Below are 56489 nucleotides of genomic sequence, written 5' to 3' on the forward strand. Positions count from 1 at the left end.
ATTACATCGAGGTTTTCTACAACCGACAACGCCGACATGGACATCTGGGTGGCCTTGCGCCAATGATGTTCGAGGCGGCTAACTCAAAATCCAGCAGCTAACCGTCTACGAAAGCGGGGGCGTACCAAAGCCATTCTTTGGTTTCGCCACGATGCGGGCAATCCTTTAGGAGGAGAGTTGAAGCGAAGCGACGCACCGGAGTGGGCTTACTTGAAGTTCTTGGAGCGGCTGAAGGCATTGAATGGAGTCGCCGTGGCGGTAGCTACTGACTCATCGCTCAATAGGCAGGTCGCAGATCACCGACGATTACAGGCCAAGAAGATTCGTGACTACGTGCCAAAGATGAATCACGAGCAGGGTAAGAAAATGATCAGCGAGCTAGCGGATAGCATGATGGCGCTGTCTGACCAGAACTATGTTGAACTGCTCTGTCGTACCTACCTGGCCTGGGAGGTCGTCAAGATTTCGACCTTGTATTTCAGCCAGAGAGTTCCAGAAACTCTCGGTGCATTCTCATGGCGATTCGATCAAAAGAACCTTACACGTAACCGTTTCGAGGCTACATTTGAGGCGATCGCGCCAGCTTTTATGCAGACGATGTCGATGAGGAACGCCTTAATTCAGCTCAAAGAGGCAGATTATTCGGCGTTTGAGCGATTCAGCTGGGAGGGTGAAGAGCCCTATTGGTTGCCCCCTTTGAAGCCTGATCACGATAGGGTGAACGCAGTGAAGATCTGGCGAGAAGATCTCGACTTCGTTGACTCTAAAAAAGTGCTGGGAGTGCAGGCCGCAGACCTCATCGCGTCGGGGCTCTACGGCGTGCTGCGTGGAAATCTGCATCAGAACGACAAAGCCGCGCACCTTCTAGGGTCACTGATGACGAGCCTTGGAGGCTATATTGAGCCACTGCCGCTAATCGCACTTGGTCCAGCCGATGGTAAGCAAGAAGATTCATGGCTCAGTCGATTAACGGGCCATGTTGTAGCTGAGATCCGGCGTGCGGCGCGGCCAGTGTTAAATTCCTAAGGACTTGACCGCACCCGCGAGTCACAATAACGGCGCTTACAGCCTCGCGCTGGCCAATGGTGTGTCGAATTGGCGCTAAAGGTCTGATATAGATAGAATTGTTCGGACAATGTACAGTCGCCGCTAATTAGATATTGCTGCTGCGTGTACTGCTTCGCGCGGCCCACCCACGCCTATCTGGACCTCTCGCCTGGCCTGGACTTCGAAACCAAGCTGTTCGCCAAGACCAATGCCGCCGAACTGCTGCGCAAGGAACTGGCCAAGCCCGGCTACCGCTGTTCGTCCATCGCGCTGGGCATCAACACCGACGCCTACCAGCCGATCGAGCGCAAGTACCGCATCACGCGGCAGTGCCTGGAGATCTTCGCGGAAACCAGGCACCCCGTCGGTTTCATCACCAAGAACGCGCTGATCGAACGCGACATCGACCTGCTCGCCGCGATGGCGCGCGAGCGCCTCGTGAACGTGTACTTCTCGGTCACCACCCTGGACAACCGCCTGGCCTCGCGCATGGAACCGCGCGCCAGCGCCCCGCATGCACGGCTGCGCGCGATGAAGGCCCTGCATGAGGCCGGTGTGCCGGTAGGCGTGATGGTGGCGCCGGTAATTCCGATGATCACCGACCGCGAAATGGAAGCGATCCTGGAAGCGGCCAGGGAGCATGGCGCGCAGGCCGCCGGCTTCGTGCTGCTGCGCCTGCCGCACGAGCTGAAGACGATCTGGCGCGAATGGCTGGAACTGCATTACCCGGAGCGCGCCGGGCACGTGATGAGCCTGATGCGCCAGATGCACGGCGGCAAGGATTACGAAAGCGCCTTCGGCAGGCGCATGCGCGGCGAGGGGCCGTTCGCCCAGCTGATCGAGCAGCGCTTTGCCAAGGCTTATGCCCGGTTGGGCTTCGGCCGGCTACCGCCAACGGATGCCAGCCGTTTCGTCCCGCCCCGGCCGCCGTCGCCGCAGGGCGAGCTCTTCTAGCGGGGCATGTGTCGCGCCGAGCGAGACGCTGGCGGCGCACACTACGCGGATGGCCGCGCCGTCCGATTCCACCCCTTCCGACCCCACACCGTCCGATCCCATGCCGTCGGATCCTTGGCTGCGCGCACTCAAGGGCCGTGGTGCCGCGTCCAATCCGCAGGGGCGCTTCGAAACCATCCGCCGCCACGCCGAGGACGACGGCTGGCAACACGCCCTGCTGGTCGAAGATCAGCCGCGCCCGCAGACCGTCGTGACAGAAGAGCACGCACGCAGCGTGATCACCCGCAACGATTCGCCGGACATCGGTTTCGACCAGGCGATGAATCCCTACCGCGGCTGCGAACACGGATGCGTGTATTGCTTCGCCCGGCCTTCGCACAGCTATCTGAATCTGTCGCCGGGACTGGATTTCGAAACCAAGCTGCGCGCAAAGACCAACTTCGCCGACGTGCTGCGCGCGGAACTGGCCAAGCCCGGTTACGTGCCCAGGTCGATCAATATCGGCAGCAACACCGACGTCTATCAACCGATCGAGAAGCACCGGCAACTCACGCGTGCCGCACTGGAGGTGCTGGCCGAATGCCGGCATCCGTTCACCATCGTCACCAAGAACGCGATGATCGAGCGCGACCTGGATCTGCTCGCCCCCATGGCGCGCGATGGCCTGGTGCAGATCTTCATCTCGATCAACTCGCTGGATAACCAGCTCGCTTCCAGGCTGGAACCGCGGGCTAGCGCTCCGCATCGCCGCATCAAGGCCGTGCGCACGCTGGCCGACGCCGGCGTTCCGGTCGGCGTGCTGGTGGCGCCGATCATCCCCGCGCTCAACGACCGCGACATGGAAGCGGTGCTGGAACAAGCCGCCGACGCCGGCGCGAACAGCGCCGGCTACACGGTGCTGCGCCTGCCGCATGAATTGAAGACGCTGTTTCGCGAATGGCTGGCCCTGCACGCGCCGCAACGTGCCGAACACGTGATGAGCCTGGTGCAGCAGATGAACGGCGGCCGCGACTACGACAGCGATTTCGCCACGCGCATGCGCGGGCAGGGCGTGTTCGCCGATCTGCTGCGCAGGCGCTTCGAGGTCGCGTGCCGGAAGCATCGCTTCGGCCGCGCATGGGAACTGCAGCTCGACACGTCCCGCTTCATACCGCCGCGCAAGCCTTCGGCGCAAGGCGACCTTTTCTAGTTCGCTCCCCGGAACGCATCGAAGCGCCGGGCCATCAGGACCCGGCGCTTCGCATCTGCCATCCGCGTTGTGCTATCGCATCACCACGCGTTGACCAGGTTGTACACGTTCACGCTGCCCAGGCCGGTGGCGTAGTCCCAGCCCTTGGTCGTCGGATAGGCCACCTGCAGCTTGGCGGTTGAGGTGGACAGCACGCCGTAGGCCTGGTTCTTGTTGGCCGTGTAGCAATCGGGCGAACCGGGCTTGCACACGGTGTCGATATCGCCGCGCGTCACATCGTGGAAGATGCACAGCACGCCGCTGTCCTTGCCGTTATTGGAGTCGCACTTGGCCAGCGTCTTGGCGTCGTTGAACTGCGTGCGGGCCAGTTCGTACAGGCGCGGGTTCGGGTTGCCTTGCGCCTCGCCCAGCTTCTGGTTGATCAGCGCCTGGATGCCGGCAAACGCGGGCGATGCGAACGAGGTGCCGCCCGCGGCCTGCACGCCGCTGCCGTAGGAGCAGGTCGACTTGGTGAGGTCCTTCGGCGGAATGACGAAGATGCCGAAGATCACCTGCACGGAATCGCAGAACGGCAGCGCATGCGTGTACAGGCCATTGGCCGAGAACAAGGAGACGTCCGGCGTATCGCGCGTGGTGTTCTTGAGAATGCCGACCACGCCCTTCTGCCATGAAGGCTTGGCGTTGAGGCTGCTGGGGCCGCCGCTGCCGCCGCCCGCGGCGTTGAGGAACTTGGCGCCCTTGGTGCTGTTGCAGAAGTCCAGGCCGCTCTTGAATCCCTCGAACTTGGCCAGCACGCTGCTCGCGCAGGTGTTGTTCCAGGGCACTTCCGGCACGTACGACAGTGCCGAGCTGCCGCCGGCGCCGTTGGACAGGCCCCAGTAGTTGCTCACCGCGCCGTCGGCGAAGTCGCTGAAGTCGGTGCCGCCCACCGAGACATTGTCCGGCGAATCGCCCCAGCCGTTGTCCGCGATGCCCTGGCTGGCCACCGTCTGGCCGCGATCGCACACCGCCGCCAACTGGTCGCCGGAGGAAACGAACACCGACGCGCCTTCCGCGGCTGCCTGCTTCCACACTTCGTTGAACGCCTGGCTGGCGGTGGGGAAGCTGTTGTCGGCGGCGCAGGTGCCGTAGCTCATGCTGATGATCTGCGCGGGCGTGTCGCTGTTGACCACGTTTTGCGCGGCCAGCAGCACGCCGTTGGTCGCATTGGTGTCGTTGCAGGTGGCCAGCACGATGTCGGCGTCCGGGGCGGTGGCGCTGGCCCACTGCACGTCGATGGCCGACTCGTCCACGGCGCCGTTCAGGCCGGGGTCCTCGCAGCCGCCGGGCTGGGTGATGGTCAGCGAGCCGCCGAACTGGGACAGCCCGAACTGCTTGCGGAAGCTCAGCCAGTCGGCCGGCATCATGTCCGAGGCGCCCACCAGGGTGATGGTCTGGCCCGCACCGGTCAGCGGCGCGGTGCCCTGGCGCAGCGGCTTGATGTTGTAGATCGTGGCGAAGTCCTGCGGACCGACCAGGAACTCCTGCTGGCTGGTGGTCACCGTGAACTGCGGACGCGCGATGGCACTATCGCCGCCGGGCGTCAGTGCCAGCGAAGGCGGCACTTTGTCGTCGCGCAGCCATTGATGCGTGTTGCTGTCGAACTTCACCGCATGCGCCGCGGTGTGCAGCGGCTTGGCGGGGAAGCTGTTGAGCGAGGCGATGCCTTTGATCGCACCGGCCAGCGCCGCGGGCACCTGCGGTTCGCTGGTGTTGGCGACGTGCAGTTTGTCGCCTACCTTGAAGTAGTGGATCGAGGTATGGAACGCCTTGCTGATCTGGCTGGCGGTACCGCTCACATCGATCACCATGCGGCTGGGCTGCACCGCATTGATCTTCAATCCCTGTCCGGCCAGCCAGCCCGACACCGTGCGGATGTCCTGCTCGGATGCGCCGAAGGATTCGCCGTACTCCTGCGCGCTCAGCCAGGCGTGATAGACCGGCGAGGAGCGATCGCTCAGCCCCGCCATGTATTTGTCCAGCGCCGCCGCGCGCTCGGGCGAGCGCTTGAGCACGATCAGGACATGATCCATGGCGTAGGTGGCGGGCGCCGCACCCTTGTCGTCCGTTGCCTTGGCTTCCGGCGTCATGGTGCCGGCCAAGGTCACGCGGCGCGTGTCGTCGATGCGCTGGCCGATCAAGGCCTTCGCCACGGGCACGGTCGCCAGTGCCTGGCGCTTGGCGGTCTGCGCGCCGGTCACCGGCGCGGTGCCGATCAGGTCGGCGGCCGAGACGTTGGCAGCGAGGGTGGATGTCAATGCAAAAACGAATAACGACTTGCTGAGCATACGATCACTCTCCCAGTTGAGAGTGCCGTGCAACGCCGTCCTGCGTGCCGGCACGAAGCCCCCCTGCACGCCTCACCTGCCAGGCCATTCGTAGCCCGGCGCATCCTGTTCGTTCCGTGATGTGGCGCAGCGATCGTTCGGGCAAAGCTCTCCCATGCCTGGACGATCCACGTCCAGGTCAGCTGTCTGTGCCGATGGAAAAATGCTCGCGATGAACTGTCGTTGCCGGGCCGCCTGCGCGTATGCGTGGCGACCTCGTCTCCCATATAAACGACAGCGCGGAGAAAGACCCTACCGGAAGATCTTGCAGTGGCGGTGGCGCGGCACGCTCGCGCTTCAGGCAAAGCGTTGACGCGCGAGTTCGACCTGCTCGTGGTTGGCTGCCGCGATATCGCGGAAGGCATCGCTGATCTGCGCATGCTCGCCGACACGTTGCCAATAATCGGCTGCCCAGGCTGCGGCCAGTTGCCATGATGCGAGCACATCCGGCCGCGGCGGCCGCGCCTGCAGCGGCGCGGCGGGCAGGTTGCCGCTGGCGCCGGGGCGGTACTGCATCGGCAGCATGTCGTAGCTCGGGCACAGCGCGAGCGGCAAGCTGTCGTCGAGGAAGAACGACAGGTTGCCGTAGTGCATGTCGGTGTTGGCGATCAGCTGTCCGAACCACCACAGGCGCGTGACGTCGTCGACGGCGTCCTCGGCGAGCCAGCCTTCGCGCCGCATGCGGCTGGCCGTGTCGGGCCAGCTGTCGCGCACGCCGTCGTAGGCGTCGCTCCATGCGGCCAGCGACACCACGCCGCGCCGGCCGTGCGCGCCGATGCGGTCGAAGCGCGTCGACTCCAGGCAGAGCCTGTCGCCGGACCACACCAGCTCGGTGCGCGCGCTGGCGACGCGTTGCTCGTGCAGCAGATTCGCGGCCAGGTGTTCGCTGATCAGCAGATCCGCCCAGCGCCGGCCGACCGGATTGCCCTGCACAGGCTCGGAGAACTTCACGATCACATGCCGCGGCGAGCCGTCGGCATCGATGACGCAGGTGGTGAACTTCGGTTGTTCGCCCGCGGCCGACGAGCCGGCCTGCGGTCCGGACAAGGCACGTTCGGCGAGCTCGGCGTAGCGGATGCCGCGCTCTGCCACCGGCAAGCCGGCGGACGCTGCGCTCAAGGCCTTTTCCAGCGCCCGCTCGCCGAGCACGAACTGGCCGGGGCCGTCCTCGCCGCGCAGGAGCAGGGCGGCCAGCACGTCGTCATTGCTCCAGCGCAGGATGTCCTCGTTCAAGCCCAGCTCGGCTGCATGCGTGCGCGCAAACATGCGGCCGAGGAAGCCTTGCGGGCGCATGTCGTCCAGGAACCAGGGCAGGCCGGGAAACAGGCCCTCGCCGAATTCGCCGCGCAGCCAGGTGGGCAGCTGGCCGGTCTGCAGCAGGCAGCCGTCGTTGTGCAGGGCGATCAATGCGCCGAGGTCGCGGGCCTGTCCCTGGGCGTCGATCCGGTAGAGCGGCCAGCGGTTGCCCAGTCCGCGCACCTGCCGGGTGGCGGCGTAGCGCGAGCGCCGTGCCTGGCCGAGCCGCACCACCTGGTCCCCTGCCTGGGCGAGCAGGCGGGAGACGGTGGGCTGGCTGACGCCGAGGGTGTCGCCCAGGCTGCGGGCCGAGGTCACGCCTGCTCGCCGCAGGGCGGCGAGCAGCTGTTCAAAAAGGGTGACCTGGGCGTCCATGTTTGAATAGATACTTGAATAGATACTTTCAATCAAGTCCTATTCATATCAATTACTTAGTAAAATTTATCTGGCGATCGTGAATAGATTCACGAATAGATTTCCACTCTTACGGCGCGGCCGGCAGATACTTCTGGAACCACAGCAAGGCCCGCTGCAGCACATCGCGCTGATGTTCCGGATCCACGAAGTGGTGCCCTTCGTTCGGATAGATCACCAATGAAGTGGCCACACCCTGCGCACGCAAGGCATGCCAGAACTCCAGCGACTGCGGGGCCGGGCATTCGGCGTCGCGGTCGCCGACCACCACCAGGGTGGGGGCGGTGATCTTCTTGATGTAGTTGACTGCCGAGCTCTTCGCGTACACCGCGGGGTCGTCGTACACGGTGGCGCCGAAGTACGGCGGCATCCACTGATCGATCAGGTTCTGGCCGTAGTAGCTCTGCCAGTTGCCGATGCCGGCGCCGGCCACCACGGCCTTGAAGCGCTGGGTCTGGGTGGGCGCGAACATGCTCATGAAGCCGCCATAGCTCCAGCCGGTCAGGCCCAGGCGCTTGTCGTCCACCGGCAGGCGTTTTTCGATGGCGTCGATGCCGGTCAGGGTGTCGTTGAGGTCGCCATAGCCGAAGTCCTTGCGGTTGGCCTGCACGAAGGCCTCGCCCTGGCCGAAGCTGCCGCGCGGATTGGGCAGGAACACGAAATAGCCCAGCGCGCCGAACGGGATGCCGCCGTAGCCGACCCGCGGCCAGTGCGAGATCAGCGCGCTGGCCGGACCGCCGTGGACGTTCACCACCATCGGATAGGTCTTGGCCGGGTCGTAGCCGGCCGGATAGATCAGCCAGCCCTGCATGCGGCGGCCGTCGTGCTCCCATTCCACCGACTCGGCCTTGCCCCAGGTCGGCTTGTTGTCGGCATTGATGTGCGTGACGGCGGGCGGCGGCGTCTGCCCGAGCGGGCCGGCGTGGACTTCCGGCGCGGCGTCGAACGAATGCTGCACGAAGGCGAGGCGCGCCTGGTCCTTCGACAGCGAGAGCGCCATGGACGCGCTGCCATCGGTAATCGTGGCGGGCAGGGTGAATAGCACGCGCTCTTGCGTCGCGGCGGTAGCGGTCACCGTGTAGTCCGCCACCTGGCTCTGTCCGCCGGCGACCTGGCTGACCAGCATGTGCCCGGCGTCCTTCCAGGCCAGCCACACGGGCGTGACGTGAATGCCAGGCGTGAGATTGACGGGTTCGCCGCCGCTGGCCGCCACGCTGTAGATATCGCCGCCGGTGGCGCCCTGGTCGCTCATCAGGCCGCCGATAAAGGCGATGCGCTGGCCGTCCGGCGACCAGGTCGGCAGGGCCAGCTGCAGGCCGTGCAGGCTGCCGCGCGTGGCGGCGGGGTCCACCGCCACGTGAGCCGCGGCGCCGGGCTGCGCGTCCTGCACCAGCAGCTTGGCGATCCACCAGTTGTTGTCGCCCGGCGGCGGCGCGGCGACGAAGGCGATGCGCTGCGCATCCGGCGACCACGAGAACTCGTACACATGGCTGCCGGCGGACGTGAGCAGGCGCGGCGTGCCGCCCTCCGCGGCCACCATGGCGACGCGCTGCACCTCGACGCCATCCACGCCGATCTCGCCCTCGGCCGGCTTGGCCGCTTCCAGCGCGCTGGAGCGGCGCGTGCCGTTTTCCACATAGAGGAAGCCCAGCGCCTTGCCGTCCGGCGCCCAGCTCAGGTCCTGCGCCGGGCCCTTGAGCACCGACAGTTTCTTCAGGCCCTTCGGATCGCCGGCGTCGGCGACGAACAGGTCCTTGTGCTTGTCGCTGTTGCCGCAATCGGCGAAGAACGCCAGGTGCCGCGAGTCCGGCGCCCAGGCGATATCGCTCTGGCTGCAACTGCCCGGCTGGATCGACGTGACCGGATGCGCATCGCTGCCGTCGGCCTTGGCCACTTCCACCATCGGCTTGCCCTTGGTGCGCACCACCCAGGCCAGCCGCTGGCCGTCGGGCGAGAGCTGCACCATCTGGATCGGCCGCGTCCTGCCCAGCTCGGCGAGCACGTGCTCGATGCGCGGATCGACGCCCGCCTGATCGGCGAACGCCAGCGGCGAGACCGCCAGGGCGAGGGCGGTGGGAAGCCAACGGAGCGCGTGGCGCATGGGATTCTCGGCGGGGCTGGGGGAAGCCACGCAAGCTAGCAGCCCACCCCGGCCCGGACTACCCAGCTACCGGCTCTGCCGGCGATCCGGCGTGCTGGTTACAATCCGCGGCCCTCTCCCCGCGAACGGCGCCGGCTCAGTGCGTCGCCACCGCCGGCGCGGCCGGCGCCTTGCGCGCCGCTTCGAGCGTGGCGAGCTTCGCCTTGATCGCCGGCATGGCCGCCATCGCGGCGCGCTCGCCTTCCAGGATGGCCTGGTTCTTCTGCTCGAAATCGGTGGCGCCGATCTGGTTGACCTTGGGGCGGATCACCACGTCGGCGCGCGCCAGCTCCTGCTCGCCGAGCTTCTGGCCCATGATGCTGATCGACTGGCCGACCACGCCGAGCATGCCCTGCGGATTGGAGCCGTCGGCCTTGCTGGAGATATCCACCGCGATCACCAGGTCCGCGCCGAGCTGGCGCGTGGCGTCCACCGGCACCGGGCTGACCACGCCGCCGTCCACGTAATGCTTGCCGCTGATCTCCACCGGCTCGAACACGCCGGGGATGCTGCTGGAAGCGCGCACCGCCTGCCCGGTATTGCCGCGCACGAAGACCGTGCGGCGGCCTTCCTCCAGCTGGGTGGAGACGGCGGCGAACGGCAGTTTGAGCTTCTCGATCGGGCGGTTGCCGACCAGCTGGTTCACGTAGTCCTGCAGCTTCTGGCCCTGCACCAGGCCGCGCGAGAAGAACTGCATGTCGCGGATCTTGGCCTCGTCCAGGTTGAAGGCCTGCTCCTGCAGCTGGAACGGGTCCATGCCGCTGGCGTACAGCGCGCCGACCACGCTGCCGGCGCTAGTGCCGGCCACCACGTCGGGATGGATGCCGTTGGCTTCCAGCATCTTGATCACGCCGATATGCGCAAAGCCCTTGGCCGCGCCGCCGCCTAAGGCCAGGCCGATGCGCAGCTTGGGCAGCACCACGGCGGGCGGCGGGGCCGGCGTCGGCTTGGGCTTGCCGCCGAAGCAGGCGGTGAGGGCGAGGGCGGACAGCAGCAGGACGAGGCGGGCGGGGCGGCGCATGGAATCGGTGGCGAGTGGTCGGATGGCGGGCGAGTGTAAGGCCGGATCGGGGCGGCGCGCGGCGCGGCTGCGGCGCCGCCCGGGACGGCTCAGCCGCCGTATAGCTTTTCGGCGCGCTGGAACAGCACCCAGCTGGTGGCGATGTACTTGTCGCCGCCGCGCGGCCGATTGCCGCGATGGGTATGGGTGAACGCGGCCGGCGCCAGCAGCAGGCTGCCGGTGCGCGGCGCGACCTTGCGGTCCTGGTGCAGGAATTCGGTCTCGCCCTCGGCGAAGCCATCGTTGAGGTAGATCGTCCACAGCAGGTGGCGGTGCAGGGTCTGCGCGGTGGCATCGCGCGGAAACAGCTCGCAATGCCAGTACGGATAGCCGCCGCTGCCGGCGCGGTAGCGCTGCAGGTTGATCGAGCCGGGCACGAACACCTGCCGCGCCAGGGCGCCGAGCGCGGCGTCGTCCATGGCCGCCACGTCCGCCTCGCCCAGGCGGCGGTGTTCGCCGGTGGCGGGGTCCGGCACCTGCAGCATCAGCGGCGCGATCAGCGTGTACGGATAACGCCGCAGATAGGCCACCAGGCCTTCGAGCATGGCCAGGTTCAAGGCCGTTTCCGCATCGCGCCACTGCGGCTGGCCGCTGATGGTGATGTCGTGGCTGCGCTTGAGTTCCGGATACACGCCGCCGCCGACCTGGCCCGGCACCGCGTCGCCGCTGTGCTCGAAGCGCTCGATCAGCGCGGCGCAGTGTTCCGGCGCCAGCGCGCCGTGGAAGACCTCGATGAAATCGCCCGGCATGTCCCCTTCCTTGCGAGGCGGGCCGTCGCGCGACGGCCCGCTGAAGCGACGCCTCAGCCTTGCGCGCCGTCGGCTTCCCGGTGGTAGTGCGTGGCCAGCTCGATCTCTTTCTTCGAGCCGAGGAACACCGGCACGCGCTGGTGCAGGCCGGTGGGCTGCAGTTCCATGATGCGCTCGCGCCCGGTGGTGGCCGCGCCGCCGGCCTGCTCGACGATGAAGGCCATCGGGTTGGCCTCGTACATCAGGCGCAGCTTGCCGCCCTTGGCCTTGATCTTGGCGTCCAGCGGATAGAAGAACACGCCGCCGCGGGTCACGATGCGGTGCACGTCGGCCACCATCGAGGCCACCCAGCGCATGTTGAAGTCCTTCGCGCGCGGGCCTTCCTTGCCGGCCAGCAGCTCGCCGACGTAGCGCTGCATCGGTGCTTCCCAGTGGCGCTGGTTGGACATGTTGATGGCGAACTCCGCGGTCTCTTCCGGGATGCGGATGTCGCGGCGGCTCAGGGTGAAGCTGCCCACCTCGCGGTCCAGGGTGAACTCGTGGGTGCCGTGGCCGAAGGTCAGCACCATCAGCGTGGCCGGGCCGTAGACCACGTAGCCGGCGGCCAGCTGCTCGGTGCCGGGCTGCTGGAAGTGCTCGGCGGTGGGTTCGCTGATGCCGTCGGGGCAGCGCAGGATCGAGAAGATCGTGCCGACCGACACGTTGATGTCGATGTTCGACGAACCATCCAGCGGATCGAACAGCAGCAGATGGTTGCCCTTCGGGTACATGTCGGGGATCGGCTGCGGGTCTTCCATCTCTTCCGAGGCGCAGGCGGCGAGCTGGCCGCCCCAGGCGTTGGCTTCGAGCAGGATCTCGTTGGAGATCACGTCCAGCTTCTTCTGCGCCTCGCCCTGCACGTTGTCGCTGCCGGCATTGCCCAGCACGCCGCCCAGGGCGCCCTTGCCGGTGGCCACCGAGATGCGCTTGCAGGCGCGGGCGACCACTTCGATCAGCAGGGACAGTTCGGCGTTGATGCGGCCGGCGCGGCGTTCCTCGATCAGGAACTGGATGAGCGAAACGGGCTTCATGGCGGGTCCGTAACGAAAGGGAACGCGCATTGTCCGGGCAGTTGCTGAACCGCGCCAGCCGGAAAACGACCCGGCGTCTTCACCGTTCCGTCATCGCCGGCCGCGAGGGGCTGCTGACAACACGTTGGCAGCAGGGGGTCCCCAAACTGCGCTCCACGCATCGAGACCCCCACAAGGAACCCAAGGCCATGCTCAACCCCGTCGTCACCAACTGGTTCGAAATCCCGGTCCGCCAGATGGACCGCGCCATCCGCTTCTACGACGCCTCGCTGGGCACGGCGCTGCGCAGCGAACTGTTCGGCGGCATGGAGCTGGCCGTGTTCCCCTACGACGCCGACCAGCACGTCACCGGCGCGCTGATGCGCCTGGACGAGTGCGAGCCGTCCATGCACGGCAGCACGGTGTACCTGAGCGTGGCCGACGTGGCGCAGACCCTGGCCAAGGTGGAAGCGGCCGGCGGCGCGGTGATCGTGCCGCGCACGGTACTGCCGGAAGGCAAGGGCGCATTCGCGCAATTCCGGGACAGCGAGGGCAACCGGGTGGGCCTATGGTCCCGGCAGTGACCTGAAGCCCACTCCCCCGCCGCCGGCAAGGGCCGGGCGGCGGGCGGGTGAGGCGGCGCGATGTCGTGGCGCGCCGCCTTCATTCGTCATTACCAGGAAGGTCCTCGTCATCCGGAGCCCGCCATCCCCGCGCGGCGCTCCGGCCAGGTATCGATCAGGAGGGAACTGACAATGCGTGACACCGTGTATTTCCTGGCTTTCGACGGCTATGCCGACTGGGAAGCCGCGCTCGCCCTGTGCGAGATCCGCCGCCCCGGCGACTGGCGCATCGTGACGGTGGGCTTCTCTGCCCGGCCGGTCACTTCGATGGGCGGACTGTGCGTCACGCCCGAGCTGACCCTGGACCGGATCGACCTGTCCCGCGCGGCGTTGCTGATTCTTCCCGGCGGCCACCTGTGGCAGCGCGGCGAAGGGCAGGAAGCCGTGGATGCGGCCGAGCGCGTGCACGCCGCCGGCGGCACCGTCGCGGCGATCAGCAGCGCGGTGTTGGCGCTGGCGCGCCACGGCCTGATGGCGCGCAGCCGCCACACCGGCAATCTCACCGGCTTCGTCGGCGGCTACGGGGCTGTCTATGACGGCTCGGAGAAGTACGACCCCGATGCGCTAGCCGTCAGCGACGGCGGCTTCATCACCGCCAGCAGCCTGGGCAGCGTGGAGCTGGCGCGCGAGGTGATCCGCACGCTGGATCTCTACAGCGGCAGCGACCGCGAACACTGGTACCGCCTGTTCAAGCATGCCGTGCCGCCGCCCTGGTATGCGGGCGAGCGCGCGGTCACCGTCTGAGGCTTATCGCCATGAAGCACCCCGATCCGATCAACCGCGCACTGATGGCTTACCGGCCGCTGTTCCTCAGCGGCCTGTCGCTGGACGGGCAGTACCGTCCGTCGCCGAAGCCCGCCAGGCGCAAACCGCAACCGGCCAGCGGCCTTGCCGCGACCTTGGCCATCGCCGCCGCCGCGTGGCACGCCATCCGAGGAAACGCCCGATGAGCAAGACCTATCACGGCAGCTGCCACTGCGGCCGCGTGCGCTACGAAGCCGACATCGACCTGTCGACCGGCACCGGCAAGTGCAATTGCTCGATCTGCTGGAAGCTGCGCTTCTGGGGCGCCACGGTGAAGCCCGAGGCGTTCCGCCTGAGCAGTGGCGAAAGCGAGCTGGCCGACTACCAGTTCAACACCAACAGCTGCCACCACATGTTCTGCACGCATTGCGGTGCGCATCCGTTCGGGCATGGCTATATCGAGGAAGTGGGCGGGGCCTTCTATACGGTGAACCTCGCCTGCCTCGACGACGTCCAGCCGCAGGAGCTGGCCGAAGCGCCGGTGCGCTACTTCGACGGCCGCCACAACAACTGGATGGAAACGCCGGCGGAGACGCGCCACCTGTGAACGCGGCCGCGGCCAGTATCGGCACGGGCGCGCCGCGCCGTGACATCCGGCGCTGGCCGCCGCCGCACGCCTCGGCGATCATGCACGGATGCGCCGCGCCGACCGCCTGTTCCTCATCATCCACGCCTTGCGCGGGCGCCGTACGGCGCTGCCGGCGCGGCACCTGGCCGACACGCTCGGCGTCTCGCTGCGCACCGTCTACCGCGACGTGGCCGACCTGCAGCTCTCGGGCGTGCCGATCGAAGGCGAGGCCGGCGTCGGCTACGTGCTGCGCAAGGGCTCGGACATCCCGCCGCTGATGTTCACCGCCGAAGAACTCGAATCGCTGGTGGTCGGTACGCGCTTCGTGCGCGCCTTCGCGGGCGAGAAGCTGGCTGCGGGGGCGCAGGCGGCGCTGCTGAAGATCGAGGCGGTGCTGCCGCCGGAGCTGCGCGAGCGAGCGGCGCGCACGCGCATCTATGCGCCGATCTGGCGCGACGCCGGACGCGTCGCCTTCGCCGCCATGATCGACCGCCTCAACAGCGCCATCAGCGACAGCCAGGTGCTGTGCCTGGACTATGCCGACGAAGCCGGCCGCACCAGCACGCGCGAAGTCGAGCCGCTGTGCCTGGCCTTCTGGGGCGGCAAGTGGACCCTGGGCACCTGGTGCCGCCTGCGCGAAGGCTTCCGCAATTTCCGCCCCGACCGCATCGCCGACTGCCGCACTACCGGCGAGCGCTTCGCGCCCCAGCCGGGGCGCGATCTGGATGCTTATCTCGAAGCCATGCGCGGCTATTACGAAGGGATGGGCTGATCGTAGGTTGGGGTGAGCCGCAGGCGAACCCCAACATCGCGATGCGCTTGGAAGTGACGGTGTTGGGGTTCGCCTGCGGCTCACCCCAACCTACGTGTCAGGGCGACTGCCGCAGCGCCTTGAGAATGCGCTGCCCCGGACGTCCGTCGTCCACCGGCAGTCCGCGCTTGCGCTGCTCCTCCTGGATCGCCTGGCGCGTCTTGTCGCCGACCATGCCGTCGACGGTGCCGATGTCGTAGCCGCGGTTGATCAGCAGCTGCTGGATCTCGCGCCGTTCCGCGCGCGAGGTGCCGGGATCGTCGGTGGGCCAGGACGCCACCATGCCGGGCTTGCCGCGCAGGCGGTCCGACAGCAGGGCAATCGCCAGGGTGTAGTTGATCGACGCGTTGTACGCGTAGATCGCATCGAAGTTGCGCAAGGTCAGGAACGCCGGACCCTGCGCACCGGCCGGCAGCACCAGGCCCGCCGGCTCGTCGCCGCCGGGCAGGGGCGAGCCATCGACCAGGCGCACGCCCTGCGCGCTCCAGTAGCTGAGCGGCCGCTTGGCCGTGCGCCCGTTGATCTTGCTGTCGAAGTTCGCCGGCAGCTTCACCTCGTAGCCCCACGGCTGCCCGGCCTGCCAATGCGACATCTGCAGGTAATGCGCGGTGGAACCCAGCGCATCCGGCACGCTGGCGATCAGGTCGCGATGGCCGTCGCCGTCGAAATCCACCGCCACGCGTTCGAAGGTGGACGGCATGAACTGCGTATGCCCGAACGCACCGGCCCAGGAACCCTTGAACTCGTCCGCGCCGATATCGCCGCTCTGCACGATGCGCAGCGCGGCGAAGAACTCGCCGCGGAAATACTCCTGCCGCCGCCCCATGCACGAGAGCGTGGCCAGCGACTGCAGCAGCGGCTTCTGGCCGAACTGCTGGCCGTAGTTGCTCTCCACGCCCCACACGGCCACCACGGTGGCGGGATCCACGCCGTAGGTCTGCTGCGCACGCGAGAGCACCGCCGACCATTGCTGCATGCGCGCCTTGCCATCGTCCACGCGCTCCTGGTCGACCAGGGCCGAGAGGTAATCCCACACCGGGATCACGAACTCCGGCTGGCGGTTGAGCGAGTCGATCACCGTGGTGTCGGCCACCAGGTCGCGCGTGTAGCGCTGGTAGGTGTCGGCCTGCACGCGCGCCTGCACCGCCTTGGGCGCCAGCCCGGCCAGGCAGCGCGCGAAGTCGTCCTGGGCCTGGGCGAAGGAGACGGCGGGCAGGGCCAGCGCGAGCACCAGCGGAGCGAAGCGAATGGCGGAGCGGGATGCGGGCATGGCGTGGCCGTCGGGCTGCATGGGGGACACCCAGCCTAACCCAGCCGCCGGCGCAGGAAGCTGTGGCCGGCTTGGGCTACTCTCGGCGCGCTGCGGTATGCCCCCGTCCGCCAGCCCTTGAGGAACTGTCCATGTCCGAGCCGCATGTACGCCATCCCTTGCTGACTGTCGCGCCCGACAAGCTGCGGCCCACCCAGGTCACCGTCGGCAAGGCCGAAGTGGCCGAGAAGCGCGGCATCTGGCGCAGCCTGGGCAAGAAGAAGCGCAAGGAGCTGATCGACGCGCACTGGTTTCCCGGCGTGCTGGGGCCGAAGAACAAGGTCTATATCGTCGACCACCATCACCTGGGCTTGGCCTTGCTCGAAGAAGGCGTGAAAAGCGTGCCGGTGATGGTGCAGCGGGATTTCTCCTGGCTGGAGCCTGACGTGTTCTGGCGCACCATGGAATTCAACCGCTGGGCGCATCCCTACGACGCGGTGGGACAGCGCATCGCCTACGACGCGATCCCCGCCAGCCTGGACAAACTCGTCGACGATCCCTACCGCACCCTGGCCGCGCGCCTGCGCCAGGCCGGTGGTTACTCGAAGGACGCCACGCCGTACGCCGAATTCCTGTGGGCGGATTTCTACCGCCGCCGCGTGAAGCTGGCCGGCGGCAAGATCAGCAAGCGCGTGGTCGACGAAGCGCTGCTGCACGCGCATACGCATGACGCGGCCTATCTGCCCGGCTGGACGGGTGTGATCGGGTGAACGCCGACGCGGCGGCCGCCAAGGCGGCGCCAGGCTTCACCGTCGATCTGCTCGCCGGGCTGGCGATTGCCGGCCTGCTGCTGCCCGAGGCCGTCGCCTATGCGGGCATCGCGGGACTCCCTCCGCAAGCGGGCGTGATGGCGCTGTTCGCCGGCCTGGTCTGCTATGGCCTGCTGGGGCGCAGCCGCTATGCCATCGTCTCGGCCACCTCTTCGTCCGCGGCGGTGCTCGCCGCCGGCACGCTGGCGCTGGAAGGCGGCGATCCGTCCTCGCGCGCGGCCATCGTGGCGGGGTTGGTGGTGCTTACGGGCCTGTGCTTTCTGCTGGCCGGCGCGCTGCGGCTGGGCGGTCTGTCGCATCTGATCGCGCGGCCGGTGCTGCGCGGCTACACCTTCGGCCTGGCCTGCGTGATCGCGCTCAAGCAGCTGCCGACCTTGCTGGGCGTGCCGGCGCTGCATGGCGATTTCGTGCCGGTGCTGCTGGTCCATCTGTTCGGCGATCTCGGCGGCATCAAGCCCGCGGCGCTCGGCATGGGCGCCGTTGCGCTGCTGTTGCTGTTTCTGTGCGAGCGCCTGCGCCGCCTGCCGGGCAGCCTGCTGGCGATCGCGCTGGGCATTGCCGCGTCGGGCTGGCTGGCGCGGCATGGCGTGGCCCTGGTCGGCGCGATGCAGCTGGCGCCGCAATGGGCCTGGCCGCGCTGGCCGGCGAGCGGGCAATGGCTGCCCAGCGTGGAGTTGGCGGCGGCGCTGCTGTTGATCCTGTACGCGGAGTCGTACGGTTCGATCCGCAACTTCGCGCTGAAGCATGGCGATGCGGTGAATCTCAACCGCGACCTGGCCGTGCTCGGCGCGGCCAATGTGGTGGCGGGCCTGCTGCACGGCATGCCGGTCGGCGCGGGTTATTCGGCCACCTCGGCGAACGAAGCGGCCGGTGCGCGCTCGCGCCTGGCTGGCCTGGTGGCGGCGGGCGGCGTGCTGCTGATGGTGCTGTTCCTGCTGCCGTGGATCGAACGCATTCCGATGCCGGTGCTGGCGGCCATCGTGATCCACGCGGTGAGCAAGTCGCTGCGCCTGTCCGCCTTCAGCCCCTACCTGCGCTGGCATCGCGACCGCCTGGTGGCGCTGGCGGCGGTGTTGGCGGTGTTGTCGCTGGGTATTCTCAACGGTCTGCTGTTCGCCATCGCCTTCAGCCTGATCATGTTGCTGCGCCGCCTGGCCACGCCGCGGCTGAGCGTGCTGGGGCGGCTGGACGGCGGGCACGATTTCGTCGACGTGGCGGCGCACACGCAGGCGCGCGAAATGCCGGGCGTGCTGATCGTGCGGCCGGAAGAACCGCTGTTCTTCGCCAATGCCGAGGCCGTGTTCGCGCAGGTGCGCCAGCGCGTCACCGAGCGCACGCCGCTGCGCGAGGTGGTGCTGAGCCTGGAGGAATCGCCCGACCTGGACGGCACCGTGCTGGAATCGCTGGGCGATTTCGTCGCCTGGCTGGATGCGCGCGGCATCGCGCTGCGCGTGGCCCGTTTGAAGGATCATGCGCGCAGCGCGCTGCAACGCATGGCGCTGCCCCAGCTTCCTTCACAGGCGCTGGATTACTGGAGCGTGGAGGATGCCGTGCTGGCTGCCGCGCCGGAAGCAAAGGAAATCAGAGAGTGAACAATCCCCATCGCATCACCTGGCTGGCGCTGGCCGCGCTGACACTGGCCGCGCCCGCCTGGGCGGATGACGCCGCCGCGCGTTTCCACCGCATCTACGAGCAGGAATGGGCCTGGCGCAACGGCCAGGCCGGCATCAACAACGCCGGCGAGGCGCAGCCGAGCAATGCGCGGCTGGACGACGTCGACGCCGCCAGCCAGCAGCGCCGGCTCGACGTCTGGAAGAAGACGCTGGCCGACCTCGACGCGATCGACCCGAAGCAGCTCGGCGCCGAGGACAAGGTCAACTACGCCGTGTACCGCACGCAGATCCAGAACATGCTCGCGGGCCAGCAGTACAAGCAGTGGCAGATGCCGTTCAACAGCGACTCGGCGTTCTGGAGCGACCTGGGCTACGTGCTCAACGCCGACGAACTGCGCACGCCGCAGGACTATCGCCGCTATCTGGATCACCTGGGCCAGGTGCCGGCCTACTTCGCGCAACAGATCGCCAACATGCGCGATGGGCTCGACCGCGGCTTCACCGTGCCGCGCGCGGTGCTGGACGGGCGCGATGCCTCGATCGTGGCGGTGTCGGACCTGAAAGACCCGACCCAGAGCAGCTTCTACAAGCCGTTCGAACAGATGCCGGCCAGCGTCTCCGCCGAGGAGGCCGCGCGCATGCGCGAGGAAGCGAAGCAGGCGATCGCGCAGAAGGTGATCCCCGCCTACGCCACGCTGCTGAAGTTCTTCCGCGAGGAATACGTGCCCCGCGCGCGCACCACGCTCGCCGCCGAAGCCATGCCGGACGGCAAGGCCTGGTACCGCCAGCAGATCATCGAATACACCACGCTGGACCTGGACCCCGGCGCCATCCACCAGGTGGGCCTGGAGCAGGTGGCGAAGATCCATGCGCAGATGGTCAAGACCATGCAGGAAAGCGGCTTCAAGGGCAGCTTTCCCCAGTTCCTGAAGTTCCTGCGCACGGATCCACAGTTCCACGCCAAGACACCCGAGGAACTGCTGATGCGCAGCGCCTGGGTGGCCAAGCAGGTGGACGGCCAGCTCGGCAAGCTGTTCGGCCGCCTGCCGCGCCAGCGCTTCGCCATCGTGCCGGTGGCGCCGGATATCGCGCCGTACTACACCTCCGGTCGCGGCGGCGCGAGCGCTTATCTGGTGAACACCTACGACCTGCCGTCGCGCCCGCTGTACAACGTGGCCGCGTTGACCCTGCACGAATCGGCGCCCGGCCATTCGCTGCAGCTGGCGCTGGCCGCCGAGCAGAAAGGCCAGCCGGCGTTCCGCCGCCAGGGCTATATCTCGGCCTACGGCGAGGGCTGGGGCCTGTACTCGGAATATCTCGGCAACGAGATGGGCATCTACAAGACGCCTTACGACCGCTTCGGCTATCTCACCTACCAGATGTGGCGCGCCTGCCGCCTGGTGGTGGACACCGGCATCCACCACATGGGCTGGACCCGCCAGCAGGCGATCGACTACCTCACCGACAACACCGCGCTGTCCGCACGCGAGATCGCCAACGAAGTGGACCGCTACATCAGCTGGCCGGGGCAGGCGCTGTCCTACGAGCTGGGTTATCTGAAGATTCTGGAGCTGCGCCGCAAGGCCGAGCAGGCGCTGGGCACCCGCTTCGACATCCGCCATTTCCACGACACGGTGCTGGAGATCGGCTCGGTGCCGTTGCCGGTTTTGGAGCAGCGCATCGACCGCTTTATCGACGAGGGCGGGCCGGAGCCGGTATTCGGCTGCGATTGCGCGAAGGATGGCGGCAAGTCCTGAACCACGCCGCCGGACCGGCCTCTGGGCCGCCAGTGGCGTGAACTACACATATGGAGTAGACTGCACGTCAACTTCACATGGAGAGTAGACAATGGCGGCCCACCTCCAGCCCGAATTCGTCGCGGCTACCGAGCTTGGCGGCCCGGCCTTGCGCGCTTTCTTCAAGCTGGCCGAGCAGTGGGAGCTGCGCATCAGCGATCAGCGCCGGCTGCTCGGCGATCCGCCGGAGTCGACTTTCTACAAATGGAAACGCCAGCAGGAAGGCAGCCTGGGCCGCGACGTGCTCGAGCGCATCAGTTATCTGCTGGGCATCTACAAGGACCTGCAGATTCTCTTTCCCGACACCAAGCAGGCCGACGCCTGGGTGCGCAAGCCGAACGCGGCGCCGCTGTTCGGCGGCGGCTCGGCGCTGGACCGCATGCTTTCCGGCAACGTGGCTGACCTGTACGTGGTGCGCCAGTACCTGGACGCGCAGCGCGGCTGGTGACCGGCGCGGCACGCGTCGCAGTCGGCGATACCCCGGGACCGCATACTGGCGAGTCCTGGGCACAGTGAAGAACTTTCCGTCATGGCAGACACCCCGCCCCTGAAACGCATCCGCTGGAGCCAGGCCTTCCGCATCGTGCCGAGCCGGTTTCCGCCGGTCAGCGTGTACGACCGCATTGCCGACGCGGCCGACCTCGAAGCGCTGTTCTCCATCGAGGCGCTGACCAATCCGCGCATCCGCGACGAACTCGGCGTGCTGCCGCTGGTGCCGCAGGATCGTCGCGTCAGTGGCCCCGGCACCACGCCGGTGATGGCGGCGTTCACTCATCTGAATCCCGACGGCAGCCGTTTTTCCGATGGCAGCTGGGGCGTGTTCTACGCCGGGCGCAGCCTGATCACCGCGGTGGAGGAAACCGTCTACCACCGCGAGCGCTTCCTCGCCGCCACCGCGGAGCCCGCGTGCGACGTGGAGATGCGCTGCTACCGCACCAGCGTGCAGGCCAAGCTGCACGACCTGCGCGGCGGCTGGCCGGCCGAGCACGACCCGGACAGCTACGTGGCCAGCGTAAAGCTGGCGCGCCGGCTGCGCGCGGACGGTTCCGACGGCATCGTGTACGACAGCGTGCGCCATGCCGGCGGCGAGTGCATCGCGGTGTTCTATCCGGACTGCGTGGCGCCGTGCGTGCAGGCGGAGCATCTGCGCTATTGCTGGGATGGGACGCGCATCGCCAAGGTGCTGGCGGTGAGTGAGCTCAAGCGCGGCAAGAAATCGGTGCAATAAAAAAGGCCCGCAGATGCGGGCCTTTTCATATGCGGCATCGACGCGGACTCAGGTGTCGGCGTCGGTCGCAAAGCCTTCGCGCGTGCCGCGGTTGAACACGCGGTCGCTGTCGAGCACGTCGGCGGCGGCGTGCGGCTGGTGCGTCTTCAGGTCCGCGTAGATCGGCGTGAAGTCCGGGCGCGTCGCATCGAACAGCTGCTCGAAGCTGTCGATCACGAAGTAGGTCTGCTGGTAGGTGTCGATGCGGTAGCGCGTATTCATCACGCGCTCCAGGCCGAAGCCGATGCGATTCGGCGCGGCGGCATCCAGGCAGTAGATCGACTCGCCCTTGGAGCTGACGATGCCGGCGCCGTAGATGCGCATGCCTTCGCCGGTATTGATCAGGCCGAACTCCACCGTGTACCAGTACAGGCGGGTCAGGTTCATCAGCGCTTCCGGACCGATGCCGAAGGCCTTCATGCCGCCGCGGCCATAGGCCTGCATGTAGTCGGCGAACACCGGATTGAGCAGCAGGGGCACGTGGCCGAACAGGTCGTGGAACAGGTCCGGCTCGCTCAGGTAGTCGAGCTGGTCGGGGCGGCGGATCCACCAGCTGACCGGGAAGCGGCGGTTGGCCAGGTGGTCGAAGAACACTTCGTCCGGCAGCAGGCCTTCCACGGCCACCAGCTCCCAGCCAGTGGTTTCGCCCAGCACCTGGTTGAGGTCGGCAAACTTCGGAATGCCGTTCTCGCCCATGCCGAAACGTTCGATGCCGTCGAGGAATTCCTGGCAGGCGCGGCCTTTCAGCAGCTCGCGCTGGCGGCGGTACAGGGTGTTCCAGACCTCGTGGTCGGTCTGGCTGTAGTTGGCCCAGGGCTGCTCGACCACGCCGGTGGCATACACCGGCACATAACCGCGGTCGGTCTGCTGGTGTTCGACTTTGCGTGGCGTGCTGTGGTCCATGGCGGGCCTCCGGGTAGAAGGACAACAGGATACGGCGGAGGGCGCGCATGAAGGTTGTTTTGTTGCAGGATGTGACGCTAAAAGCGCAATAATCATGCGTCACGACGTTATCTAGCCGGAGCATCTTGCATGGCCACCCTGGACCGCACCGACCTGCGCATGCTCGCCGTCCTGCAGAGCGAGGGCCGCATCACCAACGCCGAGCTGGCCGAGCGGGTGAACCTGTCGCCCTCCGCCTGCCTGCGCCGCCTGCAGCGGCTGGAGGCCGAGGGCGTGCTCACCGGCTACAGCGCCCAGGTCGACCCGGAGGCGGTGGGCCTGGGGCTGCAGGCCTTCGTGCGCGTGCAGCTGGCCAAGCACGAAGGCGAGGCGATCGAGCGCTTCGTGCGCAACGTCAACGAGTGGGACGAGATCGTGGCCTGCTACGCGCTGACCGGCGACATGGACTACCTGATGCACGTCTATGTCGCCGACCTGCAGCACTTCTCGCGCTTCCTGCTCGATCGCCTGCTCAATGCCTCCGGCGTGGCCGACGTGAACTCCAGCTTCGTGCTGCGCACGGTGAAGCGCTCGGCGGCGCTGCCTTTGTCGCAGCTCGAATCGTAGGTTGGGGTGAGCGCAGCGAACCCCAACGTTGTGACGCGCCTGAAGGTCTGTTGGGGTTCGCCTTTGGCTCACCCCAACCTACGCCTTTACGCCGCCTCGCCGGCCAGTGCCGGCAGCTCGCCGCGATCGCGGCGGCGGCCGATGCGCAGGGCCAGGAAGGCCGCCACCACGCCCGCGGCGCCGGCGATCACGAACGGCGTCATATAGCTGCCCAGCTGCACGCGCAGCACGCCGGCCATGAAGGCGGCGGTGGCGGCGCCGACCTGGTGGCCGGCCACCACCCAGCCGAACACGATCGGTGCATCGCGCTCGCCGAAGGCGTCGGTGGTCAGGCGCAGGGTGGGCGGCACGGTGGCGATCCAGTCCAGGCCGTAGAACACGCCGAACAGCGACAGGCTGTAGAACGAGAAATCGGAATACGGCAGATACATCAGCGACAGCCCGCGCAGCCCGTAATAGACGAACAGCAGCTTGCGCGGATCGAAGCGGTCGGTGAGCCAGCCCGAGGCCGTGGTGCCGACCAGGTCGAAGATGCCCATCATCGCCAGCAGGCCGGCCGCGCGTACTTCCGGGATGCCGTGGTCGCCGCACAGCGCAATGAAGTGCGTGCCGATCAACCCGTTGGTGGTGAAGCCGCACACGAAGAAGGTGGCGAACAGCAGCCAGAACGTGCCGTTGCGGGTGGCGTTGCGCAGCACGCCCAGGGTCATGGCAAACAGGTTGCCGGTCGCAGCGCCGGTATCGACCGGCTCGTCCGCCGCGGCGCCGTAGCGGCGCAAGCCGATATCCGACGGGCGTTCCGGCAGCAGCCACCAGGCCAGCGGGATCAGCACCGCGGAAACGGCGGCAATGGTCAGCACCACGGCCTGCCAGCCGAAGTACTCGGCAATCGCCGCCAGCCCGGGCAGGAAGATCAAGGTGCCGGTGGCGGTGCTGGCGGTGAGCAGGCCCATCATCAGTCCGCGATGGCTGCTGAACCAGCGGCCGACCACGGTGGCGCCCATCACCACCGCCACGCAGCCGGTGCCGGCGCCGGACAGCACGCCCCAGGTGGCCACCAATTGCCAGGGCTGGCTCATCAGCGCGCTGGAGGCGGCGGCCAGGGTCATCACCGACAGCGCCACCAGCAGCACACGGCGGATGCCGAAACGCTGCATCAGCGCCGCGGCGAACGGACCCATCAGGCCGTACAGCAGGATGCCGACCGCGGCGGCCGAGGAAATGCTGTCCCGGCTCCAGCCGAAGGCGCGGCCCAGCGGCAGCATCAGCACGCCCGGCGTGGCACGCATACCGGCCGATGCGAGCAGGGCCAGGAAGACCACGGCGACGACGACGAAGGCGTAGTTTTGGCCGAAGGGCCGGTGGCGTTGTATAGTCATGTTACCGATCGGTACGGGATGGGAGCGCAGAGTACGTACCGATCGGTAACATTGTCAACAGGTCGAACCATGTCCAACCGCACGAAATCCACCCCGGTAGCCCCGGAATCCTCCGAAACGCCACGCCGCGCGGCGGACCGCATCCGCGACACCGCCTTCGACCTGTTCTACCGCGAAGGCATCCGCGCGATCGGCGTGGAGGAGATCGTCAACCGCGCCGGGGTGACCAAGCCCAGCCTGTACCGCGCCTTCGAGTCCAAGGACGAGTTGATCGCCGAGTACCTGCGCGACTACGACCGCCGCTTCCGCGACAACTTCGCCGCCCAGGGCGCCGGCCATCCGGACGACCCCAAGGCGCAACTGCTGGCCTACGTCGACTACCTGGCCACGCGCGCCAGCACCGATGGCTACCGCGGCTGCGGCCTCACCAATGCGGTGATCGAATACCCCGATCCCGCCCATCCGGCGCACCAGGTCGGCGTGGAGAGCAAGGAAGCCTTGCGCGAGCACCTGCGCGAGCTGTGCCGCGGCATGGGCGCCCCCGATCCGGACGAACTGGCCGATGGCCTGCTGCTGCTGATCGAAGGCAGCTACGTCTCCGGCCAGGCCTTCGGCGAACGCAGTCCGGCACGCGTGCTGGGCGCGATGGCGCGGCGGCTGATCGAGGCCAGCCTGGCAGCGCAGTGATTCATCCGGGCCGGCAGTTTGAAACGCCAGTGGAATGCCGTCTGCACCATGCGCATGCGCACAGCCGACGTAGAGTCCCACTAACGCTAAACTAACCCGCTGATGAGCACCGACACCGTCTCCGCCCAGGACCGAGATTTCCTGCGACCGCTGCGCTACTTCTGGCGCATTCCTCTGTTGCTCCTGCATATCGTGCTGGGCGTGTTCCTGTGCGCCGGCATCCTCAGCTGGAACCGCCACGTCGTGATGAAGGACGGCCGCGAGCCGTTCGCGCACCGCATGATCCGCTGGTGGTCGCGCGCGCTGCTGCGCATCTTCGGCCTGCGCTCGGTGCGCATTGGCCAGCCGCTGCGCGATCCGGTGCTGTTCGTGGCCAACCACACCTCGTGGATCGACATCGAGCTGCTGCACAGCCAGCGCGCCGCCTGCTTCGTGGCCAAGGCGGAGATCGCCAGCTGGCCGCTGGTCGGCTGGCTGGCCGCCAGCGGCGGCACCATCTTCCATCGCCGCGGCAGCAACCACTCGCTGGCCACGGTGATGCAGGTGATGGTCGACCGCCTGCGCGGCGGCCGTTCGGTGGCGGTATTCCCGGAAGGCGGCACCGGCCACAACGGCGTGCTGCGCGTGTTCCATGCGCGCATCTTCCAGGCCGCGCTGGACGCGGAAGTGCCGGTGCAGCCGGTGGCGCTGCGCTTCGCGCGCGACGGCCGCCGCGTGGTCGACGCGGGTTTCCGCGAGCACGAGAACTTCATGCAGAACTTCCTGCGCCTGCTGGGCGAGGCGCCGCTGGACGCCGAAGTGCATTTCCTGGAACCGGTGCCCGCCACGCCGGACGCGCGCCGTCGCATGGCGGAACTGTCGCGCGAACGCATCGCCGCGGCGCTGGAAGACCGCACCGCATGACCCTCCCCCGAGGCACCGATTTCCGCCCGCCATGGCCGCTGACCAGCGGCCATATCCAGACCATGCTGTCCTCCAGCGGCGTGCGCCGCCAGCTGCTGCCGCATGCGGCGCAGACCGTGCGCGAAGGCGCGCAGGAGACGATGGTGGACGGGGGCGACGGCGTACGCCTCACCGGCGCCTACACCGCGCAGAAAAAGCTCCCGCAGGCGCGCGGCCTGGCCGTGCTGTTCCACGGCTGGGAAGGCAGCGTCGATTCCACCTACGTGCTGCAGACCGGCAGCCGCCTGCTCGCCGAAGGCTGGGACATCTTCCGCCTGAATTTCCGCGACCACGGCGACAGCCATCCGCTCAACGAAGCGCTGTTCCATTCCTGCCGCATCGACGAAGTGGTGCACGCGCTGGGCGACATCGCCCGGCGCTGGCCCTCGCGCAAGCTGGCGCTGGCCGGGTTCTCGCTGGGCGGCAACTTCGCGCTGCGCGCCGCGCTGCGTGCGCCGGAAGCCGGCGTGCCGCTGGATTACGCGCTCGCGGTGTGCCCGATCGTCGATCCGGGCGAAGGCCTGTTCTCGCTGGAAGAAACCGCACCGTGGTTCTACCGGGCCTACTTCCTGCGCAAGTGGCGCCGCTCGCTGCGCGCCAAGCAGGCAGCGTTTCCGCACCGCCAGTATTTCGAGCTGGATGAGCTCAAGCAGAACCTGCGCGGCCTCACCGAATCGCTGGTGCTGCGCCATACCGACTTCGGCTCGCTGCAGGCCTATCTGGACGGCTATTCGGTAGCCGGCGCCGCGCTCAAGCGCATGCAGATTCCAGCCACCATCCTCACCGCGCGCGATGATCCGGTCATCCCCGTCGATGCGTTCGAAAAGCTGGAACTGCCGCCCTGCGTGGAGCTGGATATCGCGCCGCACGGCGGCCATTGCGGCTTTATCCGCGGCATGGACATGACCAGCTTCACCGACGAATACATCGCCGCGCGCTTCAACGCGCTGGCCGACTGATTCGGGCGTAACGCGTCAGATCAACCCGATCAAATCAGCGAACCCGGCTCGCGCCGCCGCATCCAGCAGGCGATGCTCATGCGCTCGCGCGTGGCCGGCAACACTTCGTGTTCGAAGTGCGAGGACAGGAACAGCACCATGCGCCCCGCCTGCGGCAGCACGTCGTGGTGGCTGCCGTCGTCCAGATACAGGCGCAGCGCGCCGCCGTCTTCCGCGCGCCAATCCGCGTTGAGGTAATACACCGCCGACACCACGCGCGCTTCGAGCTGGTGCGGCTGGTCCAGGTGTCGCGCATAGCGCGCGCCGGGCGGATACACGGCGTAATGCGCTTCGCTTTCCACCAGTCCCAGCATCAGGCTGCGATTGAAGGCCACGCGCAGCGCGTCGAGCGCTTCGACGTACGGCTGCTGCGCCGCGGTGGGTGCGTCCATCTCGAACCAGCGCGTGTGGTCGCCGCGCAGGGTGGATGCCAGCTTCTCCCGCCCGATCCGCGCCGCTGTCAGCTCGCCCGACGCATGCCGCGCCGCGCACTCGCCCGCCAGCGCCGCCGTCGCTTCGCCAGGCAGCAGATCCTCGAACACGCACCAGCCTTCGTTGGCGAGCGCGTCGATCACGGCGTCGATGCGTGCACGATCCATCAGAACCTCAATCCGCCGGCACGCAGCGCCCGCGCGCCCAGATGCGCAGCGCTTCGACCTGCTCGCGCATCAGCACCGACAAGGGCCGCGTCGCGCCCAGTGCGGCGATCATCATCGGCTGGTCCGGCGGTGTGGCGGCGCTGCTGGCGTCGTACAGCGCGCTGACCACGGCCTGCTCGATTTCCGCGCCGGAGAAACCTTCGCTCGCGGCCGACAAGGCCGGCAGATCGAACTGCTCCACCGGCAGTTTCCGCCGGCGCAGATGCATCGCGAAGATGTCGTTGCGCACGGACGGCTTGGGCAGGTCGACGAAGAAGATCTCGTCGAAGCGACCCTTGCGCAGCAGCTCGGCCGGCAGCTCGTCCACCGCATTGGCGGTAGCCACCACGAAGACTTTCGCCTTGCGCTCCGCCATCCAGGTCAGCAGATAGCCGAGCACGCGGCGCGACACGCCGCCATCCTCGCCGCCGCTGGCCAGGCCCTTCTCGATCTCGTCGATCCACAGCACGCACGGCGCCAGCAGCTCGGTGCTGTGCAGCGCCTCGCGCAGGTTCTTTTCGGTCTCGCCCTGGTACTTGTTGTAGAGCGCGCCGAAATCCATGCGCACCAGCGGCACGCCGAAGCCGCCGGCGATCGCCTTGGCCGCCAGGCTTTTGCCGCAGCCCTGCACGCCCAGCAGCAGCACGCCCTTGGGCGGGTCGAGCGTGGGATCGGGTTCGGCGGCGAGGAAGATCGTGCGCCGCCGCGCCACCCAGTCGCGCACGCGGCTGACGCCAGCGATATCGGCGAAGCTGGCCGTGGCGTATTCGTAATGCAGCAGGCCGGAGCGGTTGAGCAGCTCGAACTTGGTGCGCATCAGTTCCGGCAGGTCGTCGGCGGTGAGCGCGCCGTCGTTGTAGATCAGCTTGCGCACGATGCGCCGCGCATCCGTCGCGGCCAGGCCGAGCAGGTTGCGCACGATGGTGCGCGCGGCGTCGCCGTCCACTTCCACGCGGCGGCCGTGCTCGCGCTGCCAGGCCAGCGCCTCGGCGCGCAGGATCGCGGCCAGCTCCTTGATGTCCGGCAGCGACAGCGGCACGCGCATGCACAGCGCCTCCAGCTCCTCCGGCAGCTCGATGCGCGCGCCCACCAGCACGATCGTATGCGCCGCCGAACGCTGGCGCTGCACGATCTCGCGCAGCTGGCGCAAGGTCATGGCATAGCGCAGGAACGGGTGGAAATCGAACAGCAGGTAGATGCCGCGCTCGGGCGCGTCGCGGATGGCATCCAGGGTGGCGTCCGCATCCGGCGCGATCGCCTCGCCGCCCTGGGCGAAGTCCAGCCGGTTCAAGCCGTCGGTCAGGGTCCAGCGCCACAGCGGCCGCAGCGACTGCGAAATGACGTGGCGGAAACACTCGATCACCCGCTGTTCGTCCACCGTCTCGATGACCAGCAGCGGCGTGGCCGCGCGCACCAGGGTGGTCAGGTCCTGCAATTCGCTCATCTGTCGCCCCTCTCAGGCGGCGCACGATATCAGAGCGGCAGAGGCAACTTCACGCGCGTCGGTATAGGCTTCGGGGCTCCGCCCACCCGGAGGTCACCCATGCGTCCGTTCCTCGCTCTCGCGCTCGGCCTGCTTGCTCTACCGGCCCTGGCCGATCCCCAGCTGGACAAGCTGACCCTGCCCAAGGGTTTCCATATCGCGGTCTATACCGACCAGACCCCCAATGCGCGCGAGATCGCGCTGGGCGCCAAGGGCACGGTGTTCGTCGGTTCGAACGACGCCGGCAAGGTCTATGCGCTGACCGACAGCACGGGCAGTGGCAAGGCCGACAAGGTGCGCGTGATCGCCACCGGCCTGCAGCTGCCGGTGGGCGTGGCGTTCAAGGACGGCGACCTGTATGTGTCCGCCGTGAGCAAGATCGTGGTGCTGCGCGATATCGAGAACCACCTCGACAACCCGCCTAAACCTGAGGTGGTGTACGACAAGTTCCCCACCGAGACGCACCACGGCTGGAAGTTCATCGCCTTCGGCCCCGACGGCAAGCTGTACGTGCCGATCGGCGCGCCCTGCAATATCTGCGACAAGGGCAAGGACTACGCCAAGCTCACCCGCCTCAACAAGGACGGCACCGGCCTGGAAGATGTCGCCTACGGCATCCGCAACACCGTCGGCTTCACCTGGCGCCCGGGCAGCAACGACCTGTGGTTCACCGAGAACGGCCGCGACCTGCTGGGCGACGACCTGCCCAGCGACGAACTCAATCGCCTCACCCGCGTGGGCGAGCACTTCGGCTATCCCTATTGCCATCAAGGCGACACGCTCGATCCGGAATTCGGCAAGGGCAAGAACTGCAAGGACTACACGCCGCCGGTGCTCAAGCTCGGCCCCCACGTGGCCTCGCTGGGCCTGCGCTTCTACGAAGGCCAGCAGTTCCCGGCCGCCTACAAGGGCGCGCTGATCATTGCCGAACACGGCTCGTGGAACCGCACCAGGAAATCCGGTTACCGCGTGATGACAGTGCGCCTCAACGGCAACAAGGTGGCCTCGTACGAACCGCTGATCGACGGCTTCATGCAGGACGAGAAAGCCTGGGGTCGCCCCGCCGACGTGCAGCCGCTGCCGGACGGCAGCCTGCTGGTGAGCGACGACCTGAGCGGCGCCGTGTATCGCGTCACCTACCAGGCAAAATGATCAGCGACCACCGAGGAGACCGCCGTGCAACTTCGCAGTGACAGCTTCCAGGACGGCCAGCCGATTCCCGCGCGCTGCGCCTTCGGCAAGCCGGGTAATCCGGTCGCCCTGTCGGAAAACCTGAGTCCGCAGCTGGCGTGGAAGGATGCGCCGCCGGCCACGCGTTCCTACGTGCTCACCTGCATCGACATCGACGTGCCCAGCCGCGGCGACGACGTGAACCAGGATGGCCGCACGGTGCCGGCCGATCTGCCGCGCGTGGAATTCGTGCACTGGCTGATGGCCGATATTCCGGTGGAGTACACCGAGCTGGCCGAAGGCGCCTGCAGCGACGGCATCGTCGCGCACGGCAAGCGCGCGCCGTCCGGCCCGCCCGGCAGCGTGCAGGGCAAGAACGACTACACCGGCTGGTTCCACGGCGACAAGGACATGGGCGGCGAATACCTCGGCTATGACGGCCCGTGTCCGCCGTGGAACGACGAGCGCGTGCATCACTATCACTTCCGCGTGCATGCGCTGGACGTGGAAAAGCTCAACCTCGCCGACGGCTTCACCCTCGACGAACTGCGCAAGGTGATGCACGGCCACGTGCTGGCGCAGGCGGAGATCGTCGGTACCTATGCGATCTACGCGAAGGCGACGGTGCACGCTTAAATCCGTTCAAGCGAAAACGCGTGTGACGCAACGATGTGGTGACGGTGTGGAGGCTGCGGCGCGCAGCCTTCACGCTCGCGAGGCGCGTGCTATGGATGAATGCGGACCAGGGGTTCCCGTTCGCTGAAATCAGAGGAATCGCGCCATGCTTCACTACGCTCTGATCTTCCTGGTCATCGCCATCATTGCGGCGTTGCTGGGCTTTACGGGAATCGCAGGCACGGCCGCAGGCATCGCCAAGATCCTGTTCATCGTCTTCCTGATTCTTGCGGTAATCGCCTTCTTCCGGCGGGCCAGCTGAACAGGCGCGCCGCCTGGCGCCCACCCGGGCGGGATTTTCGCTACAGTCGATAGCCCGCAGTCCACGATCCCGTCCCCAAGGAGAACGCCATGAACAAAGAAGTCCAGGCGAAGGAAACGGCTCCCGAGCAGGCCCTCGGCACGGGCGGCAGCCGCATCGAGGAAAGTGCCGAACGCTTCAAGCGTGCCACCTCCGACGCGGTAGCCACGGCCAAGGACAAAGTCGACCACGTCGCCGACCGCGTCGAAGACGGCCTGCATCGCGCCACCGACAAGGCTGCCGATGCCGCCACCCGCGCCACAGAGAAAGCGGGCGAATACAGCGAGCGCAGCCGCGAAGCCTATGACGAGGCGATGGACCGCGCTGACGTATGGCTGGAACGCGCGCGCGACTACGTGCGCGAGAAACCGGTGCAGTCGGTAGCCATCGCGCTTGGCGCGGGCTGGCTGCTCGGCCGCATCCTGCGTCGCTGATCCGGCCAAGAGTTCAAGCGGATGCATGATCCCGGCCGCGAGGGCGGCGGGCGCGAGGACGCCGGTCCCGCCCGTCCCGACGAACCATCGCAGGGGCAGGCGTCCGCCGATGCGGACGCCGCCGCGCCGGGCATCCTCGACGACATCGGCCGCGCCGGGCGCGCGGCCAGGCACCTGTTCGGTGCGCAACTCTCCCTGCTGGTGGCGGAACTCGGGCTGGCGCGCAGCGCCGTCTCCTGGATGCTGCTGGCCGGACTCGCCGCCACCGTGGCCGGCGTGGGCCTCGGTCTCACCCTGATGGCGCTGGTCGGCGTGCTGTTGGCCGCATGGCTGCACTCGTGGCCATGGGCGCTGGCGATACTCGGCGTGCTGCAGCTGCTGTTCCTCGGCGGCATGATCATGCTGTTCCGCCGCTGCATGCATTGGCTCACGCTGCCCGACTCCCGCAGCGCATGGCGTGAGACCATACGGCAGGCGATGCGCCGCTCCGAAGGCGTAGCGCCGGATCCGGCCGCCATGCGGCCGGGCGCGAATGGGGAGGAGGGCCTATGAGTCTGTTCAAGCATCTGCGCGCCGTGCGCGAAGCGCGTGAGCGCGTGGCCGATGCGCGCGAGGCGCTGGCGGAACCGGCCGGTGCCCTGCTTGCACGCGGGCGCCAGCATCCGCTCGGCACGGTAAGCGTGGCCGCCGGCCTGGGCTTCGTGCTCGGCCAGTTGAACGTGCATCCGCTGCGCATTCCCGGCCTGGGCGCGCTGCTCAACGGCACCGTCGCCGAACTGGTCACGCAGGCCGTGCGCCTGGTGGCGGAATTCAGCGAAGGCGGCTTCGACCCGTCATGAGCGCCATCGGTCCCCTGGTGCCGCCGCCGGCAGGCAGCGGCGAAACCGCGCCTGCACCGCTGCCGCCGGCCGACGAACCGCCACCGCGCCATCGCCATATGCCGGCGGCGCGCTTCACCCAGCGCCATCTGCTGGGCATCCGCGTCGTGCTCAATCTGTTGCTGCTGCTGGCGCTGCTGTACACCGTCACGCTGGCGCGCGACCTGCTCATTCCCCTGGTGCTGGCCGGCTTCATCGGGCTGGCGCTCAATCCCATCGTCGCCTTCGCCGCGCGCCGGCGCGTGCCGCGCTGGCTCAGCGCCAGCTTCCTGGTGATCGCGCTGATCGCGGGCATCGGCAGCGGCATCGCGCGCCTGACGCCGCCGGCGCTGGAATGGTTCCACGACGCGCCCAGCCTGGTGCGCAACTTCCTGCCCAAGCTGCGCACCATCATGCAGCCGCTGGAAGCGGCCAACCGCGCCACCCAGAGCCTGGTCGGCGGGCAGCCGGTGCGTGCGGCGCCGCGCCCGAGCGCGGTCGCGATCGATGCCTGGAGCGTGCTGGCGGGTACGCCCAGGGCGCTGGCCGCGGTGCTGACCGTGGTGCTGCTGGTGTTCTTCTTCCTGATCTACGGCGACACCTTGCTGCGCCGGCTGGTCGAGATCGCGCCGAACTTCCGCTACAAGCGGCGCACGGTGTCGATCGTGCGCAGCATCCAGGTAGAGGTGTCGCGCTACATCCTCACCACGGTGGTGATCAACGCCATCCTCGGCGTCTTTACCGCCACCATGCTGTGGGCTTATGCGGTGCCCGATCCGCTGCTGTGGGGTGCGGTGGCGATGATCGCCAACTTCATTCCCTACGTCGGCGCCATCGCCACCACCACCATGCTGGCCCTGGTCGGCCTGATCCATTTCGACCAGCCCGGCCAGGCCCTGCTGCCGGCGCTGACCTTCGCCGGCATCACTGCGGTGGAAGGCAATCTGATCACGCCGCTGATCCAGGGCCGCCGCCTGCGCCTGAGCCCGGTGGCGATCCTGCTGTGGCTGCTGGTGTGGGGCTGGCTGTGGGGCATTCCCGGCGCGCTGCTGGCGGTACCGATGCTCACCAGCGTCAAGCTGATCGCGGAGAAGATCCGCGGCTGGCGCTGGTTCGCGATGGTGGTGCAGCGCTAGCGGATCACCAGGCGATCGGTGCGCGGTCGCGGAAGAAGCCGCCGGTGATCGCGCCCTGCGAGGGCAGGCTCGCGGCCCAGACGATGCCGGCTGCGCCATCCGTAACGGGCCGTCCGCCCGGACCGCCCATATCGGTGGCGACCCAGCCTGGGCACACCGCATTGACCAGGATCCCGCTGCCTTTGAGCTCGGCGGCGAGCATGCGTGTGTAGCTGTTGAGCGCGGCCTTGGACACCCGATACGCGGGGCAGTCCTCGCCCTCGCTGTCGATGGCGCCGCAGCCGCTGGAGACATTGACGATGCGCCCGTAGGCATGGCGCCGCATAAAAGGAATGGCGGCTTCGCTGAGCCGCCATGCCCCGAGCAGGTTGGTGTCGAGCGCGCCGCGCACGTTGGCCAGGTCCACCGAGGACGCGCGCTCGTCGAGATTGAAATACGCGCCGGCATTGTTCACCAGCACGTCGAGCCGCCCGTAGTCGCGTTCGATGCGCTCGGCCAGCGCATCCACGTCCGCTTGCGCCGTCACGTCCAGCTGCACGGCGGTGACGTCGCCGCCTTCCCGCCGCAGCGCCTTCGCCGCCTTTTCGCCGGCGGCGAGCTGGCGCGCGCCGAGCAGCACGGTCATGCCGGCGGCGGCAAGCTGGCGTGAAACCTCCAGCCCGAGTCCGCGGTTGGCGCCGCTCACCAGCGCCACGCGCTGGCTCGGTGGCGGTTCGGTGCCGAAGCGCTCGCGCGGCGCGCGGCGCGGAAACGGGACAGGAGGACTCATGGCGCTACCACCTCACTTCACTTGCGCAACCTGGCTGCAGCTTTCGTCGCCGCAGGCTTCCCAGCCGCCGCCGATGGCCTTGTACACCGCCACCGCGCGCAGGTTGATCGCCGCTTCCGCTTCGGCCAGCGCGTCCTCGGCCGCGAGCTGGGTGCGCTCCGCATCGAGCAGCTGCAGGTAGTCCGCGGCGCCTTCGTTGTAGCGCACCCGCGCCAGGTCGGCGGCGCGGCGGCTCTGCGCCACCTGGTCGAACAGCTTCTGCACGCGCTCGCGCTGCAGATTGAAACCGACCAGGGAGTTGCTGACGTCTTCCACCGCCTGCAGCACGGTGCGCTGGTAATTGGCCAGCGCCGCGTCGGCGCGCGCTTCGCTCGCCTTCACGTTGTTGCGCACGCGCTGCACGTTCAGGCCCGGCCAGCTGATGCTCGGCGCGATCGACCAGGCGCGCGTGGACGGACCGCCGAAGTCGTTGCTGCGACCGGCCAGGAAGCCGACGAAACCGCCCAGCGTGATGTGCGGGAACCAGTCGGCCTTGGCCACGCCGATGCGCGCATTGGCCGCGGCCAGTTCGCGCTCGGCGATACGCACGTCGGCGCGGCGCGCCAGCACGTCGCCAGCGTTGCCGATCGGCAGCGCCACGTCGATCGGCTTGAAGCTGCCGGGCGACAGGTCGATGTCCAGTTCGCCCGGACGCTCGCCCAACAGCACCGCCAGATGCGCTTCATCGGCATGGGCCTGCGTTTCCAGCACCGGCAGCTGCGCTTCGGTGGAAGCCAGCCGCGCGTTGGCGCTGGCCACGTCCTGTTCCGAACCCGTGCCGATATCGAAGCGCGCGCGGATCAGCCGCATCGTTTCGCGCTGGTTGTCGATGTCGCGCTTGGCCACGTCGATGCGCTGCTGGGTGCCGCGCAGGTCGAAGTAATAGCGCGCCACTTCGGCGAACAGCGTGACCTGCGCGTCCTGCAGCGAGGCCGCGCTGGCCTGCGCCTCGGCGCCGGCGGCTTCCACCGAGCGGCGCACGCCGCCGAACAGGTCCAGCTCCCAGCTGGCGTCGAAGCCGGCGCGGTAGCTTTCGGTGGTCACGCGGTCGGTGGTGAAGCCCGGCTGCTGCTGGCGGCTGCGCTGGTAGCCGATGTTGGTGTCGACGGTCGGCCACTGGTCGGCGCGGGTGACGCCGAGCAGGGCGCGCGATTCCTTCAGGTGCGCGATGGCGATCTTCAGATCCGGCGCGTTCTTCGCCGCGCGCTGGATCAGTGCATCCAGCGCGGGGTCGTTGAACTGCTTCCACCACGCGGCCTGGAAGCCTTCGGCGGTTTCCTGCTTCGCATCGGCTTCCTGCAAGGTGAGCGGCTTCTCGTCGGGCCGATGGTAGTCCGGCCCGACGCTCACGCAGCCTGCCAGCAGCAGGGCGGCGGCCATCGCACTCAGGCGTGCCTGCTTCGGCGCGCGGCGCGCGAACCAGCCCTGCACGGTTTCAATCAAGGTAAACATCAGTGTTCCTCCAGCGCGGGCGTGTTGAGGCCCTTGGCAGCGCGGCGGGCGGCGCGGCGTTCCGCGGCGCGCTCGCTCCAGCCGCGGATGATCACGTAGAACAGCGGGGTGAAGATCAGGCCGAAGAAGGTGACGCCGAGCATGCCGGCGAACACCGCCACGCCCATGGCATGGCGCATTTCCGCGCCGGCGCCGTGCGAGGTGACCAGCGGCACCACACCCATGATGAAAGCGATCGAGGTCATCAGGATCGGGCGCAGTCGCAGACGGGCGGCTTCCAGCACGGCCTGCTTGCGGTCCATGCCTTCCAGGATCTGCGCTTCGCGGGCGAACTCCACGATCAGGATGGCGTTCTTGCAGGCCAGGCCCACCAGCACGATCAGGCCGATCTGGGTGAAGATGTTGTTGTCGCCGCCCGAGAGCCACACGCCGGAGATCGCGGACAGCAGCACCATCGGCACGATCAGGATCACCGCCAACGGCAGGGTCAGGCTTTCGTACAGCGAAGCCAGCACCAGGAACACCAGCAGCACGCACAAGGGGAACACCAGCACCGCGGTATTGCCGGCGAGGATCTGCTGATACGTCAGCTCGGTCCATTCGAACGACATGCCGTTGGGCAGGTTCTCGCGCGCCAGCTTCTCCATCGCATCCTGCGCCTGGCCGGAGCTGAAGCCCGGGCCGGGGCCGCCGTTGATCTCGGCGGTGGGATAGCCGTTGTAGTGCTGCACGCGGTCCGGGCCCACGCCCTGGTGCACGGTCAGGAACGAACCGAGCGGGATCGCATCGCCGCGCGCATTGCGGGTGCGCAGCTGCAGCAGGTCTTCCGGTTCACGGCGGAAGTGCTGGTCGGCGGACACGTTCACCTGGTAGGTGCGGCCGAAGCGGTTGAAGTCGTTGACGTAGAGCGAGCCCATATAGGCCTGCATGGCCTGGTACACGTCGGCCAGATCCACGCCTTCGGCCTTGGCCTTCTCGCGGTCCACGTTCGCGTCGATCTGCGGCACGCTCACCTGGTAGCTGGAGAACAGGCCGGCCAGGGTCGGCGTCTTGCGGCTTTCGGCGATCAGGTTCTGGGTCTGCTTGTACAACTCCTCGAAGCCGACGTCGCCGCGGTCCTCGATCTGGATGCGGAAACCGCCGATCGTGCCCAGGCCCATCACCGGCGGCGGCGGGAACACCGCGATATACGCGTCCTGGATGCCGGCGAACTTCTGGTTCAGCGCCATCGAAATGGCACCGGCCGACAGCGAGGCGTCGCGGCGGTCCTCGAAGGGCTTCAGCGTGGCGAACACGATGCCGGAGTTGGTGCTGTTGGTGAAACCATTGATCGACAGGCCCGGGAAGGCCACCGCGCTCTGCACGCCCGGCTGCTTCAGGGCGATGTCGCTCATGCGGCGGATCACGTCTTCGGTGCGGTCCAGCGAGGCGGCATCGGGCAGCTGGGCGAACGCCACCAGGTACTGCTTGTCCTGCTGCGGCACGAAGCCGGTCGGCACGTGGGCAAAGCCCAGGAAGCCCAGCGCCACCAGGCCGCCGTACACCATCAGGGTGACGGTACCGGCGCGCAGCACGCGCTTCACGCCGCCGACGTAGCGGTTGGCGCCGCTGGTGAACACGCGGTTGAACGGACGGAACACCCAGCCCAGGCTCTTGTCCATCCACACCGTGAGCTTGTCCTTCGGCGCGTCATGGTCGCGCAGCAGGATGGCGGCGAGCGCCGGGCTCAGGGTCAGCGAGTTGAAGGCCGAGATCACCGTGGAGATGGCGATGGTCAGCGCGAACTGGCGATAGAACTGGCCGGTCAGGCCGCTGATGAAGGCGGTCGGCACGAACACCGCGCACAGCACCAGGGCGGTGGCGACGATGGGGCCGGTCACTTCCTTCATCGCCTGGCGCGTGGCTTCCTTAGGCCGCATGCCGTGCTCGATATGGCGCTCGACGTTTTCCACCACCACGATGGCGTCGTCCACCACGATGCCGATCGCCAGCACCAGGCCGAACAGCGACAGCGCATTGAGCGAGAAGCCCGCCAGGTACATCACCGCGAACGTGCCGATCAACGATACCGGCACCGCCACCAGCGGGATGATCGAGGCGCGCCAGGTCTGCAGGAACAGGATCACCACCAGCACCACCAGGGCGATGGCTTCGAACAGCGTATGCACCACCGCTTCGATCGAGCCGCGCACGAACACGGTCGGGTCGTACACGATGTGGTAGTCCACGCCCTGCGGGAACTCCTTCTTCAGGCCCGCCATTGTGGCGCGCACTTCGTCGGAGATCTGGATGGCGTTGGAGCCCGGGCGGGCGAAGATCGGAATCGCCACTGCCGGCTGGTTGTCCAGCAGGCTGCGCAGCGCGTAGTTGTTGGAACCCAGTTCCACGCGGGCCACGTCGCGCAGGTGCGTCACGCCGCCGTCGGCGGTGGTGCGCACGATGATGTTGAGGAAGTCTTCCTCGGTGACCAGGCGGCCCTGCGTGTTGATGTTGAGCTGGAACGCGGCATTGCCGGGACCGGGCGGCGCATTCAGCGCACCGGCGGCCACCGCCACGTTCTGTTCCTGGATGGAATGGATCACGTCGCCGGTGGTGAGCTGGCGCGAGGCCAGTTTTTCCGGATCCAGCCACACACGCATGCTGTATTCGCCCGCGCCGAACAGCTGCACGTCGCCCACGCCGTTCAGGCGCGCCAGCTGGTCCTTGATGTGCAGGCGCGCGTAGTTCGACAGGTACAGCATGTCGTAGCGGTTATCGGGCGAGGTGAGGTGCACGACCATGGTCAGGTCGGGCGAGCTCTTCTGCGTGGTCACGCCCAGGCGCTGCACTTCCTGCGGCAGCTTGGTCAGCGCCTGCGCCACGCGGTTCTGCACCTGCACCTGGGCGTTGTCCAGGTCGCTGCCCAACGCGAAGGTCACCGTCAGCGTCATGGCGCCGTCGCTGGTGGACTGCGACGAGGTGTAGAGCATGTTCTCCACGCCGTTGATCTGTTCTTCCAGCGGCGTGGCGACGGTTTCGGCGATCACCTTGGGGTTGGCGCCGGGGTAGCTGGCGCGCACCACCACGGTGGGCGGCACCACTTCGGGATATTCGGAGATCGGCAGCTTGAACAGCGAAATGCCGCCCGCGATGACGATCAGTACGGAGAGGACGCCGGCCAGGATCGGCCTGTCCACGAAGAATTGGGCGATTTTCATCGGATCGGTCCTGAGAGTTCTTTAGGACAAGCCGGCCCCGAAGGCGCGTGTCCGACGCGCCTGGCGATGCCGTTCGTTCCATCCCTGCGCCGCGTTCGGCGCAGGGCCATGTCCATCGATTAGTGCTGCGCGGCAACCTTGTTGGTGCTGCCGCCGCCGAGGGCGAGCTGCTTGTCGGGGTCGAGGCTGCGGGTTTCCATGGCCACCTTGGTGGCGTTCACCTCGGCGCCGGGACGCACGTGCTGCAGGCCGTTGACCACCACCACGTCGTCCTTGTTCAGGCCTTCGTCGACCACGCGCAGGCCGTCGAGCAGCGGGCCGGTGACGACGCGGCGGTATTCCACCTTGCGGTCCTTCAGCACCAGCACGTACTTGTTGCCGAGGTCCGACGCCACCGCGCGGTCGTCGATCAGGGCGCGCGGGCGCTGGCTGTCGCTGCGCAGCTGCACGCGCACATACAGGCCGGGGGTGTAGCTGCCGTCGGCGTTGTCGAACACCGCGCGCAGGCGGATCGTGCCGGAGCCGGCGCGCAGCTGGTTGTCGACGAAGTCGATGCGTCCGGCGTGCGGGAAGCCTTCTTCGTTCGACAGCGCCATGGCCACCTTCGGCGCCACGCCGCGCTCGCGGCGCAGCTGCTCGAGCTTCAGATAGCTGTGCTCGTCGACGTCGAAGTAGGCGTAGACCGGGTTCACGCTGACCACGCTGGTCAGCACGTCATTGCTGGTGACCAGGTTGCCGGGCGTGATCAGGGCATTGCTGACGCGGCCGTCGACCGGCGCGCGCACCTCGGTGAAGCCGAGGTTGAGCTTGGCGGCGTCCAGCGCGGCGCCGGTGGATGCCAGCTGCGCCTTGGCGCTCTGGGCGGCGGTGCTGAGGCGGTCGCCTTCCTCGCGCGAAATGGCGTGCTGCTCCAGCAGGCGCTGGCCGCGGGCGGCATTGGCGTCGGCCAGGGTCAGCTCCGAGCGGGCCTGGCTGAGATTGGCCTGCAGCCGGTCGACTTCGGCCTGGTAGGGGCGCGGGTCGATGCGGAACAGCAGCTGGCCCTTCTTGACCAGGGCGCCCTCGGTGAAATGCACCGAGTCCACATAGCCGCTCACGCGCGGCCGCAATTGAATGGTGTCCACCGCCTGCAGGCGGCCAGTGAACTCATTGGAATCGTTGACCGCGCGCACCAGCACCTGGGCGACGGTCACTTCCGGCGGCCCGCCGGCGGCGGCCTGGGCGTGGGTTTCGCCGCGGCTGCCGAGCACCGCCCAGCTGCCGGCCACGGCAACCACGGCGAGGGTGGCGAAGATCCATCGTTTCTTCATGATGCGCTCCGAGAATTAGTGAACCGATCGGTTCAAACCGTTCGAGGCGCGAGAGAATAGGTGTACCTTTCAGTTTAGAAAATCCCTTGCTTGTGCAATGCAGTAGTGACTGCCAGTCACGAATGGGCGCAGAATCGACGCTATGGAAGACTTTGCCGCAATATCCGCCTTCGTTCGCGTGGTCGAGGCCAAAAGCTTCGCCGCCGCCGCCGTCCAATTGGGCATGACCCCCTCCGGCGTCAGCCGGGCGGTGTCTCGCCTGGAGGAACGCCTCGGCGCCCGGCTCCTGTTCCGCTCGACCCGTTCGCTGCGTTTGACCGACGATGGCGCCGCATTCCACGCACGTTGCAAGGAAATCCTTGCCGATCTCACCGAGGCCACCGAGGCCCTGAACTACGCTACCCGCAAGCCCACGGGCCGCCTGCGGGTGGGTATCTCGCTGGCCGTCGGCCGCGCCGCGGTCATCCCCCGGCTGGACGAATTCGAGCGCCGCTACCCGGATATCCGCCTGGAACTGTCCATGAGCGACAGCCCGGCCGATCTCAACGAAGAAGGCATCGACTGCGCCATCCGCGTGGGCGAGCTGGAGGATTCCAGCCTGATCGCCCGCAAGATCGGCTACCTGCGCAACGTGGTCTGTGCCTCGCCCGAGTACCTGGCCAAACACGGCGCCCCGCGCAGCATCGAAGACCTCAAGCAGCACCGCATCATCAACTACGTCTATCCCAACCGCCGCCCGCGCCAGTGGCAGTTCGACACACCCAGCGGCCAGGTGGGCGTGGACGTCGAAGCGCACCTGCTGATCAATGACGGCGAGTCAGTGATTCAGGCAGCCTCCGCGGGCCTGGGCATCACCCAGGCCCCGCACATGCTGGTGGCCTGCATGCTCGACAAAGGCATGCTCGAGCTGGTCATGACCGACACCATCTCCACCGGCAAGCCGGTGTGGATCGTGTACCCGCAGAAGAAGCACCTGTCGGCGCGCGTGCAGGCCTTCATCGAATGGGTGCGCGAGCTGTTCGACCGCACCAACGAACCAGGCTACAAGAAGGCGCCGGTGGTGGGGAAAGTGGAAGCGCCGGAGCGCCTGAGCGCCTGAGCGCCGCCTAAGCCATTGAAGCCGCGGGGCTTCATAAATCTTCATTCGGTCTTCCGGCGCTTCATTCGCCGCCGCGCTGGACTCCATGGGCACCTCAACCATGGAGTCCGACCATGCACCATCCCAGGCCTTACCTGCTCGCCGCCCTGCTCGCGGCCTGTTCGCTTTCCCTCTCCGCGGCCGAGTACCGCGCTCCCGCCTCGCACGATGACGGCTGGCCCGTCGCCGATGCCCGCGCCGAACACGTCGACACCGCCCCGTTCGCCGCGCTCGAGGGCAAGATCGCCGACGGCAGCTTCAAGAACATCACCAGCGTCCTGGTCGCCCGCGACGGCAAGCTGGTCTACGAGCATTACTTCAACGGCAGCGACGCCGACCGCCTCAACGACGTGCGCTCGGCCAGCAAGAGCGTCACTGCGCTGCTGGCCGGCGCGGCCATCGACCGCGGCCTGATCCCCGGCGTGCAGGCCAAGGTCTACGGCTTCTTTCCAGACAAGCAGCCGGTGCAGCACGCCGACCCGCGCAAGCAGGCGATCACGCTGGAAGACCTGCTGACCATGAGTTCGCTGTGGGAATGCAACGACGAGAACGAGTTCTCCTCCGGCAACGAGGAGCGCATGTACGTCAGCGAAGACTGGCTGCAGTTCGCGCTGGATTTGCCGATCAAGGGCTTCGCGCCGTGGATGGCCAAGCCGGCGGACAGCCCGCACGGCCGCGCGTTCGCCTACTGCACAGCTGGCGCCTTCGTCTCCGGCGCAGTGGTGGAGCGTGCCACGCGCATGCCGCTGTCGCGCTTCGCCGCCGAAGCGCTGGAGAAGCCGCTGGGCATCGAGCACGTGCAATGGAACGCCTCGCCGCTGGGCATCGGCATGGGCGGCGGCGGCACGCGCTACCGCAGCCGCGACCTGGCCAAGCTCGGCCAGCTGGCGCTGGACGAGGGGCGCTGGCATGGCAAGCAGGTCATTTCCGCAGCGTGGATCCAGGCCATGCTGACCGTGCATGCGCAAGCGCGCGACGATGCCGACTACGGCTACTTCTGGTGGTGCTTCCGCAAGCCGGTCACCGGCATCGACGAACCGGTGTGGGCGATGAGCGGCAATGGCGGCAACTACGTGTTCGTGGTGCCGTCGCGGCGGCTGGTCGCGGTGATCACCAGCACGGCCTACAACCAGCGCTACATGCATCCGCAGTCGCAGGAAATCCTGCGCGAGTATCTGCTCAAGGCGGTGGCCGGCACGCACTGACACGCCCGCCTGGGTTACTGAAAAGTAACCAATTTACAGCGTGCTCCGGCGCGCCCAGACTGGTGCCTCGCTTATCGACGGAATCTTCCCGGTGGCTCCGTCAGGAGCCGCCGACGTCGACTCACACCCAGCAGGAGGCACGCATCATGACGACCCGAAAGACCGCATTCGCCCTGGCGCTCGGCGCGAGCCTCGCCCTCGGTGGCCTGGCGGCGGCACAGGCCGCGGAGCAGGACCACTGGCCGGCCAGCAAGAACGGCCAGGCGGCGCCGAAGGTGGCCGGCATGCCGGCCGAACTGGTCAAGAACCTGGCCAACTTCGACGATCTGGATTTCCGCGTCTACACCGGCCAGCAGTGGGAAAACCTGCATAAGAGCCACGGCCAGGACATCGTCGTGCACTACCCCGACGGCCACACCACCAAGGGCATCCCGGACCACATCAAGGAACTGCAATTCATGTGGACCTGGGCGCCGGACAACCGCATCACCGAGCACCCGGTGCGCTTCGGCACCGCCGATGCGCAATGGACGGCGGTAATGGGTTTCCTCGATGGCACCTTCACCAAGCCGATGGTGCTGGCCGACGGCACCGTGATCCAGCCGACCGGCAAGGCCTATCACCTGCCGATGGCGACGCTGGGGCACTGGAACAAGCAGGGCACGATGGACGAGGAATACCTGTTCTGGGACAACGCCACGCTGCTGAAGCAGATCGGCGTGGGCAAGTAAGCCCGTCGACGTTCGCATGGGCCGGCGATTGGCGCCGGCCCGGCGAGCTTTCATACTCGCGCTCATGGCCACCGAACCTGTGAACATCTGCGCCGCCGAAGTGGTGCTGCGCGTCCTGCGCGGACGCTGGGCCATGACCATCCTGATGACGCTGACCGAACGCGGCCCCGTGCATTTCGGTGCGATGGAGCGCTCGATCAAGGGCATCTCGGCCAAGGTGCTGTCGGAGCAGCTGCGCTATCTGCAGAACGCCGGTGTGGTGAGCCGCAGTTCTTCCGCACAGCGGCGCGAGGTCTATTACGAACTCACGCCGCGTGGCCAGGAACTGAAACTCGCGCTCGATGCGATCAACGACCTGGCGCGCCGCTGGCCCGACCTGTAGCGCTCAAGGCGCGTCGCGCAGATCCGCTGGGCGCCAGTCCGCAGCCAATACCTGGGCGCGTTGCGCAGCGACGCGCCGGCTCAGCGTGTCGATCGATGCGGCGTAGGCGGGATCGTTGGCAAGGCCACGCAATAGGGGCGAAGTCTGCAGATAGGCGCGGTCGCTGTAGCCGCCTTGTACGGCCGTTTCCACCGAACGCAGCGCGTCGGCATGCAGTCCGCGTGCATCCTGCAGCAGGGCCAGTTCGAGATAGTCGCCGGGATAGCCCGCGCCGCCGAGGAACTGGCGCTGCATCTGCGCCATGCGCTCGTCCAGCCATGCCGGCGTGGGCGATGTCGCGCCATACAACGCAGTCAGCGTGGTGGGGAGGCTCATCTGCGGGCGTAGCTGCCGTGCCTGTTCGAAGGCGCGGCGCGCACCGTCGCGGTCGCCACGCAGCAGCGCGAGTTCGCCGCCCAGCACATAAAGATCCACATGCGGCGTGTTGCGCGCCAAGGCCTGGTCCAAGGCTTCCTGCGCTTCCTTGAAACGCCCTTGCAGGAACAGATGCCGCGGCCAGGCGATATTGGAGAACACATTGTCCGGATAGAGCTGGAAGCTCTCGCGATAGCGCCGCTCCGCCGCGTCGGTGAAGCCGAGCAGCTCCAGTTCGCGCGCCACCTGCACGGCGCGGAAGCGCACGCGGGCGGGATCGCCGTGCATGTCCAGGTTGGCATGCAGCGCGTCGGCCAACCGGCCCTGCTCCTGATAGAGATAGGCCGCCGATGCGCGCGTGGCATCGTCGGCGGGGTTGAGCGCCATCGCCTTCTCGTAGGCGCGCAATGCAGCGGACAGCTCGCCCGCGCAATCGTGCGCATAGGCCAGTGCGGACCAGGCGCCGCTGTTGTCGGGCGCGGCTTTCAGCACGGCCTCCGCTTCATGGCCTGCCTGTTGCGTCCAGTCGTAAGCGAAGTTGTACAGGCAGACGCGGGCGCTATAGGCGCGGCTCAGGCCGATACGTGCTGCTGTGTTGGCGGGATCGCGCGCCAGCACCTGCTGATAGAGCAGGATCGCGCGTTCGTTGTTGTCCTTCTGGCCGATGCCGGCGTAGTAGGCCGCGCGATTCATCAGCGTCTGCGCCGGATCGATGCGGCCGTGCTCGATGGACGAGCGATACCACCACGCACCGGCCAAGCCGATCGCGATGGCGACACCGGCGCCGATCACCCATGGGCGCAACGTTCGCTGCGCCGTCACCGGCTCATCGGCGATCAAGGCCTCGGCGACCCGCGGCGCTTCGCACAACTGATAACCCCGCCCGCGCACCGAGCGGATGTAGCGCGGATGGCGCCCATCGTCGCCCAGCGACTGGCGCAGCAGCTTCACGCGCTGAGTGACGGTCTCTTCGTTCACCACCGCCGGCGCCCAGACCTCGGCCATCAGCGTGTCGAAACCCACCACCGCATCGCCATGCCGCAACAGGCAGGCCAGCAGCTGGAAGTTCAGGCCCTGCACGTCGAGCGCATCGCCGTCGCGCGTCACGCGCTGGCGCGCGAGGTCGATATGCAGGTCGAGCAGGCGGTAGTGGGATGACGGTTCCATGGCGCGCGGAACTATGTCATGGAACCTCGTAGGTTGGGGTGAGCCGCCAGGCGAACCCCAACATGGCCAAGGGCATGGAGCTGGCGATGTTGGGGTTCGCCTGGCGGCTCACCCCAACCTACGCAACCTACGCAGTGCGCCCGCCGGCGCCCGCCGGCATCAGCACCAGCAGGGCGATGCCCAGCGCGATGCGGTAGATCGCGAACGGCGTGAAGCGGTGCGTGCGGATATAGCCCAGCAGCCACTTCACCGCGATAAAGGCCACGATGGCCGAGACGACGAAGCCGACGATCAGCGCGCTCCAGTCCTCGTGCGCCACGCCGTCGCTCTTCACCACCTTCAGCAGTTCATAGCCGGTGGCGGCGTACATGGTGGGAATGCCCACCAGGAAGGCGAACTCCGTCGCCGCCGCGCGATTGCTGGTACCGGCCAGCATGGCGGCGAAGATGGTCGCGCCCGAGCGCGAGGTGCCGGGGAATACGCCGGCCACGATCTGCGCGATGCCGACCAGGATCGCCACCGTCCAGGTCACTTCGGTGCGGTCGACCTGGCGCGCCGCCATCTGCTCGGCACCGATCATCCACAGGCCGCCGATCACCAGCGCCCACGCGATGGGGGTCACCGCCTCGGGGAGCTTGAAGCCCATGTGGGTGACGATGAAACCCAGCACCGCGGTGATCATGAAGGCCACGAACAGCTTCAGCACATAGTCGCGGTTGGCCGGATCGCGCCACTGCGTGAGCAGGCCCCAGATGCGCTTCCAGTAGATGAAGGTGACCGCGAGGATGGCGCCGGCCTGGATGCCCACATTGAACAGGTCCGAGCGCTCGCCCAGGCCCAGCTTCTCGGCGATCAGCAGATGACCGGTGCTGGAGATAGGCAGGAACTCGGTGATGCCTTCGATGATGCCGAGCAGGACGACTTTGATCAGATCGCTCACGTGCGGAACTCCGGGCTACTGCAAAGCGCCATAGCTTAAGCGCTAGCCCCTTCCTTGGGGCACGTCCGGGCCTTACTTGCTGACTGCCGGTTCATGCGGAGCTTCTTGCGATACGGCGGGCCACGCGCGCATCGCGGGCAGCGCCGGATCGATGCGCGTGGCATCCATGCGCGTGCGCAACCAGCGCGAGACCTTGTCCAGCGGGCATCGGTCGGTGGCGGGGCAGGGTGCGAGCCTCAGCGTCTTGCGCACCAGCGCATCCGGTGCCGCGTAGTCGGCGCTGCGCAAACTTGCGAGCGTGGGCATCGCGGTGGATACGCTCACGCTGTACTTGTCATGCGTCTGCCACAGATCGAACACCAGTGCGCCACCGGGCGGATAGTCGTCCGGGTGCGCGGCGTCGTGCCAATCGGCATCGAGCAGGCCGGCGAGCTGCGCGAGATTGGTGTCGTGGCCCACCACCAGCACGGCGCGCGTGGACGCGGTTGCAAGCGGTGCGATCGGCGTCTTTTCGCCGCCGGCCTGCTGCAGGCTGGCCAGCACGTGCGCCAGCAGGTTGGAACCACCGCGGGCCGCGGCCGGCATGGACTTCTTGCTCAGCGCGAACTGCAGGTTGTGCAAGGTAACGAGACGGCCCATGGTCGCTTCGTCGCCTTGGCCCCAGGCCACGTTCGCGGCGGGGAAGCCCTGCGCGTATTCCAGCATCAGGTTTTCGCTGAGGCTGCCGGCGGTCTTCAGCGCCTTGGCGCGTTCGCCGTCGTCTTTTGCATCGAGCAGAGTCTTGCGGCCGTCCGCATGCGCCTTGGCCAGGCAGGTCGAGCCTTCGCAACCGAGCAGCACGCGCTGCAGCTGCGCCAGTTCGGCGGGCGGCCAGGTCGCGGGCAAGGCGGGTTTGTCGTCATCGTCCTTGTCATCGTCCTTGCCGCCGAAATGGAACAGCGGGTTGTTCCGGTCGGTGGGCAGGGCGAGATACGTGGGTTGGCAATCCGCTGCCAATCCCTGCGCCAGCGCCGCGCCGCTGGCGTGATTGCGCGGCGTGCTGTCGGCGATCACCACCACCTCGTTCACGCGATCGCAGGCGCCGGACCACAATCCATCCGCCGCGAACAGGCGGCGATAGCTCTCGCCCAGCGCGCGCATGCCTTCGATGCCATGCGGCGTGAGCTGCCCCGGTGCGACCGGCCACGCGGCCCACGGCCGGTTGGCGTAAGGCGCCAGCGCCTCCGGTGCCTTGGTCGGCGAACGCACGCCGTGGCGCAGCACCACCACGCGCAGGCGCAGCGTGGCCTCGTCCGCCTGCGCCAGCAGTGGCGCGCACAGCGCCGCGCCGAGCAAGGCCGCGCGAACGAAGACGCCCGGCCGCCTCACAGCTTCACCGACAGGTCGAGGAACACGCCGCGGCCCGGCAGCCCGAAGTACAGCGGCGTGCCGCTGACCGACTGCGTGCCCGCATAGCCGGCCAGCTTGTGCACGTTGAACAAGTTGTTGACGTCCACGCTCACCGAATAACCCTTGCCGCCCCAGGGGCCATGATCGCCGCGGAAACCGAAGGCCGCATCCCAGGACATATAGCCGGCGAGCCGCGCATCGTTGGCGAAGACGTCCTTGCCGCTGGCGTCGGTGGCGTTGTCCAGGCCGTACTGGTGGCCGACGAACTTGCCCATCAAGGAACCGAACCAGCCCTGCTGGCTGCTGTAGAGCAAGCCCAGCGCCGCCGTCACCTTCGGCGTGGCGGCGACCTGCACGCTGCTGCCCTTGTAGGTGGCCTTGTTGTAGCTGGCATTGCCGTAAAGGCTGAGCGTGGGCGTCAGCGCATAGGTCGCTTCCGCCTCGGCGCCCTTGTAGATCGCGCCGCCGCCGTTGACGTAGGCGCTCTCGTTGCCGTTGGCGGTCTTCACCTCGGTCTGCGCGATCAGGTTCTTGAAGTCGATGTAGTACAGGTTGGCGCCGAAGGTGAGTCCGCGCGTCGCATACGCCGTGCCCACCTGGTAGTTGGTGGTCAGTTCCGGATCCAGCCCGCGCGTACCGTTGAACTCGATCACGTCGATCGGTGGCGCCAGGAAGCCGCGGGCTACCTGTGCATACGCGCTCCACTCGTCGCTCAGGCGATCGTGCAGGCTCAGCGAGGGCAGGGTGGCGCTGTAGGTGGCCTCGGCGTGTGCGGGCACCGGCGGCGAGATCTTGTTGAGCGCGGCGTCGAGGCTGCGCGTGACGGAGGAGTAGCGCAGGCCCGGGCTCAGCGTGAGCTGGTCGGTGAGGCGCCAGTCGTACTGCACGAAGGGTTGCGCAGTGTCGGTGCGGTCCTTCAGCTGATAGTTGTAGACGGGGCCGTACTTGGTGCCGCTCTGCTGGCCGGTCGTCATGTCCAGCGGCAGCTGGTAGCGCTGATCGAGATTGCGTTCCAGCCACACGCCGGTCTGCAAGGTGCCCGGGCCCAGCTCGCGGCCCAGGCGCAGCACGTCGCCGAAGGCGCGGAAGCCGTTGTCGGCCTGCTTGCCCGGCACGTCGGTGGCGGACTTGCCCACCTTCTTGCCCTTGGCGTCGTAGAAGGTCACGCCGTTGTCGGCGGCGTTGTTGTCGGTGGCGTCGCTGGTCTTGAGCGACCAGTGGTCGAAGCTGTTGTAGTAGACCTTGTTGTCCACGTCCCACTCGCCCAGCCGCGTGATCAGGCCGACATAGGTGAAGCTGGAGTAGTACGCGGCCTTGTTGTAGCCCTGGTAGGACTGCAGGCGCGGATCGTCGCGCAGGCCATAGCGCCAGCCGTACTGCGCGATCTCGCCCAGCGTCGCGCCCTGCACCGTGTTTTGGTGTTCCTGGTTGTAGCTGGTGACGAAGGTGAGCGTGGTGGCGGTGCCGAGGTCGCTCACGGTCTTGATGAAGGCATGCTCGCGGCGGTCGTCGGTGCCCTTGAGATAGGTATCGCTGGCTTCCTTGGAGATATCGGCGAACAGCTTGGTGTGCGCACCGATCTGCTCATCCGCGGCGACGCCGCCGGCGCGCGTGTTCCAGCTGCCCACGGTGAGGTAGGGCGTGATGCCCGGCACGTCGCTCGGGTCGCGCGAGCGCAGGCCCACGGTGCCGCCGAACGTCGCATTGCCGATGGTGGAACCGCCGCCGGGGCCGCGGTCGATCTCGGCCTGGCCCAGCACGTGGTTGTTGAAGTAGGCCGAGGTGGTGTGGTGCAGGTCGCTGGCGTCTCCGAACGGAATGCCGTCGAAGGTGATGTTGAACTGGCCGTCCTGGAAGCCGCGGATGCTGATGCCTTCGTTCTTGCCCAGGCCGGGGCCTTCCGGCGAGGTGACGGTGACGCTCGGCGCGTACTTGATGATGTCGTCGAAGTTGGAGTTGAAGCGCAGGCCGTCGCGGATAAAGCGCTCGTCGATCACCGAGGTCGGCTGCACCGCATCCAGCGGCGCCGCGCTGGGCGCCAGCGTGTCCACCGCATTGGCGTGCACGCTGATCGGTGCCAGTTCGCGCGTGGGGCTGTCAGTGTCCACCGGCGGCAGGCCGCGCGACGCCGTCGCGTCCGCGGCCGGTGCGTTTCCCGCGCGTGCCGCCGGCACGATGGTCACCGTGGTGGGCGTGACGAAGCGGTAATCCAGCCCAGTGCCTGCCAGCAGCTGGCGCAGCTGCTCGCGTGGTTCGCCGGCGGTGGCACCGCGGCTTTTCACGCTTTCGGCGACGTCGGCCGAATACACCAGCTGCAGACCGCTGCGGCTGGCCACCAGGTCCAGCGCCTGGGCCAGCGGCATCGGCGCGATCGCCGGCGCGGCGGTGTGATCCTGCGCATGCAGGGCGAGGGACAGCGTGCCGCCGAGCAGCAGCGCGATATGGAGGGCGAGCGTCTTGCGCATGGAGCGAGCCTTGGGGCGAGAGGGAGAAGAAAGGCGGCGAAGCGCACACGCATCGCCGCCGCATAACCTCTACGAGTGCCCCGCGCGCCAGTCGGGTACCGCCGATTCGATGAATTTTTTCTTACAGCTTGCGCGTAATGCGAATGTCATCCGCGCCGCGCTGTACGCGCACGCCGGGCAAGGTGCCCAGGTAGGCGACGAAGGCTTCCGGATCGCGCGCATGGAAACGGCCGCTGATGCGCGTGGCGGCCAGGGCCGCATCGTCGATATGCAGCGGCGTGCCGCCGTAGATCGCGAAACGCCGCGCCACTTCAGCCACGGTGCTGTGTTCGAAATGGATGTCCGCGGGCAGCCAGGCGGTGTGCTGCGCCAGGTTTGCGCGGCGCTCCAGCGCGGCGAGGCGGCCGCCCGCCACTTCCGCGTACTGGCCCGCGCGCAGGTCGGCCAGTGCTTCCGGTTGGTTGGCGGAAGGCTCGCCCGTCCAGATGCGTACCTCGCCGCTCACCACGGCGACGCTGGCGCCATCCGCGCGGCGATGCGCGTCGAACACGGTGCCGACGTCTTCCAGCACCTGCTCGCCCACGCCCACGCGTAGCGGCCGCGCCGGGTCCTTGCCCACGTCGAACAGCGCGCCGCCGCGCAGCAGTTCGAAGCGGCGCTGTGCGTGGTCGTAGCGCACTGCCACCGCGCTGGCGCGGTCCAGCTGCAGCAGGGTGCCGTCGTCCAGCGCGACGTCGCGTACCTCGCCGGCGGAGGTATAGACGTCCATCGGCGCCGGTGACTCGTGCAGGAAGGCCGCGCCGCCGATCAAGGCGACGGCCACGGCGGCGATGGCCTGCTGCCACCATGGCGTGCGGGCGCGGCGCACCGGCGCGGCGGAAGGCGCACGCGGCAGCAGCGGACGCAGCTGCACCACCGCACGCTCGGTGGCGGCGAGATCGGCCAGCTCGGCGGTATCCAGCGCATCGAGCGCGGCGGCGGCGCTGAGGTCGCCGTGCAGCCGCGCCATGCCGATGTATTCGGACACATGCAGCGGCGATTGGCGCAGCCAGGCGAGGAAACGCGCGCGCTGCGCGGTATCCAGCCCTTCGCGCTGGTCCAGGTACCACTCGGCCGCCTGCTCGGCGGCGCGGCGCAGCAGGCGCGGGTCGATGGCGTCAGTCATAGCGCGCCATCCCGACGCGGCACGCGGCCAGCGCCTTGACGATGTATTTCTTGACCATGTTCGAAGAGACGCCCAGGCGTTCGCCGATCTCGCGGTAGCCCAGTTCGTCGCGGTAATGCATCACCAGCACCGCGCGGCAGCGCGGGGTGAGGCGGGCGATCAGTTCGCCGAGCCGGCGGCGGCGCAGCTCGCGGTCCACGCCGGCGGCCGCTTCGCAGGGCGTGGCCAGGCGTTCCAGCACGTCTTCCAGCGCGTCGCCGTTGACCGGCGCGCGCTGGCGCAAAGTGGCGTGCTCGCGCAGCAGATTGGAGGCGATGGTGAACAGGTAGGCCTCGGGATTGCGGATGTCCTGTGCGCCGTGCCGGTCCGCGCGCAGCAGGCGCAGGTAGACCTCCTGCACCAGGTCCTGCGCATCCCAGGCATGCGCGGTGCGCCTCAGGAAGTAGCGGTTGAGGGTGTCGCGCTGTTCCTCGAACAGGCGCGACAGCCCGGCGGCGGGATCGGTCACGGGCGCTCGCAGCGCGGAGAGAGATGGGCGCGGGACGCTAGTGGGTGGGAGTGACGGTTGTGTGACGACGCGCGGGCAGGCAGATGAGGGGCGGGCTCGCCAAGACGTAGCGACAGAGCGGGGCTTGCTTACTGCTTCTGCTTCATCGCTCCGCCCGCCCCTCACCCCAGCCCTCTCCCCGGAGGGGAGAGGGGGTTGGCTGTGTGGGCCTGGAGGGTCACGTGCCCGAATGAGGGGTGACGGGCTAGGATGGCGAGCGTTGTTCGCAGGCGAAAGGTGAAGCGCATTGTTGGTGCAAATTCGCGATTGATTTAGCGCCTTAAAGGTGCAAAGCGACCATCACCATTCACGCAATCCTTACGCAAGTAACTGATCCGGCTTGGCTCCTTCCGCTGGCATGGAGCTTGCCAAAGAGCGAGTTGTTTCCACGTCCCCACCTATTCGAGGTTCGTCATGTCCGCCCAGAAAGTGCTCGACCTGATCCAGGAACACGACGTCGAGTTCGTCGACCTGCGTTTCGCCGACATGCTCGGCAAGCATCACCACGTCACGTTCCCGGCGCACACCATCGACGAGTCGACCTTCGAGGACGGCAAGATGTTCGACGGTTCCTCGATCGCCGGCTGGAAGGGCATCAACGAGTCGGACATGATCCTGCTGCCCGACCCGGACACCGCCTACCTCGACCCGTTCAGCGGCCACACCCAGCTGGTCCTGCACTGCGACGTGCTGGAACCCAGCACCATGCAGGCCTACGGCCGCGACCCGCGCTCGATCGCCAAGCGCGGCGAGGCGTTCCTGAAGTCCACCGGCATCGCCGACACCGCCTTCTTCGGTCCGGAGCCGGAATTCTTCATCTTCGATTCCGTGCGCTGGCAGAACGACATGGGCCGCGTGTTCTACGAAATCGGCTCCGAAGAGGCCGCCTGGTCGTCGCGCTACAAGTACGAGGACAACAACACCGGCCACCGTCCGGGCGTGAAGGGCGGCTACTTCCCGGTCAGCCCGGTGGATTCGCTCGGCGACCTGCGCGCCGACATGTGCAAGGTGCTGGAGTCGCTGGGCCAGGTGGTGGAAGTGCACCACCATGAAGTGGCCAATGCCGGCCAGTGCGAGATCGGCGTGAAGTTCAACACGCTGGTGCAGAAGGCCGACGAGCTGATGACCATGAAGTACGTCATCAAGAACGTGGCGCACCAGAACGGCAAGACCGTCACCTTCATGCCCAAGCCGATCGTCGGCGACAACGGCAGCGGCATGCACGTGCACCAGTCGCTGGCGAAGGACGGCAAGAACCTGTTCGCCGGCGACCTGTACGGCGGCCTGAGCCAGACGGCGCTGTGGTACATCGGCGGCATCTTCAAGCACGCCAAGGCGATCAACGCCTTCGCCAACTCCACCACCAACAGCTACAAGCGCCTGGTGCCGGGCTTCGAAGCGCCGGTGATGCTGGCGTACTCCGCGCGCAACCGCTCGGCGAGCTGCCGCATCCCGTACGTGTCCAACCCGAAGGGCCGCCGCATCGAAGTGCGCTTCCCCGACCCGATGAACTCCGGCTACCTGGTGTTCACCGCGCTGATGATGGCCGGCCTCGACGGCATCATCAACAAGATCGACCCGGGCGCGCCGGCCGACAAGGACCTGTACGACCTGCCGCCGGAAGAAGAGAAGAACATCCCGCAGGTGTGCTCCAGCCTCGACCAGGCGCTGGACGCGCTGGACAAGGACCGCGACTTCCTCAAGGCCGGCGGCGTGTTCACCGACGACTTCATCGACGCCTACATCGCGCTGAAAATGCAGGAAGTCACCCGCTACCGCGCCAGCACGCATCCGCTGGAATTCCAGATGTACTACGCGCTCTGATCCGCAAGGGTCGGAGTTCCGCGAAGCAATCTGAAAGGACTGCTGGAACAGCGATGTTCCAGCAGTTTTTTTATGCGCTCGGATCGACGGAACCGTTTCTCGGCTGCGTCAGGCCTTGTCGCTTTCCACGATGCGGCGCGCGGATTTCCTCGCCTCTTTGAGCAGCACCTCGTACCTGGCAAGAAACCTGCGCACCAGGTTCGCCGCAAAGCGCTGGGCTTCCATCAGCGCCTCCTCGCCAGCGGCGGCGTAGTGGAAGCCGGCGTACTTCACCGGCCCGTCGCAGGTATGCGACAGCTCGGGCCGGCTGGGGTGGACGAACGAGAACTGCAGTGCCTCGATGCCGGCGTCGATGGAGGCGCCATGCAGGCCCGACTGTTTTTTCCCGACGAACATGCCGGCCATCTCTTCGATGCTTCCTGCGTACTGCAGAACATGGATGAGATCCGCAGCATCCTTGGGCGCATACCGCCGGTTGAGAGCCAGCGCCTTGAGGATGACGAAGGCCGGTACGTCGGCCACGTGAACCCTGCGCGTGAGTACGCCGCCGCCCACCGCCTGCGCCGTCAACTCGCGGGTGATGAACCAGTCGCGCGCCATGCCCGCATGCGGCATCGCCATGGTCGAAACATCTTCGCCTGCGAGCGGCACTTGTTTCGGGCGCGATGCATTGCCGCCGTCGCTCAGCAATTCGACCAGTACCGGAATGGCCCCGACGTCGAGACGCCATTGCCATGACGAACTCCTACCGCCTTCCATATGGCGCCTGAAGCCGCGCTCGGTCAGCTGCGCCGCCAGCGAGGCGTAATTCTCCCCGTCGCCGATCACCGCCAGGTCCAGCACGATGTCGACGTCGGTGGTGCCTGCATGGGCAGGTACTTCCGGAGGATTCGCCGGCGTCAGATAGCGCGGCGCAAGGCCGCCGATCAACCGCAAGTCGTCACCCAAAGTGCCAAAGGCGCCGAGCAAGGTGATGAGTGCCTGTTCGCATGCGCCGGTCACCTCTTCGCCGTATCCGTCGGCGGTACGAGGTTTGTTTTCAGATCCCATCGGCACCCAGCTCCATCTTCATGCGGACGTTCTCGGCGAGCTCTTTGTTTCTGCCCCGTCCGTTGAGCAGATCCAGGTAGAGAATAAAGGGACTGGCCGACCACAGTCCGTTGTCATCGCATGCACGGAACAGCAGGCTGGAGACGTCGCGCTCGATCAGCGTGACGTTGAAGCCTTTGTCCGCGGGTTCCAGATCCAGCTGTTGCGCGAGCCGTGCAGCATGTCCCGGCGCAACGATGATTTCGGCATCGCTGACGGCGGTGAGCAGCGGCGCATAGGCGTTTGCCGGCGCCGTGCCGGTGAATGCCCAAGGGGACGACGACGTATACGCGGCCAGCGGCTCGGCCACGCGTTGCCGCAGGCTCCCGGGCGTCGGCGGAGCAAAGCAGTACCAGTGGGTGCGTTTCTCGTGTTTCGGAGGCCAGGCCTGCGCCCACGCATCGAGCAGCGCATTGGGCTTGACCAGACGCCGGCGCCGGGCGGGCCCCGTGCCCTCCGCTTCGCACCACTCCAGCAGCTCCAGTTCCTGCAGGACCTTGGAGCAGGTAAAGCCTGTTGTCTGGGCTGACTCGGCCAGTTCGGTCACCTGCAGCCATTTGCGTCTGGAGTGAAGCAAGGCATGCACGACGCTGGCGCGTGCATTCGTAAACAGGTTCATGGCTTTGTGTTTCGGCTTGGGCGCGGGTCCTGCTTCGGCCTGGCGGATGTCGATGATCCAATGCCGCCAGCGCAGGTGCAGCGTGCCCTGCCGGTCGAAGTAGGCGATGCCCTCCTGGCGCAGCAGTTCCCGGGCGCCGCGGCTGAGTGCTTCGGCGGCGATCAGGGGAATGACCGGCGTGTCGCCGCGCGGCTCGAAGCTCCGGACCTGGGTGATCGCCTGGGCGATGTCCCGCGGATAGGCCTGCCCCAGCAATTCGATGGCGAAGTCGACCGCCTGGCCGTCGACGATCAGGCGCAGGTAGAGGTCCAGGTAGCGGCCTGGACTCAGCAGGTACTCATCGTGGCGGATGGCCACCTTGCCCCTGGTCGCCTCCAGCAGACCCACCAGGACCGCATCGGCCAAGGAATGGGGGGAGGCAGGCTCAGACGTTCCCGTAAGGTTCTCGCCCATGGTGTGCGCCTTTTTAGTTAAAGTGGCCTTTTTAGCTGTACAGCAAATATGGCATATTTAGCTAATGTTAGCTAGACAGCGCATTTTAGCTGATCAGCTAAAGTGGTCAAAAGAGCTAAACTAAAAAAGCCGCTGCACCGGCTTCAAGGGCACGGGAACC

The 56489-nt window shown here is 67.4% G+C and carries 51 protein-coding genes and 1 pseudogene; 29 read left to right on the top strand and 23 right to left on the bottom strand.

The features are described 5' to 3' along the window. Positions 1–177 precede the first annotated feature (177 nt). From KK141_RS18855 to KK141_RS18865, 3 genes and pseudogenes are all read left to right on the top strand, one after another. Positions 178–1026 carry a DUF3800 domain-containing protein gene (locus KK141_RS18855; protein ID WP_214572655.1) on the top strand — a complete coding sequence of 283 codons (849 nt, stop codon included), beginning with the start codon at positions 178–180 and terminating at the stop codon, positions 1024–1026. Between the two features lie 141 nt (positions 1027–1167). Next, positions 1168–2001: pseudogene (locus KK141_RS18860) on the top strand (PA0069 family radical SAM protein); the annotation flags it as partial. Between the two features lie 100 nt (positions 2002–2101). Beyond that, positions 2102–3190: a PA0069 family radical SAM protein gene (locus KK141_RS18865; protein WP_214572656.1), complete on the top strand. Its 1089-nt coding sequence runs from the start codon at positions 2102–2104 to the stop codon at positions 3188–3190. Positions 3191–3270: 80 nt separating this feature from the next. Here the strand turns inward: KK141_RS18865 and KK141_RS18870 are convergent, their stop codons facing one another. The 6 genes from KK141_RS18870 to KK141_RS18895 form a co-directional block, all read right to left on the bottom strand. After that, complete coding sequence (locus KK141_RS18870) at positions 3271–5517, bottom strand: S53 family peptidase (RefSeq protein ID WP_214572657.1); 2247 nt, start codon at positions 5515–5517, stop codon at positions 3271–3273. A gap of 336 nt (positions 5518–5853) precedes the next feature. After that, on the bottom strand, positions 5854–7227 hold the full coding sequence (yjjJ, locus tag KK141_RS18875; protein WP_214572658.1) for a type II toxin-antitoxin system HipA family toxin YjjJ: 1374 nt from the start codon (positions 7225–7227) through the stop codon (positions 5854–5856). A gap of 109 nt (positions 7228–7336) precedes the next feature. Then, positions 7337–9367: a S9 family peptidase gene (locus KK141_RS18880; protein ID WP_214572659.1), complete on the bottom strand. Its 2031-nt coding sequence runs from the start codon at positions 9365–9367 to the stop codon at positions 7337–7339. 136 nt (positions 9368–9503) lie between these two features. Then, the gene (locus KK141_RS18885; RefSeq protein WP_214572660.1) at positions 9504–10427 is read right to left on the bottom strand and encodes a patatin-like phospholipase family protein; all 924 of its coding nucleotides are present in this window, start codon (positions 10425–10427) and stop codon (positions 9504–9506) included. Positions 10428–10516: 89 nt separating this feature from the next. Then, a complete protein-coding gene (locus KK141_RS18890) occupies positions 10517–11215 on the bottom strand; it encodes a 2OG-Fe(II) oxygenase (RefSeq protein ID WP_214572661.1) in 699 nt (232 codons plus the stop codon). Positions 11216–11268: 53 nt separating this feature from the next. Continuing rightward, on the bottom strand, positions 11269–12285 hold the full coding sequence (locus tag KK141_RS18895; RefSeq protein ID WP_214572662.1) for a class 1 fructose-bisphosphatase: 1017 nt from the start codon (positions 12283–12285) through the stop codon (positions 11269–11271). Positions 12286–12473: 188 nt separating this feature from the next. On the opposite strand from KK141_RS18895, the gene KK141_RS18900 reads away from it, so the two are divergent. From KK141_RS18900 to KK141_RS18920, 5 genes are all read left to right on the top strand, one after another. Continuing rightward, a complete protein-coding gene (locus tag KK141_RS18900; RefSeq protein ID WP_214572663.1) occupies positions 12474–12848 on the top strand; it encodes a VOC family protein in 375 nt (124 codons plus the stop codon). A gap of 171 nt (positions 12849–13019) precedes the next feature. Next, complete coding sequence (locus KK141_RS18905) at positions 13020–13631, top strand: DJ-1/PfpI family protein (protein ID WP_214572664.1); 612 nt, start codon at positions 13020–13022, stop codon at positions 13629–13631. 11 nt (positions 13632–13642) lie between these two features. Beyond that, entirely contained in the window at positions 13643–13837 is a 195-nt protein-coding gene (locus KK141_RS18910; protein ID WP_214572665.1) for a hypothetical protein, read from the top strand. Then, complete coding sequence (locus KK141_RS18915) at positions 13834–14238, top strand: GFA family protein (protein WP_214572666.1); 405 nt, start codon at positions 13834–13836, stop codon at positions 14236–14238. Before KK141_RS18910 ends, KK141_RS18915 begins: the two co-directional genes overlap by 4 nt. An 88-nt stretch (positions 14239–14326) precedes the next feature. Continuing rightward, positions 14327–15031: a YafY family protein gene (locus KK141_RS18920; RefSeq protein WP_167252842.1), complete on the top strand. Its 705-nt coding sequence runs from the start codon at positions 14327–14329 to the stop codon at positions 15029–15031. Positions 15032–15128: 97 nt separating this feature from the next. Here KK141_RS18920 and KK141_RS18925 read toward each other — a convergent pair whose 3' ends face one another. Further along, a complete protein-coding gene (locus tag KK141_RS18925; protein ID WP_250901878.1) occupies positions 15129–16361 on the bottom strand; it encodes a lytic murein transglycosylase in 1233 nt (410 codons plus the stop codon). Positions 16362–16471: 110 nt separating this feature from the next. Here KK141_RS18925 and KK141_RS18930 point away from each other — a divergent pair, with 110 nt between their 5' ends. The 5 genes from KK141_RS18930 to KK141_RS18950 all read left to right on the top strand — a co-directional run bounded on the left by KK141_RS18930 (position 16472) and on the right by KK141_RS18950 (position 21786). Beyond that, positions 16472–17089, top strand: a complete 618-nt coding sequence (locus KK141_RS18930; RefSeq protein WP_214572667.1) for a ParB/Srx family N-terminal domain-containing protein — start codon at positions 16472–16474, stop codon at positions 17087–17089. Then, positions 17086–18741 carry a SulP family inorganic anion transporter gene (locus tag KK141_RS18935; protein ID WP_214572668.1) on the top strand — a complete coding sequence of 552 codons (1656 nt, stop codon included), beginning with the start codon at positions 17086–17088 and terminating at the stop codon, positions 18739–18741. Before KK141_RS18930 ends, KK141_RS18935 begins: the two co-directional genes overlap by 4 nt. Continuing rightward, entirely contained in the window at positions 18738–20519 is a 1782-nt protein-coding gene (locus KK141_RS18940) for a DUF885 family protein (protein WP_214572669.1), read from the top strand. Before KK141_RS18935 ends, KK141_RS18940 begins: the two co-directional genes overlap by 4 nt. Before the next feature lie 91 nt (positions 20520–20610). Further along, a complete protein-coding gene (locus KK141_RS18945; RefSeq protein WP_167252839.1) occupies positions 20611–21006 on the top strand; it encodes an MbcA/ParS/Xre antitoxin family protein in 396 nt (131 codons plus the stop codon). 81 nt (positions 21007–21087) lie between these two features. After that, positions 21088–21786: an RES family NAD+ phosphorylase gene (locus KK141_RS18950; protein ID WP_167252838.1), complete on the top strand. Its 699-nt coding sequence runs from the start codon at positions 21088–21090 to the stop codon at positions 21784–21786. 48 nt (positions 21787–21834) lie between these two features. Here the strand turns inward: KK141_RS18950 and phhA are convergent, their stop codons facing one another. After that, entirely contained in the window at positions 21835–22728 is an 894-nt protein-coding gene (gene phhA / locus KK141_RS18955) for a phenylalanine 4-monooxygenase (RefSeq protein WP_214572670.1), read from the bottom strand. 129 nt (positions 22729–22857) lie between these two features. Here phhA and KK141_RS18960 point away from each other — a divergent pair, with 129 nt between their 5' ends. Continuing rightward, a complete protein-coding gene (locus KK141_RS18960) occupies positions 22858–23334 on the top strand; it encodes an Lrp/AsnC family transcriptional regulator (RefSeq protein ID WP_167252836.1) in 477 nt (158 codons plus the stop codon). Between the two features lie 86 nt (positions 23335–23420). Here KK141_RS18960 and KK141_RS18965 read toward each other — a convergent pair whose 3' ends face one another. Further along, entirely contained in the window at positions 23421–24713 is a 1293-nt protein-coding gene (locus tag KK141_RS18965; protein ID WP_214572671.1) for an MFS transporter, read from the bottom strand. Positions 24714–24782: 69 nt separating this feature from the next. Here KK141_RS18965 and KK141_RS18970 point away from each other — a divergent pair, with 69 nt between their 5' ends. From KK141_RS18970 to KK141_RS18980, 3 genes are all read left to right on the top strand, one after another. Continuing rightward, positions 24783–25400: a TetR/AcrR family transcriptional regulator gene (locus KK141_RS18970; protein WP_214572672.1), complete on the top strand. Its 618-nt coding sequence runs from the start codon at positions 24783–24785 to the stop codon at positions 25398–25400. A 102-nt stretch (positions 25401–25502) separates the two neighbouring features. Then, positions 25503–26303: a lysophospholipid acyltransferase family protein gene (locus KK141_RS18975; RefSeq protein ID WP_214572673.1), complete on the top strand. Its 801-nt coding sequence runs from the start codon at positions 25503–25505 to the stop codon at positions 26301–26303. Next, on the top strand, positions 26300–27301 hold the full coding sequence (locus tag KK141_RS18980) for an alpha/beta fold hydrolase (RefSeq protein WP_214572674.1): 1002 nt from the start codon (positions 26300–26302) through the stop codon (positions 27299–27301). Before KK141_RS18975 ends, KK141_RS18980 begins: the two co-directional genes overlap by 4 nt. A gap of 29 nt (positions 27302–27330) precedes the next feature. On the opposite strand, the gene KK141_RS18985 is transcribed toward KK141_RS18980, so the two are convergent. Beyond that, on the bottom strand, positions 27331–27939 hold the full coding sequence (locus KK141_RS18985) for a 2OG-Fe(II) oxygenase (protein ID WP_214572675.1): 609 nt from the start codon (positions 27937–27939) through the stop codon (positions 27331–27333). Positions 27940–27946: 7 nt separating this feature from the next. Continuing rightward, complete coding sequence (locus tag KK141_RS18990) at positions 27947–29422, bottom strand: AAA family ATPase (protein ID WP_214572676.1); 1476 nt, start codon at positions 29420–29422, stop codon at positions 27947–27949. Between the two features lie 99 nt (positions 29423–29521). Between KK141_RS18990 and KK141_RS18995 the strand changes: the two genes are divergently transcribed. From KK141_RS18995 to KK141_RS19025, 7 genes are all read left to right on the top strand, one after another. Next, positions 29522–30613: a PQQ-dependent sugar dehydrogenase gene (locus KK141_RS18995; RefSeq protein ID WP_214572677.1), complete on the top strand. Its 1092-nt coding sequence runs from the start codon at positions 29522–29524 to the stop codon at positions 30611–30613. 24 nt (positions 30614–30637) lie between these two features. After that, a complete protein-coding gene (locus KK141_RS19000) occupies positions 30638–31267 on the top strand; it encodes a YbhB/YbcL family Raf kinase inhibitor-like protein (protein ID WP_214572678.1) in 630 nt (209 codons plus the stop codon). Positions 31268–31412: 145 nt separating this feature from the next. Continuing rightward, a complete protein-coding gene (locus KK141_RS19005) occupies positions 31413–31568 on the top strand; it encodes a DUF1328 domain-containing protein (RefSeq protein ID WP_214572679.1) in 156 nt (51 codons plus the stop codon). Positions 31569–31657: 89 nt separating this feature from the next. Beyond that, on the top strand, positions 31658–32041 hold the full coding sequence (locus KK141_RS19010) for a DUF883 family protein (protein ID WP_214572680.1): 384 nt from the start codon (positions 31658–31660) through the stop codon (positions 32039–32041). A gap of 21 nt (positions 32042–32062) precedes the next feature. Further along, positions 32063–32593 (top strand): ABC transporter ATP-binding protein, encoded by a 531-nt coding sequence (locus KK141_RS19015; protein WP_250901879.1) that lies wholly within the window; start codon positions 32063–32065, stop codon positions 32591–32593. Beyond that, a complete protein-coding gene (locus KK141_RS19020) occupies positions 32590–32880 on the top strand; it encodes a hypothetical protein (RefSeq protein WP_214572681.1) in 291 nt (96 codons plus the stop codon). The genes KK141_RS19015 and KK141_RS19020 overlap by 4 nt, the downstream gene beginning before the upstream one ends. Further along, positions 32877–34034 (top strand): AI-2E family transporter, encoded by a 1158-nt coding sequence (locus KK141_RS19025; protein WP_214572682.1) that lies wholly within the window; start codon positions 32877–32879, stop codon positions 34032–34034. The genes KK141_RS19020 and KK141_RS19025 overlap by 4 nt, the downstream gene beginning before the upstream one ends. 4 nt (positions 34035–34038) lie before the next feature. Here the strand turns inward: KK141_RS19025 and KK141_RS19030 are convergent, their stop codons facing one another. The 4 genes from KK141_RS19030 to KK141_RS19045 all read right to left on the bottom strand — a co-directional run bounded on the left by KK141_RS19030 (position 34039) and on the right by KK141_RS19045 (position 40801). Continuing rightward, positions 34039–34803 (bottom strand): SDR family oxidoreductase, encoded by a 765-nt coding sequence (locus KK141_RS19030; protein WP_214572683.1) that lies wholly within the window; start codon positions 34801–34803, stop codon positions 34039–34041. 12 nt (positions 34804–34815) lie between these two features. After that, positions 34816–36294 carry a TolC family protein gene (locus KK141_RS19035; protein ID WP_214572684.1) on the bottom strand — a complete coding sequence of 493 codons (1479 nt, stop codon included), beginning with the start codon at positions 36292–36294 and terminating at the stop codon, positions 34816–34818. Beyond that, entirely contained in the window at positions 36294–39491 is a 3198-nt protein-coding gene (locus tag KK141_RS19040; RefSeq protein WP_214572685.1) for a multidrug efflux RND transporter permease subunit, read from the bottom strand. Before KK141_RS19040 ends, KK141_RS19035 begins: the two co-directional genes overlap by 1 nt. A gap of 119 nt (positions 39492–39610) precedes the next feature. Then, positions 39611–40801 (bottom strand): efflux RND transporter periplasmic adaptor subunit, encoded by a 1191-nt coding sequence (locus KK141_RS19045; RefSeq protein WP_214572686.1) that lies wholly within the window; start codon positions 40799–40801, stop codon positions 39611–39613. Positions 40802–40943: 142 nt separating this feature from the next. Here KK141_RS19045 and KK141_RS19050 point away from each other — a divergent pair, with 142 nt between their 5' ends. From KK141_RS19050 to KK141_RS19065, 4 genes are all read left to right on the top strand, one after another. Next, positions 40944–41900 (top strand): LysR family transcriptional regulator, encoded by a 957-nt coding sequence (locus tag KK141_RS19050; protein WP_214572687.1) that lies wholly within the window; start codon positions 40944–40946, stop codon positions 41898–41900. A 113-nt stretch (positions 41901–42013) separates the two neighbouring features. Next, entirely contained in the window at positions 42014–43144 is a 1131-nt protein-coding gene (locus KK141_RS19055) for a serine hydrolase (RefSeq protein WP_214572688.1), read from the top strand. 146 nt (positions 43145–43290) lie between these two features. Then, positions 43291–43875: an ester cyclase gene (locus tag KK141_RS19060; protein WP_214572689.1), complete on the top strand. Its 585-nt coding sequence runs from the start codon at positions 43291–43293 to the stop codon at positions 43873–43875. Positions 43876–43939: 64 nt separating this feature from the next. Then, entirely contained in the window at positions 43940–44257 is a 318-nt protein-coding gene (locus KK141_RS19065; RefSeq protein ID WP_214572690.1) for a helix-turn-helix domain-containing protein, read from the top strand. Positions 44258–44260: 3 nt separating this feature from the next. On the opposite strand, the gene KK141_RS19070 is transcribed toward KK141_RS19065, so the two are convergent. The 6 genes from KK141_RS19070 to KK141_RS19095 form a co-directional block, all read right to left on the bottom strand. After that, the gene (locus KK141_RS19070) at positions 44261–45838 is read right to left on the bottom strand and encodes a winged helix-turn-helix transcriptional regulator (RefSeq protein ID WP_214572691.1); all 1578 of its coding nucleotides are present in this window, start codon (positions 45836–45838) and stop codon (positions 44261–44263) included. A gap of 127 nt (positions 45839–45965) precedes the next feature. After that, positions 45966–46778 (bottom strand): undecaprenyl-diphosphate phosphatase, encoded by an 813-nt coding sequence (locus KK141_RS19075; RefSeq protein WP_214587354.1) that lies wholly within the window; start codon positions 46776–46778, stop codon positions 45966–45968. A gap of 72 nt (positions 46779–46850) precedes the next feature. Next, positions 46851–48146, bottom strand: a complete 1296-nt coding sequence (locus tag KK141_RS19080) for a histidine-type phosphatase (protein ID WP_214572693.1) — start codon at positions 48144–48146, stop codon at positions 46851–46853. Further along, positions 48143–50632 (bottom strand): TonB-dependent receptor, encoded by a 2490-nt coding sequence (locus tag KK141_RS19085; protein WP_214572694.1) that lies wholly within the window; start codon positions 50630–50632, stop codon positions 48143–48145. Before KK141_RS19085 ends, KK141_RS19080 begins: the two co-directional genes overlap by 4 nt. A 121-nt stretch (positions 50633–50753) precedes the next feature. Continuing rightward, positions 50754–51797: a FecR domain-containing protein gene (locus tag KK141_RS19090; RefSeq protein ID WP_214572695.1), complete on the bottom strand. Its 1044-nt coding sequence runs from the start codon at positions 51795–51797 to the stop codon at positions 50754–50756. Next, positions 51790–52305, bottom strand: a complete 516-nt coding sequence (locus KK141_RS19095; RefSeq protein ID WP_345777617.1) for an RNA polymerase sigma factor — start codon at positions 52303–52305, stop codon at positions 51790–51792. The genes KK141_RS19090 and KK141_RS19095 overlap by 8 nt, the downstream gene beginning before the upstream one ends. Before the next feature lie 453 nt (positions 52306–52758). On the opposite strand from KK141_RS19095, the gene glnA reads away from it, so the two are divergent. Further along, on the top strand, positions 52759–54168 hold the full coding sequence (gene glnA / locus KK141_RS19100; RefSeq protein WP_214572696.1) for a type I glutamate--ammonia ligase: 1410 nt from the start codon (positions 52759–52761) through the stop codon (positions 54166–54168). A gap of 108 nt (positions 54169–54276) precedes the next feature. Here glnA and KK141_RS19105 read toward each other — a convergent pair whose 3' ends face one another. Together KK141_RS19105 and KK141_RS19110 are read right to left on the bottom strand one after the other, a co-directional pair. Continuing rightward, positions 54277–55218 carry a hypothetical protein gene (locus KK141_RS19105; protein ID WP_214572697.1) on the bottom strand — a complete coding sequence of 314 codons (942 nt, stop codon included), beginning with the start codon at positions 55216–55218 and terminating at the stop codon, positions 54277–54279. Then, the gene (locus tag KK141_RS19110) at positions 55208–56329 is read right to left on the bottom strand and encodes a type IV toxin-antitoxin system AbiEi family antitoxin (protein ID WP_214572698.1); all 1122 of its coding nucleotides are present in this window, start codon (positions 56327–56329) and stop codon (positions 55208–55210) included. The genes KK141_RS19105 and KK141_RS19110 overlap by 11 nt, the downstream gene beginning before the upstream one ends. Positions 56330–56489 lie beyond the last annotated feature (160 nt).

Origin of the sequence: Dyella sp. LX-66, assembly GCF_018599165.1 — a bacterium.
GTDB lineage: Bacteria > Pseudomonadota > Gammaproteobacteria > Xanthomonadales > Rhodanobacteraceae > Dyella_D > Dyella_D marensis.

Coding starts and splice junctions, on each gene's coding strand:
- KK141_RS18865 (WP_214572656.1), top strand. CDS start 2,102: ATGCCGTCGGATCCTTGGCTGCGCGCACTCAAGGGCCGTGGTGCCGCG.
- KK141_RS18870 (WP_214572657.1), bottom strand. CDS start 5,517: ATGCTCAGCAAGTCGTTATTCGTTTTTGCATTGACATCCACCCTCGCT.
- yjjJ (WP_214572658.1), bottom strand. CDS start 7,227: ATGGACGCCCAGGTCACCCTTTTTGAACAGCTGCTCGCCGCCCTGCGG.
- KK141_RS18880 (WP_214572659.1), bottom strand. CDS start 9,367: ATGCGCCACGCGCTCCGTTGGCTTCCCACCGCCCTCGCCCTGGCGGTC.
- KK141_RS18885 (WP_214572660.1), bottom strand. CDS start 10,427: ATGCGCCGCCCCGCCCGCCTCGTCCTGCTGCTGTCCGCCCTCGCCCTC.
- KK141_RS18890 (WP_214572661.1), bottom strand. CDS start 11,215: ATGCCGGGCGATTTCATCGAGGTCTTCCACGGCGCGCTGGCGCCGGAA.
- KK141_RS18895 (WP_214572662.1), bottom strand. CDS start 12,285: ATGAAGCCCGTTTCGCTCATCCAGTTCCTGATCGAGGAACGCCGCGCC.
- KK141_RS18900 (WP_214572663.1), top strand. CDS start 12,474: ATGCTCAACCCCGTCGTCACCAACTGGTTCGAAATCCCGGTCCGCCAG.
- KK141_RS18905 (WP_214572664.1), top strand. CDS start 13,020: ATGCGTGACACCGTGTATTTCCTGGCTTTCGACGGCTATGCCGACTGG.
- KK141_RS18910 (WP_214572665.1), top strand. CDS start 13,643: ATGAAGCACCCCGATCCGATCAACCGCGCACTGATGGCTTACCGGCCG.
- KK141_RS18915 (WP_214572666.1), top strand. CDS start 13,834: ATGAGCAAGACCTATCACGGCAGCTGCCACTGCGGCCGCGTGCGCTAC.
- KK141_RS18920 (WP_167252842.1), top strand. CDS start 14,327: ATGCGCCGCGCCGACCGCCTGTTCCTCATCATCCACGCCTTGCGCGGG.
- KK141_RS18925 (WP_250901878.1), bottom strand. CDS start 16,361: ATGCAGCCCGACGGCCACGCCATGCCCGCATCCCGCTCCGCCATTCGC.
- KK141_RS18930 (WP_214572667.1), top strand. CDS start 16,472: ATGTCCGAGCCGCATGTACGCCATCCCTTGCTGACTGTCGCGCCCGAC.
- KK141_RS18945 (WP_167252839.1), top strand. CDS start 20,611: ATGGCGGCCCACCTCCAGCCCGAATTCGTCGCGGCTACCGAGCTTGGC.
- KK141_RS18950 (WP_167252838.1), top strand. CDS start 21,088: ATGGCAGACACCCCGCCCCTGAAACGCATCCGCTGGAGCCAGGCCTTC.
- phhA (WP_214572670.1), bottom strand. CDS start 22,728: ATGGACCACAGCACGCCACGCAAAGTCGAACACCAGCAGACCGACCGC.
- KK141_RS18960 (WP_167252836.1), top strand. CDS start 22,858: ATGGCCACCCTGGACCGCACCGACCTGCGCATGCTCGCCGTCCTGCAG.
- KK141_RS18965 (WP_214572671.1), bottom strand. CDS start 24,713: ATGACTATACAACGCCACCGGCCCTTCGGCCAAAACTACGCCTTCGTC.
- KK141_RS18970 (WP_214572672.1), top strand. CDS start 24,783: ATGTCCAACCGCACGAAATCCACCCCGGTAGCCCCGGAATCCTCCGAA.
- KK141_RS18975 (WP_214572673.1), top strand. CDS start 25,503: ATGAGCACCGACACCGTCTCCGCCCAGGACCGAGATTTCCTGCGACCG.
- KK141_RS18980 (WP_214572674.1), top strand. CDS start 26,300: ATGACCCTCCCCCGAGGCACCGATTTCCGCCCGCCATGGCCGCTGACC.
- KK141_RS18985 (WP_214572675.1), bottom strand. CDS start 27,939: ATGGATCGTGCACGCATCGACGCCGTGATCGACGCGCTCGCCAACGAA.
- KK141_RS18990 (WP_214572676.1), bottom strand. CDS start 29,422: ATGAGCGAATTGCAGGACCTGACCACCCTGGTGCGCGCGGCCACGCCG.
- KK141_RS18995 (WP_214572677.1), top strand. CDS start 29,522: ATGCGTCCGTTCCTCGCTCTCGCGCTCGGCCTGCTTGCTCTACCGGCC.
- KK141_RS19005 (WP_214572679.1), top strand. CDS start 31,413: ATGCTTCACTACGCTCTGATCTTCCTGGTCATCGCCATCATTGCGGCG.
- KK141_RS19010 (WP_214572680.1), top strand. CDS start 31,658: ATGAACAAAGAAGTCCAGGCGAAGGAAACGGCTCCCGAGCAGGCCCTC.
- KK141_RS19015 (WP_250901879.1), top strand. CDS start 32,063: ATGCATGATCCCGGCCGCGAGGGCGGCGGGCGCGAGGACGCCGGTCCC.
- KK141_RS19020 (WP_214572681.1), top strand. CDS start 32,590: ATGAGTCTGTTCAAGCATCTGCGCGCCGTGCGCGAAGCGCGTGAGCGC.
- KK141_RS19025 (WP_214572682.1), top strand. CDS start 32,877: ATGAGCGCCATCGGTCCCCTGGTGCCGCCGCCGGCAGGCAGCGGCGAA.
- KK141_RS19030 (WP_214572683.1), bottom strand. CDS start 34,803: ATGAGTCCTCCTGTCCCGTTTCCGCGCCGCGCGCCGCGCGAGCGCTTC.
- KK141_RS19035 (WP_214572684.1), bottom strand. CDS start 36,294: ATGTTTACCTTGATTGAAACCGTGCAGGGCTGGTTCGCGCGCCGCGCG.
- KK141_RS19040 (WP_214572685.1), bottom strand. CDS start 39,491: ATGAAAATCGCCCAATTCTTCGTGGACAGGCCGATCCTGGCCGGCGTC.
- KK141_RS19045 (WP_214572686.1), bottom strand. CDS start 40,801: ATGAAGAAACGATGGATCTTCGCCACCCTCGCCGTGGTTGCCGTGGCC.
- KK141_RS19050 (WP_214572687.1), top strand. CDS start 40,944: ATGGAAGACTTTGCCGCAATATCCGCCTTCGTTCGCGTGGTCGAGGCC.
- KK141_RS19055 (WP_214572688.1), top strand. CDS start 42,014: ATGCACCATCCCAGGCCTTACCTGCTCGCCGCCCTGCTCGCGGCCTGT.
- KK141_RS19060 (WP_214572689.1), top strand. CDS start 43,291: ATGACGACCCGAAAGACCGCATTCGCCCTGGCGCTCGGCGCGAGCCTC.
- KK141_RS19065 (WP_214572690.1), top strand. CDS start 43,940: ATGGCCACCGAACCTGTGAACATCTGCGCCGCCGAAGTGGTGCTGCGC.
- KK141_RS19070 (WP_214572691.1), bottom strand. CDS start 45,838: ATGGAACCGTCATCCCACTACCGCCTGCTCGACCTGCATATCGACCTC.
- KK141_RS19085 (WP_214572694.1), bottom strand. CDS start 50,632: ATGCGCAAGACGCTCGCCCTCCATATCGCGCTGCTGCTCGGCGGCACG.
- KK141_RS19090 (WP_214572695.1), bottom strand. CDS start 51,797: ATGACTGACGCCATCGACCCGCGCCTGCTGCGCCGCGCCGCCGAGCAG.
- glnA (WP_214572696.1), top strand. CDS start 52,759: ATGTCCGCCCAGAAAGTGCTCGACCTGATCCAGGAACACGACGTCGAG.
- KK141_RS19105 (WP_214572697.1), bottom strand. CDS start 55,218: ATGGGATCTGAAAACAAACCTCGTACCGCCGACGGATACGGCGAAGAG.
- KK141_RS19110 (WP_214572698.1), bottom strand. CDS start 56,329: ATGGGCGAGAACCTTACGGGAACGTCTGAGCCTGCCTCCCCCCATTCC.